At 67.8% G+C, this 55658-nt stretch carries 55 protein-coding genes and 2 tRNA genes; 17 read left to right on the forward strand and 40 right to left on the reverse strand.

Features of this window, described 5'->3' with window-relative positions; genetic code table 11:
• Window positions 1–318 (forward strand): ATP-binding protein (locus ACREEF_RS05000; protein WP_431564511.1); only part of this gene is annotated, 318 nt, incomplete at its 5' end.
• Here the strand turns inward: ACREEF_RS05000 and ACREEF_RS05005 are convergent.
• Window positions 319–1629, reverse strand: a complete 1311-nt coding sequence (locus ACREEF_RS05005; protein ID WP_431564512.1) for an erythromycin esterase family protein — start codon at window positions 1627–1629, stop codon at window positions 319–321. It lies immediately after the preceding gene.
• Between the two features lie 119 nt (window positions 1630–1748).
• On the opposite strand from ACREEF_RS05005, the gene ACREEF_RS05010 reads away from it, so the two are divergent.
• A complete protein-coding gene (locus tag ACREEF_RS05010; RefSeq protein ID WP_431564513.1) occupies window positions 1749–2387 on the forward strand; it encodes a dienelactone hydrolase family protein in 639 nt (212 codons plus the stop codon).
• 6 nt (window positions 2388–2393) lie between these two features.
• On the opposite strand, the gene ACREEF_RS05015 is transcribed toward ACREEF_RS05010, so the two are convergent.
• Both ACREEF_RS05015 and ACREEF_RS05020 read right to left on the reverse strand, forming a co-directional pair.
• On the reverse strand, window positions 2394–3071 hold the full coding sequence (locus ACREEF_RS05015) for a phosphoribosyltransferase (protein WP_431564514.1): 678 nt from the start codon (window positions 3069–3071) through the stop codon (window positions 2394–2396).
• A gap of 3 nt (window positions 3072–3074) precedes the next feature.
• On the reverse strand, window positions 3075–3965 hold the full coding sequence (locus ACREEF_RS05020; protein ID WP_431564515.1) for a hypothetical protein: 891 nt from the start codon (window positions 3963–3965) through the stop codon (window positions 3075–3077).
• Between the two features lie 144 nt (window positions 3966–4109).
• Between ACREEF_RS05020 and ACREEF_RS05025 the strand changes: the two genes are divergently transcribed.
• Complete coding sequence (locus ACREEF_RS05025) at window positions 4110–4739, forward strand: helix-turn-helix domain-containing protein (RefSeq protein WP_431564516.1); 630 nt, start codon at window positions 4110–4112, stop codon at window positions 4737–4739.
• 176 nt (window positions 4740–4915) lie between these two features.
• Window positions 4916–5554 carry an FkbM family methyltransferase gene (locus ACREEF_RS05030; protein WP_431564517.1) on the forward strand — a complete coding sequence of 213 codons (639 nt, stop codon included), beginning with the start codon at window positions 4916–4918 and terminating at the stop codon, window positions 5552–5554.
• A gap of 93 nt (window positions 5555–5647) precedes the next feature.
• On the opposite strand, the gene ACREEF_RS05035 is transcribed toward ACREEF_RS05030, so the two are convergent.
• The 7 genes from ACREEF_RS05035 to ACREEF_RS05065 form a co-directional block, all read right to left on the reverse strand.
• Window positions 5648–5724: transfer RNA gene (locus ACREEF_RS05035), tRNA-Pro, on the reverse strand.
• A 71-nt stretch (window positions 5725–5795) separates the two neighbouring features.
• Window positions 5796–6212, reverse strand: coding sequence for a MerR family transcriptional regulator (locus ACREEF_RS05040; RefSeq protein WP_431564518.1), 417 nt, complete (start codon window positions 6210–6212; stop codon window positions 5796–5798).
• A 5-nt stretch (window positions 6213–6217) separates the two neighbouring features.
• Complete coding sequence (locus ACREEF_RS05045; RefSeq protein ID WP_354089413.1) at window positions 6218–6526, reverse strand: integration host factor subunit alpha; 309 nt, start codon at window positions 6524–6526, stop codon at window positions 6218–6220.
• A 71-nt stretch (window positions 6527–6597) separates the two neighbouring features.
• Window positions 6598–7575: a beta-ketoacyl-ACP synthase III gene (locus ACREEF_RS05050; protein WP_431564519.1), complete on the reverse strand. Its 978-nt coding sequence runs from the start codon at window positions 7573–7575 to the stop codon at window positions 6598–6600.
• The gene (gene plsX, locus ACREEF_RS05055) at window positions 7572–8645 is read right to left on the reverse strand and encodes a phosphate acyltransferase PlsX (RefSeq protein ID WP_431564520.1); all 1074 of its coding nucleotides are present in this window, start codon (window positions 8643–8645) and stop codon (window positions 7572–7574) included. Before plsX ends, ACREEF_RS05050 begins: the two co-directional genes overlap by 4 nt.
• 96 nt (window positions 8646–8741) lie before the next feature.
• Window positions 8742–9275, reverse strand: coding sequence for a YceD family protein (locus ACREEF_RS05060; protein WP_431564521.1), 534 nt, complete (start codon window positions 9273–9275; stop codon window positions 8742–8744).
• Entirely contained in the window at window positions 9272–9799 is a 528-nt protein-coding gene (locus ACREEF_RS05065) for a ubiquinol-cytochrome C chaperone family protein (RefSeq protein WP_431564522.1), read from the reverse strand. The genes ACREEF_RS05060 and ACREEF_RS05065 overlap by 4 nt, the downstream gene beginning before the upstream one ends.
• Window positions 9800–9886: 87 nt before the next feature.
• On the opposite strand from ACREEF_RS05065, the gene bamE reads away from it, so the two are divergent.
• A complete protein-coding gene (gene bamE / locus ACREEF_RS05070; RefSeq protein ID WP_431564523.1) occupies window positions 9887–10366 on the forward strand; it encodes an outer membrane protein assembly factor BamE domain-containing protein in 480 nt (159 codons plus the stop codon).
• 154 nt (window positions 10367–10520) lie between these two features.
• On the opposite strand, the gene ACREEF_RS05075 is transcribed toward bamE, so the two are convergent.
• From ACREEF_RS05075 to hemA, 12 genes are all read right to left on the reverse strand, one after another.
• The gene (locus tag ACREEF_RS05075; RefSeq protein ID WP_431564524.1) at window positions 10521–12671 is read right to left on the reverse strand and encodes a sodium-translocating pyrophosphatase; all 2151 of its coding nucleotides are present in this window, start codon (window positions 12669–12671) and stop codon (window positions 10521–10523) included.
• Window positions 12672–12852: 181 nt separating this feature from the next.
• Window positions 12853–13293 (reverse strand): hypothetical protein, encoded by a 441-nt coding sequence (locus ACREEF_RS05080; RefSeq protein WP_431564525.1) that lies wholly within the window; start codon window positions 13291–13293, stop codon window positions 12853–12855.
• 41 nt (window positions 13294–13334) lie between these two features.
• On the reverse strand, window positions 13335–14324 hold the full coding sequence (gene thiL, locus ACREEF_RS05085) for a thiamine-phosphate kinase (protein WP_431564526.1): 990 nt from the start codon (window positions 14322–14324) through the stop codon (window positions 13335–13337).
• On the reverse strand, window positions 14311–14805 hold the full coding sequence (gene nusB / locus ACREEF_RS05090) for a transcription antitermination factor NusB (RefSeq protein WP_431564561.1): 495 nt from the start codon (window positions 14803–14805) through the stop codon (window positions 14311–14313). The genes thiL and nusB overlap by 14 nt, the downstream gene beginning before the upstream one ends.
• Before the next feature lie 41 nt (window positions 14806–14846).
• Entirely contained in the window at window positions 14847–15311 is a 465-nt protein-coding gene (gene ribH, locus ACREEF_RS05095) for a 6,7-dimethyl-8-ribityllumazine synthase (RefSeq protein ID WP_431564562.1), read from the reverse strand.
• Window positions 15305–16453 carry a 3,4-dihydroxy-2-butanone-4-phosphate synthase gene (gene ribB / locus ACREEF_RS05100; protein WP_431564527.1) on the reverse strand — a complete coding sequence of 383 codons (1149 nt, stop codon included), beginning with the start codon at window positions 16451–16453 and terminating at the stop codon, window positions 15305–15307. The genes ribH and ribB overlap by 7 nt, the downstream gene beginning before the upstream one ends.
• On the reverse strand, window positions 16453–17043 hold the full coding sequence (locus ACREEF_RS05105; RefSeq protein WP_431564528.1) for a riboflavin synthase: 591 nt from the start codon (window positions 17041–17043) through the stop codon (window positions 16453–16455). The genes ribB and ACREEF_RS05105 overlap by 1 nt, the downstream gene beginning before the upstream one ends.
• Window positions 17044–17118: 75 nt before the next feature.
• The gene (locus ACREEF_RS05110; RefSeq protein ID WP_431564529.1) at window positions 17119–17745 is read right to left on the reverse strand and encodes a RibD family protein; all 627 of its coding nucleotides are present in this window, start codon (window positions 17743–17745) and stop codon (window positions 17119–17121) included.
• The gene (gene nrdR / locus ACREEF_RS05115; RefSeq protein ID WP_431564530.1) at window positions 17745–18221 is read right to left on the reverse strand and encodes a transcriptional regulator NrdR; all 477 of its coding nucleotides are present in this window, start codon (window positions 18219–18221) and stop codon (window positions 17745–17747) included. Before nrdR ends, ACREEF_RS05110 begins: the two co-directional genes overlap by 1 nt.
• A gap of 12 nt (window positions 18222–18233) precedes the next feature.
• The gene (gene glyA / locus ACREEF_RS05120) at window positions 18234–19517 is read right to left on the reverse strand and encodes a serine hydroxymethyltransferase (RefSeq protein ID WP_313104090.1); all 1284 of its coding nucleotides are present in this window, start codon (window positions 19515–19517) and stop codon (window positions 18234–18236) included.
• Window positions 19518–19597: 80 nt separating this feature from the next.
• Complete coding sequence (locus ACREEF_RS05125) at window positions 19598–19783, reverse strand: DUF6898 family protein (protein ID WP_431564531.1); 186 nt, start codon at window positions 19781–19783, stop codon at window positions 19598–19600.
• Complete coding sequence (gene hemA / locus ACREEF_RS05130; protein ID WP_431564532.1) at window positions 19780–21006, reverse strand: 5-aminolevulinate synthase; 1227 nt, start codon at window positions 21004–21006, stop codon at window positions 19780–19782. Before hemA ends, ACREEF_RS05125 begins: the two co-directional genes overlap by 4 nt.
• A 159-nt stretch (window positions 21007–21165) precedes the next feature.
• Between hemA and ACREEF_RS05135 the strand changes: the two genes are divergently transcribed.
• Window positions 21166–22254, forward strand: a complete 1089-nt coding sequence (locus ACREEF_RS05135; protein ID WP_431564533.1) for an agmatine deiminase family protein — start codon at window positions 21166–21168, stop codon at window positions 22252–22254.
• A 33-nt stretch (window positions 22255–22287) separates the two neighbouring features.
• Here the strand turns inward: ACREEF_RS05135 and mmsB are convergent, their stop codons facing one another.
• From mmsB to gor, 3 genes are all read right to left on the reverse strand, one after another.
• Window positions 22288–23187, reverse strand: coding sequence for a 3-hydroxyisobutyrate dehydrogenase (mmsB, locus tag ACREEF_RS05140; RefSeq protein WP_431564534.1), 900 nt, complete (start codon window positions 23185–23187; stop codon window positions 22288–22290).
• Window positions 23188–23269: 82 nt separating this feature from the next.
• Complete coding sequence (locus ACREEF_RS05145; RefSeq protein WP_431564535.1) at window positions 23270–24706, reverse strand: class I SAM-dependent methyltransferase; 1437 nt, start codon at window positions 24704–24706, stop codon at window positions 23270–23272.
• Between the two features lie 76 nt (window positions 24707–24782).
• Window positions 24783–26171, reverse strand: a complete 1389-nt coding sequence (gene gor, locus ACREEF_RS05150) for a glutathione-disulfide reductase (protein ID WP_431564536.1) — start codon at window positions 26169–26171, stop codon at window positions 24783–24785.
• 231 nt (window positions 26172–26402) lie between these two features.
• Here gor and ACREEF_RS05155 point away from each other — a divergent pair, with 231 nt between their 5' ends.
• Window positions 26403–27359 carry a hypothetical protein gene (locus ACREEF_RS05155; protein WP_431564537.1) on the forward strand — a complete coding sequence of 319 codons (957 nt, stop codon included), beginning with the start codon at window positions 26403–26405 and terminating at the stop codon, window positions 27357–27359.
• Between the two features lie 37 nt (window positions 27360–27396).
• On the opposite strand, the gene rpiA is transcribed toward ACREEF_RS05155, so the two are convergent.
• From rpiA to glmU, 3 genes are read right to left on the reverse strand one after another with little or no spacing between them, the layout of a single operon-like run.
• Window positions 27397–28080 (reverse strand): ribose-5-phosphate isomerase RpiA, encoded by a 684-nt coding sequence (gene rpiA, locus ACREEF_RS05160; protein ID WP_431564538.1) that lies wholly within the window; start codon window positions 28078–28080, stop codon window positions 27397–27399.
• The gene (locus ACREEF_RS05165; RefSeq protein ID WP_431564539.1) at window positions 28073–28663 is read right to left on the reverse strand and encodes a hypothetical protein; all 591 of its coding nucleotides are present in this window, start codon (window positions 28661–28663) and stop codon (window positions 28073–28075) included. Before ACREEF_RS05165 ends, rpiA begins: the two co-directional genes overlap by 8 nt.
• Complete coding sequence (glmU, locus tag ACREEF_RS05170; protein WP_431564540.1) at window positions 28663–30012, reverse strand: bifunctional UDP-N-acetylglucosamine diphosphorylase/glucosamine-1-phosphate N-acetyltransferase GlmU; 1350 nt, start codon at window positions 30010–30012, stop codon at window positions 28663–28665. Before glmU ends, ACREEF_RS05165 begins: the two co-directional genes overlap by 1 nt.
• 73 nt (window positions 30013–30085) lie before the next feature.
• Here glmU and ACREEF_RS05175 point away from each other — a divergent pair, with 73 nt between their 5' ends.
• The 3 genes from ACREEF_RS05175 (at window position 30086) to ACREEF_RS05185 (ending at window position 32495) form a co-directional block, all read left to right on the forward strand.
• Complete coding sequence (locus ACREEF_RS05175) at window positions 30086–30775, forward strand: HAD-IA family hydrolase (RefSeq protein ID WP_431564541.1); 690 nt, start codon at window positions 30086–30088, stop codon at window positions 30773–30775.
• A 268-nt stretch (window positions 30776–31043) separates the two neighbouring features.
• Entirely contained in the window at window positions 31044–32333 is a 1290-nt protein-coding gene (locus ACREEF_RS05180; RefSeq protein ID WP_431564542.1) for a dicarboxylate/amino acid:cation symporter, read from the forward strand.
• Between the two features lie 87 nt (window positions 32334–32420).
• A tRNA-Val gene (locus ACREEF_RS05185) sits at window positions 32421–32495 on the forward strand.
• Window positions 32496–32617: 122 nt separating this feature from the next.
• On the opposite strand, the gene ACREEF_RS05190 is transcribed toward ACREEF_RS05185, so the two are convergent.
• The 4 genes from ACREEF_RS05190 to ACREEF_RS05205 all read right to left on the reverse strand — a co-directional run bounded on the left by ACREEF_RS05190 (window position 32618) and on the right by ACREEF_RS05205 (window position 35786).
• On the reverse strand, window positions 32618–33691 hold the full coding sequence (locus tag ACREEF_RS05190; protein WP_431564543.1) for a GSCFA domain-containing protein: 1074 nt from the start codon (window positions 33689–33691) through the stop codon (window positions 32618–32620).
• Window positions 33688–34266, reverse strand: coding sequence for a hypothetical protein (locus tag ACREEF_RS05195; protein WP_431564544.1), 579 nt, complete (start codon window positions 34264–34266; stop codon window positions 33688–33690). The genes ACREEF_RS05190 and ACREEF_RS05195 overlap by 4 nt, the downstream gene beginning before the upstream one ends.
• A gap of 37 nt (window positions 34267–34303) precedes the next feature.
• Entirely contained in the window at window positions 34304–34504 is a 201-nt protein-coding gene (locus ACREEF_RS05200; protein ID WP_431564545.1) for a hypothetical protein, read from the reverse strand.
• A 217-nt stretch (window positions 34505–34721) separates the two neighbouring features.
• On the reverse strand, window positions 34722–35786 hold the full coding sequence (locus ACREEF_RS05205) for a class I SAM-dependent methyltransferase (protein ID WP_431564546.1): 1065 nt from the start codon (window positions 35784–35786) through the stop codon (window positions 34722–34724).
• A gap of 219 nt (window positions 35787–36005) precedes the next feature.
• Here ACREEF_RS05205 and ACREEF_RS05210 point away from each other — a divergent pair, with 219 nt between their 5' ends.
• Window positions 36006–37508 carry a sensor histidine kinase gene (locus tag ACREEF_RS05210; protein ID WP_431564547.1) on the forward strand — a complete coding sequence of 501 codons (1503 nt, stop codon included), beginning with the start codon at window positions 36006–36008 and terminating at the stop codon, window positions 37506–37508.
• Entirely contained in the window at window positions 37505–37882 is a 378-nt protein-coding gene (locus ACREEF_RS05215; protein ID WP_431564548.1) for a response regulator, read from the forward strand. Before ACREEF_RS05210 ends, ACREEF_RS05215 begins: the two co-directional genes overlap by 4 nt.
• On the opposite strand, the gene ACREEF_RS05220 is transcribed toward ACREEF_RS05215, so the two are convergent.
• The 5 genes from ACREEF_RS05220 to ACREEF_RS05240 are packed head-to-tail and all read right to left on the reverse strand — an operon-like array spanning window position 37869 to window position 45828.
• Entirely contained in the window at window positions 37869–39455 is a 1587-nt protein-coding gene (locus ACREEF_RS05220) for a phytoene desaturase family protein (protein WP_431564549.1), read from the reverse strand. The two genes, ACREEF_RS05215 and ACREEF_RS05220, sit on opposite strands and share 14 nt — an antisense overlap.
• A 39-nt stretch (window positions 39456–39494) precedes the next feature.
• Entirely contained in the window at window positions 39495–42965 is a 3471-nt protein-coding gene (locus ACREEF_RS05225; protein ID WP_431564550.1) for a class I SAM-dependent DNA methyltransferase, read from the reverse strand.
• A gap of 57 nt (window positions 42966–43022) precedes the next feature.
• A complete protein-coding gene (hutI, locus tag ACREEF_RS05230) occupies window positions 43023–44234 on the reverse strand; it encodes an imidazolonepropionase (protein WP_431564563.1) in 1212 nt (403 codons plus the stop codon).
• Window positions 44234–45124 carry an agmatinase family protein gene (locus tag ACREEF_RS05235; RefSeq protein ID WP_431564551.1) on the reverse strand — a complete coding sequence of 297 codons (891 nt, stop codon included), beginning with the start codon at window positions 45122–45124 and terminating at the stop codon, window positions 44234–44236. The genes hutI and ACREEF_RS05235 overlap by 1 nt, the downstream gene beginning before the upstream one ends.
• A gap of 5 nt (window positions 45125–45129) precedes the next feature.
• Window positions 45130–45828 carry a UTRA domain-containing protein gene (locus ACREEF_RS05240; protein WP_431564552.1) on the reverse strand — a complete coding sequence of 233 codons (699 nt, stop codon included), beginning with the start codon at window positions 45826–45828 and terminating at the stop codon, window positions 45130–45132.
• A gap of 89 nt (window positions 45829–45917) precedes the next feature.
• On the opposite strand from ACREEF_RS05240, the gene hutU reads away from it, so the two are divergent.
• Entirely contained in the window at window positions 45918–47579 is a 1662-nt protein-coding gene (hutU, locus tag ACREEF_RS05245; protein WP_431564553.1) for a urocanate hydratase, read from the forward strand.
• 166 nt (window positions 47580–47745) lie between these two features.
• Window positions 47746–49275: a histidine ammonia-lyase gene (gene hutH, locus ACREEF_RS05250; RefSeq protein WP_431564554.1), complete on the forward strand. Its 1530-nt coding sequence runs from the start codon at window positions 47746–47748 to the stop codon at window positions 49273–49275.
• A gap of 78 nt (window positions 49276–49353) precedes the next feature.
• On the opposite strand, the gene ACREEF_RS05255 is transcribed toward hutH, so the two are convergent.
• Genes ACREEF_RS05255 through ACREEF_RS05265 form a run of 3 tightly spaced genes read right to left on the reverse strand, consistent with a single transcriptional unit; the run spans window position 49354 to window position 53067 of the window.
• On the reverse strand, window positions 49354–50115 hold the full coding sequence (locus ACREEF_RS05255; protein ID WP_431564555.1) for a peptidase: 762 nt from the start codon (window positions 50113–50115) through the stop codon (window positions 49354–49356).
• A 59-nt stretch (window positions 50116–50174) separates the two neighbouring features.
• A complete protein-coding gene (gene fni / locus ACREEF_RS05260; RefSeq protein ID WP_431564556.1) occupies window positions 50175–51206 on the reverse strand; it encodes a type 2 isopentenyl-diphosphate Delta-isomerase in 1032 nt (343 codons plus the stop codon).
• A 10-nt stretch (window positions 51207–51216) separates the two neighbouring features.
• A complete protein-coding gene (locus ACREEF_RS05265) occupies window positions 51217–53067 on the reverse strand; it encodes a PPC domain-containing protein (protein WP_431564557.1) in 1851 nt (616 codons plus the stop codon).
• Between the two features lie 94 nt (window positions 53068–53161).
• Here ACREEF_RS05265 and folD point away from each other — a divergent pair, with 94 nt between their 5' ends.
• The 3 genes from folD to ACREEF_RS05280 form a co-directional block, all read left to right on the forward strand.
• Complete coding sequence (folD, locus tag ACREEF_RS05270; RefSeq protein WP_431564558.1) at window positions 53162–54085, forward strand: bifunctional methylenetetrahydrofolate dehydrogenase/methenyltetrahydrofolate cyclohydrolase FolD; 924 nt, start codon at window positions 53162–53164, stop codon at window positions 54083–54085.
• A gap of 66 nt (window positions 54086–54151) precedes the next feature.
• Entirely contained in the window at window positions 54152–54862 is a 711-nt protein-coding gene (locus ACREEF_RS05275) for a LemA family protein (protein WP_431564559.1), read from the forward strand.
• Window positions 54863–54872: 10 nt separating this feature from the next.
• A partial coding sequence (locus ACREEF_RS05280; protein WP_431564560.1) for a TPM domain-containing protein occupies window positions 54873–55658 on the forward strand: 786 nt, incomplete at its 3' end.

Below are 55658 nucleotides of genomic sequence, written 5' to 3' on the forward strand. Positions count from 1 at the left end.
GCCCTGGGCCTGATCGCCGCCGAACTGGTCGGCAACGCCTATGAGCACGGACTGGGCGATCACGGCGGGACCGTTCACGTCCTGCTGGAGCCGACGGCCGACGGCTGCCGCCTGGCCGTCAGCGACGACGGCGTCGGCTTTCCCGACGCGGCCCATCCCGAGGCGGTCGCCGGGTTCGGCCTGTCGCTGATCACGCGAATGGCGCGCGAGACGGGCGGCGGCCTCGTCATCACCCCCCTCGACCCCGGCACGCGGTTCGAGGTGCAGATTCCCGGCCCGACCTTATCGGCCCGCCCCGCCCGCCACGCCGCCGCCTGATCAGAGGCCGAACGGATAGATGTCGGGCGCTCCCTCCGGCGGCTCGCCCGCCACGGGCGTCACCGCCCCGGTCTCCTCGAACCAGACGAAGGCGTCGAACTGGGCCGACAGGCGCGCGTCGAAATAGTGGCTGCTGCGCTCGGTTTCGGGCCGGTAGATCACGCCGATGGCGCGCTCCAGCCGGACCTCGGCCAACGCCTCGGCCAGGCCGGGGTCGGCGCTCCAGTCGGTCAGGGACCGGCCCAGTCCGGCCTGCTGGAAAATATGCTCCCAACTGTCGCGGCGCGACGGCAGCACCTGTTTGAAGCGCACCGCCCCGCCCCAGTCGTCGGCCGCCGCGACCCGGCCCCGGTCGGTGCCGAAGCCGATGGCGACGCAGTCGCGGTCGAAGGCTTCGCGGCACAGCTGGCCGAGATTGTATTCACCCGCCGCGCCCATCGCCGTGGCCGAGGCGTCGCCCAGATGCGAATTGTGCGCCCAGACGACGGCCTTTGCTCCCTGCCCGCGCGCCTGCAGCAGATAGGCCAGCGTCTCGAACATATGACTGTCGCGCAGGTTCCAGCTCTCGACCGAGCCGCGATACATGGCGCGGTAATAGCCCTCGGCCGCCCGGACCACCCGCGCGTTCTGCGTCGCGTCCAGATAGTCCTCGCCGTCCTGACGGCTGTAGCTCAGCTGGTGCTGCATCAGGCTGACCAGTTGGGCCACCACCACGTCCTCGCAGTCCACCACCCCCAGGCGCGCCGCCGCGCCATAGCCCTGGGGCTGGTCCAGATAGGGCGTCAGACAACCGTAACGCCGCCGTGCCTCGCCCGCCGCCTCGGGATCGACCCGGTCCAGATAGGCCAGCACCTCGCTGCGCGACTGCGACAGGCTGTAAACGTCCAGCCCGCGTAGCTCGGCGCGGTCTACCGCTGGCCGTTCCAGGTTCCAGGCCCGCAGTTCGCGCACGAAGGCGGCGAACTCGGCGTTGCGCCACATCCAGCGCGGGAAGTTGGGGAAACTGTCCTTCTGGCCCCAGACGCCGCGATTGCGGACGAAGCGGTCCAGCTCGGCCACGTCGGGCCAGTCGCCCTCGACGGCCACGATGCGGAAACCGTGCCGGTCGATCAGCCGCCGGGTGATCGCCGCCCGCGCGCGATAGAATTCGCGGGTGCCATGGGTGCCCTCGCCCAGCAAGACGACGCGGGCCTGCCCGAAATGGTCGAAGGCGGCGGCGAAATCCTCGTCGTCGATGGGCGGCAGGGGCCGGGAACGCCGCCGCACCAAGGCCGCGACATCCTCGATCCGGAACAGAGGGGGCGTGGTCATGTCGTTATTTTGAGCCGCCTTTCCTCGTCCCGCCTTGACGCCCGTCAATGCCGAGGGCGCGCGCGTCCCTAGCCTCCCGTCCTGCCGTCGGCCGCGCCGACCTGCTCTCGAGGCCGCCCATGTCCGCGAATCCGTTCGCCGAATCCGTGCTGATCCCGCCGCTGGATCTGGCCGGCGACCTTCGCGCGCCGGCCCGGCCGCGCGGCCTGGTGGTCTTCGCTCACGGCAGCGGTTCCAGCCGGTTCAGCCCGCGCAACCGCCAGGTCGCCGAGGCGCTGGTCGCGGGGGGCATGGCCACCCTGCTGTTCGACCTGCTGACCGAGGAGGAGGCGCGCGACCGCGCCAACGTCTTCGACATCGACCTGCTGGCCGAACGACTGGTCCAGACCGTCGACTGGGCCAAGACCAGACCCGATCTAGCGAACCTGCCGCTGGGCCTGTTCGGGTCCAGCACCGGCGCCGCCGCCGCCCTCAAGGCCGCGGCGGAACGGCCCGCCGCCGTCGCCGCCGTCGTCTCGCGCGGAGGGCGGCCCGATCTGGCGGACGAAGCCCTGCCGCGCGTCACGGTCCCGACCCTGTTGATCGTCGGCGGCGACGACGAACCCGTGCTGACGTGGAACCGCGAGGCGCAGCAGCAGATTGCTGGCCCGGCCGAGATGGCGGTCATTCCCGGCGCGACGCATCTGTTCGAGGAGCCGGGCGCGCTGGATGAAGTGATCCGGCTGGCCGCCGTCTGGTTCGGCGACCACCTGCGCTGATCCGGCCTAACTCCGGCGGGCGGCGCCGAAGGACGCGGCGCGGTCCATCAGGTCCAGCACCTCCTCGTCCTCCAGTTGATGAAAATCGGCGTAGGCCTGGCTGACGCTGTGGAAGGACGCGGGCTCGGCCAGGCAAACGAAGGCGTCCACCTCCTCGCGCAGAGCGTCGGCGGCGTCGGGCGGCGCGACCGGCACCGCCAGGATCACCCTCGCCGCGCCCTGCCCGCGCAGGCCCAGAACGGCGGCCCGCGCCGTGGCGCCCGTGGCCAGGCCGTCATCGACGATGATCGCCGTCCGCCCTCTGGGGTCGGGCCGGGACCGGCCGCGAAAATAGAGGTCGCGGCGGCGTTCGATCTCGGCCAGTTCGCGCGCCTGCGCCCGCTCCAGATAGGCCGCGTCGGCCCCGGTCAGACGCCGCACCTCCTCATTGACCACGGTGTGGGGATGGTCGCCGTCGATCACCGCCGCCAGCGCCAGCTCGGGATTGCCCGGCGCGCCGATCTTGCGCACCAGGGCCAGGTCCAGGGGCGCGTCCAGGCGCCGCGCAACCTCGAACGCCACCGGCGCCCCGCCCCGGGGCAGGGCGTAGATCACCGGGTCGCGCGTCTTCAGCGCCACCAGCACATCGGCCAGCCGCCGCCCCGCGTCGGCGCGGTCCTCGAACAGGGTCGGGCGCCAGTCCATGTCTCAGTGCGCCAGCAGCAGGGACGGACCGTCGCGGTCGGCCAGGAAGCTGCGCGTCGCACCGCCGAAGACGACCTCGCGCAACCGCGACCGGCCATAGGCGCCCGCCACCAGCAGCCCCGCGCCCCGCGACCGGGCGGCGGCGGCCAGGGCCTCGCCTTCGCGGTCGCCGTCGACCTGCGAGGCCGAGGTCCGCACGATCCCGTGCAGGGCCAGATAGGTCTGAAGCCGCCGCGCGTCGGGGTCGGCGGCCATCAGGTCCAGTCCCCGAGGGCTTTGCAGGATCACCACCTCGGACGCCTCGGCCAGCAGCGGCAGGGCCGCGCGCACGGCTCGTCCGGCCTGCGCCCCGCCGTCCCAGGCGATCGCCGCCGGGCCGGTCAGGGCGGACGGCTCGCCCCGCGCGATCAGGATCGGCGTCAATTGCTGCAACAGGGCCTGGCCCAGCACCTCGCCGCGTGGATCGGCGTGGTCCAGCCCGCCCTGCCCCAGGATCACCAGATCGGCCAGGGCCGTCGCGCGCGCGGCGGCGGCCGGAGGGCGGTAATCATGCCTGGCCATGGCCATGCGCGGTGCCCCCCTGTCGCCCGCCTCATCCTCGTCCTCGCTGAAGGAGACGCCCCGCGAGGCGGCGGCGCGCCGCGCCACGGCTTCGATACGGGTCCGCCGTTCGTCCTCGGCGTGTTCGATCACGGCGATCGCTTCGGACGCCCGCCGGGTGCCCAGCGACCGGCCCATGGCGATCAGGTCCGCCGCCGCGTCGCCATAGGTCGAAACCACCCGCGCCCAAGCGCCGTGGCGAGCGCACAGTTCAGCAGCGAAGTCCAAGGCTTCGTCATGGTCATTCTCGACGCCGCCGGCCAGGGCGACGATCAGTTTCAGCCCGTCGTTCATGGCCTCGCCTTGCGGTCCAAAAGCAAGCATCGCACGCCGCCGCCGAAGGCCGGTTGACGTCCGTCAAGGACGTGGCCCGAATTTCGATCTTGCGGCGATCCGCCCTGTGCGCCCATATGACGGGAGCCGGGGACTGCGAGGCTGATGATGGACGCTCCCCCTCTGCTCTGCGTCGCGACGTTTCGGCTCGGTCCGCGTCTGGACCGCCGGCCTGGCGTCAAGCTGAGCTACGCTGCCGACGAACCTGTCTATGTCGAGGGCGACCAGGCCCATTCCGTCTATGCGGTGATATCCGGCGCGGTGCGGACCCTCCGCTATTCCCTTGAAGGGCGGCGTCAGATCGGCGCCTTCTACTATCCCGGCGACCTGTTCGGCCTCGAACCCGGCGAGGATCATCGCTTCTCGGCCGAGGCCCTGTGTCCGACCGAGGTGGCGGCGATCCCGCGCGGCGCGGCGCTGCCGGACGAGAACGTCCTGACCCAGGCGGCGCTGGCCGAGCTAGCGCGCGCCCAGGACCATCTGGCCATGCTGGGCCGCCGCACCGCCTGCGAGAAGATGGCCAGCTTCCTGCTCGACATCGCCGCCCGCGCCCGCTCGAACGACGCCTCCCTGCCCATGAGCCGCCAGGACATGGCCGACTACCTCGGCCTGGCCATGGAGACGGTGTCGCGCGTCCTGGGCCAGTTCCAGAACGACGGCCTGGTCGCCCTCCCGACCTGCCGCGACTTCCGCATCCTGAAGACCCCGGCGCTGGAGCGGCTGGCCGCCCGCTGAGACGCTGCCCCGGTCGATGGGCACGATGCCTCCCCTTCCAGATGCACCGTACAAGCCGAACGCGACAACCAAGCCTGAGCAGTTCGGTCAATTGGGCTGTAGCTATCGGAATGTCCTCACTTTAGGCTCGCCTCGGAAACAAGGAGAGGCCGTTGTTCAAACACGAAGATTTCTGGTTGCCGGATGGCGAGCAGCACTGGCTCATGCCGGATCTCGCGAGCTATCAGTCGCCGGGCCGCGAAGCCGCCTTCGGTTACGTCAAGAATTGGGGCCGGGCGCTCGATATCGGCGGCAATATCGGCATTTTCGCCCGCGCCTTCGCCATGCGTTTCGACGAGGTCGTCAGTTTTGAGCCGATCCCGGGCATCCGGGAATGCCTGGCGCGAAACGTTCCCGACAATGTCGTGGTCCAGCCCTTCGCCGTCGCGGACAAGGCCGGAGAACTGATCATGCAGCAGCTCGTAAAGGGCTCAGGCGGGTCCTTTATCGCCAATCACCCCGAAGTGGCTACGCCCACCAGCAAGATGCCGACCGGGGAGAGGGCCATCCACGTCCAGGTTCGCACCATCGACAGCTTCGATTTCGATCATGTCGACCTCATGAAACTCGACATCCAGGGGGCCGAGTATCTGGCGCTCAAAGGCGCGGAGCAGACGCTGCGGCGATGCCGCCCCGTCGTATTGATCGAGGAAAAGCCGCGTCCGGGCGACGAACTGGACGCAGAGAACGCCCGCAAGGCCGCCGCCTTCCTGATCGCTCTCGGCATGACGCCCAAGGAGAAGCCCGGCGGCGACCGGGTGTATGTGTTCGAGTGAGCGACTAGCCGAAGCCCAGCGACCAGAAAGCGAAACGGGCGGCCTGCGTGAAGCAGAGCCGCCCGTCAAAATCCAAACAACTCAAAGGTTGAATGGTCGGAGCGACAGGATTCGAACCTGCGACCCCTTGACCCCCAGTCAAGTGCGCTACCAGGCTGCGCCACGCTCCGAAGGCGCTCCGTATAGACGGCGATTCCGCAGTCCGCAAACGCTAAAACGCTCTTCGAACAACAAGTTCGCCTCAGCGCTGCAGAACAGCTTCCAGACGCGCCTTGGCCGACTCCAGGTCGGCCAAAACGGCGCCCAGGCGCGCGGCCTCGAATGGCTGGGCCGCAATGGCGGCGACGGGTTCGCGTTCCACGTCGGCGTCAATCTCCAACACGGTCGTCGGATCGCCATAGGCGGCCAGGCGAGCCAGCCCCTGCTCTTTATGCAGACGCTGGACGCCGCGAATCGTCAGCCCCTCGTCATGCAGCAATCGACGCACGCCCTTCAGGACGGTGACGTCCTCGGGCCGATAGAAACGACGGCCGCCCGCGCGCTTCACCGGGGCGATGAAGTCGAACTTCGTCTCCCAGAAGCGCAGGACGTGCTGGGGCGCGCCGACTTCGTCGGCGGCCTCGGAAATGGTGCGGAAGGCGTTGGGGCTTTTGGCCACCGTGATCAGTCCTCGACGACGGCGTCGTGGACCCGGCTCTTCATGATCTGCGAGGCGCGGAAGCTGATGACCCGGCGCGGGTTGATCGCCGCCGGTTCGCCGGTCTTGGGGTTGCGGCCCATGCGGGCGCGCTTTTCGCGCACCTGGAAAACGCCAAAGCCGGACAGTTTCACCGTCTCGCCGCGCTCAAGCGATTCGACGACCAGTTCGAGCGTGCGCTCGACCAGACCGGAGCACTCCTGGCGGGAAAGCCCCACCTCCTCATGCACCGCCTCGCACAAATCCGCCCGGGTCAGGGTTTGTTGTCCCGTCACTGCGTCTCTCCGCTGCCAATCCGCACGCATAGAAGGGCAAAGTCGCCCCGAATCAAAGCCCTGAATGCAAATCAGAGACGGAAGGCGCAGGCGCCCCAGGTCAGACCGCCGCCCATGGCCTCGATCAGCACCAGATCGCCGCGCTTGATGCGCCCATCCTTGATGGCCGCGTCCATGGCCAGCGGGATGGACGCCGCCGAGGTGTTGGCGTGGAGCGCGACGGTCGAGATCACCTTGTCCTCGTCCAGGCCCAGGCGTTCGCCCACGCCCTTGATGATGCGCTGGTTGGCCTGGTGCGGCACGAACCAGTCGATCTCGGGGATCGAGACGCCCGCCGCCTCAGCCGCGCCGACGATGGCCTCGGAAATGTTGACCACGGCGTGGCGGAAGACCTGATTGCCCAGCATCTTCAGGTTACCGACCGTGCCGGTCGTGGCCGGGCCGCCGTCGACATAGAGCATATCGGCCTTGGAGCCGTCGCAGCGCAGGGCGAAGCCCAGCACGCCCTGATCGGCCTTGGTCCCCTGCCCTTCGCGCGGCTCGATGACAAAGGCGCCGGCGCCGTCGCCGAACAGGACGCAGGTGGTCCGGTCGCTCCAGTCCATCAGCTTGGTCATTTCCTCGGCGCCGATGACCAGGGCGCATTTGGCCATGCCGCGCGCGACGAAGCCGTCGGCCACGCTCATCGCATAGACGAAGCCCGAGCAGACCGCCTGGACGTCGAAGGCGATACCGACCGGCGCGCCCAGCTTGCGCTGCACGATGGCGGCGGTCGCGGGGAAGGTCTGGTCCGGGGTGGTGGTGGCGACGATGATCAGGTCGACGTCGGCCGCCGTCTTGCCCGCGTCGGCCAGGGCGCGGCGCGCGGCCTCGACGGCCAGATCGCTGGTCGGTTCGTCGTCGCGGGCCTGATGGCGCTGATGAATGCCGGTGCGCTCGACGATCCACTCGTCAGACGTGTCGACGAACTTGACCAGGTCGGCGTTGGTGACGACCTTCTCCGGCAGGAAGGAACCGACGCCGGTCACGGCGCTGCGGATGACGCTCACTGGTGGGTCTCCCCGAGGTTGTCGGCGGCGGGCGCGGGCTGCTCCAGGGCGGCGAGCCGTCCCAGGTTGGCCCCGACCTTGGCCATGTAATCACTACGCGCCAGATCGACGGCGATGCGGATGGCGTTTCCATAGCCGCGCGGCGTGGCGCCGCCGTGGCTTTTCACGACGATTCCGTTGAGGCCCAGCAGAGGTCCGCCGTTGATGGCGTTGGGGTCGATCCGGGCCGCCATCCGCTTCAGCGCCGGCATGGCGATCAGGGCGCCCAGCTTGGCGAGGGGGCCGGAGGTCAACGCCTCTTTCAACAGACTGGAGATGAATCGCGCCGTGCCCTCGGCTGTCTTCAGGGCGATATTGCCGGTGAAGCCGTCGGTGACGACCACGTCCACCGTGCCCTTGGCGATATCGTCGCCCTCGACGAAGCCGTGATAGGCCAGCGGGATGCCGCCTTCGCGCAGGATGGCGTGGGCCTCGCGCACCTCGTCATGGCCCTTCATGTCCTCGGAGCCGACGTTCAGCAGGCCGACCGTCGGCTTGGCCACGCCGTGCACGGCCGCCTGGAAGGCCTCGCCCATGATGGCGAATTCGATCAACTGCTTGGCGTCGCTGCCGATATTAGCGCCGACGTCCAGCACCGCCGTATAGCCGCGCAGGGTCGGCCAGCTGGCGACGATGGCCGGGCGCTCCAGCCCCGGCGCCGCCATCCGCAGGATCAGTTTGGAAATGGCCATCAGGGCGCCGGTGTTGCCGGCGGAGACGGCGGCCTTGGCCTCGCCCGTCTTCACGGCCTCAACGGCGTTCCACAGGCTGGAGCCCTTGCCCCGACGCATGGCCTGGGCCGGCTTTTCGTCCATGGCCACGACCTTGTCGGTGTGGCGGACGTCGCATTCAGCATTGGTCAGGCCGCAGCGCGTCATCTCGGCGCGAATCGCCGCCTCGTCGCCATGCAGCAGGAAACGCACGCCCTCGCCGCCATGCCGCGAGAGGTAGTCCTTCACGCCGCCGACCACGACCGAGGGACCGTGGTCTCCCCCCATGGCGTCGAGCGAGATCAGTGTTGGGGATGCCAAGTGGAAATGGACTCCGTCGCCGTCTTGTCGCGGCTTCATATAGGGATGCAGGACGCAAATGTCGCATCCTTGGGATGCTACCAGGCCGACGTCAGGTCAACCTTCGTCGGAACCGTCCTTGGGACGCAGGGTCTTCAGCACGGCGAAGGGCGAGATTTCGCCGGGTTCCTTGGGTTGCTCGAACACCGCGCCCGGCTTGCGCGGGAAGGGATCGAGGCTCAGCGTCAGTTGCTCGACGGCGTACTGACCCAGGTCGAGGCTGCCGCCTTCGATCTGATCCGCCGAATCGTCATCCAGCTCCAGGTCGATCTCGCCGTCCTCCTCGCCCTCGCGCTCGGTCGCCTCGACCATCTGGATCGAGAATTTCCGGTCCACGTGAACCGGCAAGGGCTCCAGCGTCAGGCCACAGGTCTGGACGGCGTCAGCGACGACCCGCCCCTCCATCCGCCAGCCAGACACCGTCGGCGCCAGATTGATCTCGACCTCGAACGCCTCCAGCGCCTGAAGGTCCAGGGCGCGGGCCACGCGTTTGCACGTTTCCGCATCCGGCGTGAGACGGCGCTGCACGCCGGCGCCGATCTGATGCAGCCTCAGCGGTTCGCTGTAAGGCAAGGGAGGGGCGTCGTTCATGCGGCGATCTCCGCCCAGGCCGGAGCGCTGGACACGGTTTCAAACGACTGCGTCGCCAGATTCTGACGCGACGTCACGGCGTAACGCGCCAGCGCGCGCCCGGCCTCAATGTCAGCGCTTTCATAAACGTTCTTGGCCAGGGACGAAGCCAGGGCCTCGACGTCCTCGGCGCGCAGCGGGCCTTCATAGGCGTTCATGCGGCCATACAGGGACTCGCCCAGCTTGCGCATCTTCTTGCCGACGGACACGTCGCCGACGCCCAGTTCGCGCAGGGTGTTGTCCAGCGACGAAATATAGGTGTCGAACAGCTTCTGGGCCGCGACCTCGCCGCGCTCGCCGTCCTGCTTGAGCCGCAGGAACAGAATCAGCACGTGCAGGGTGTAGAGCTCGAACCGCGCGTCGATCCGGTCGGCCACGCCAAGGGTGGTGTAAAAGGCCGGCTGTCGAGCCTGTGCGACGGCCAGAGCATACAGGGCGTCGCCCTGGCGCTCGTCGGGTCGTTGTCGGAAGAGATTTCTAAGCATGAGCAACAGCCCCTTTTTCGCCGCGCCGTTGCACTAGGACGCAGCGCCGGTTAGGTCAAAGACCTTGTTATGCTGAGGCGGACGCTGATGCCCCGAATTACACCGATCTTCGCCGCCATTTCGTTGGCCGCTGCAGCCGGCGCCTGTGCGCCTGTTGTCGCCACCCAAGGCTTTCAGGCGATCGACGCCAAGCCCCAGGACGTCGTGGCCGGCACTGACACCAAGGAAACGGTTCTGGCGCGTCTGGGTTCGCCCTCGACGACCTCGACGTTCGAGCCTGACACCGTCTGGTACTATCTGACCCAGACGACCGAGCGTTACACCTACAACAAGCCGCAGGTGTCGCAGCGCACGGTGACGGAAATCACCTTCGACAAGGCCGACGACAAGGTCGCCACCGTCCGCACCCTGGGTCTGGAAGATGGTCGCCAGATCACCATGGAACGGCGTGAGACCCCGACCCGCGGCCGCCAACTGTCGATCATGGAACAACTGCTCGGCACCGTCGGCCAGGGCCAGCTGCCGCGCACCGAGGAAGACGTCCCCGGCCAGCGCCGCCCGGATTAAAGGCCTCAAGCCGCGAGCGACCGCGTCGCAAGCATAGGCTGCCCTTGGGCCTCAAGTCGCGAGCCGCCGCACGGCGAGCATAGGCCCCCAAGAAAGAAAAAACGCCCCGGAGATCGCTCTCCGGGGCGTTCTTCGTTTCGGGCTTGCGAGGCCCCTAGACGATCTTCCCGCTGGCCAGCACCGCCAGCAGCAGCAGCGCCACGATGTTGGTGATCTTGATCATCGGGTTCACCGCCGGACCGGAGGTGTCCTTGTAGGGGTCGCCCACGGTGTCGCCAGTGACGGCGGCCTTGTGCGCTTCGGATCCCTTGCCGTGGGTCATGCCGTTCTTGTCGGTGAAGCCTTCCTCGATCAGCTTCTTGGCGTTGTCCCAAGCCCCACCGCCCGAGGTCATCGAGATGGCCACGAACAGGCCGGTCACGATCACCCCCATCAGCATGGCCCCCAGGGCGGCGAAGGCGTTGGCCTTGTCCGGCTGGATGAACAGCACCACGACGAACAGGACAATCGGCGACAGCACGGGCAACAGGCTGGGCACGATCATCTCGCGGATGGCCGCGCTGGTCAGAATGTCCACGGCCCGGCCGTATTCGGGCTTGGTCTGGAAGGTCATGATGCCGGGGTTCTCACGGAACTGGCGGCGCACCTCGGCCACGACGGCCTCGGCGGCGCGTCCCACCGCCGTCATCGACATGCCGCCGAACAGGAAGGGCAAGGCCCCCCCGAACAGCAGGCCGACCACGACGTAGGGGTTGGACAGGTCAAACGCGACCGCCCCCATCCCATGGAAGAAGCTGCCCGGCGTCGCTTCGGCCGAGAAGTGCTTCAGGTCTTCCACATAGGCGGCGAACAGGACCAGCGCGCCCAGGCCCGCCGAACCGATGGCGTAGCCCTTGGTCACGGCCTTGGTGGTGTTGCCCACCGCGTCCAGGGCATCGGTCGAGACACGGACCTCCGGCGGCAGGCCCGCCATCTCGGCGATGCCGCCCGCATTGTCTGTGACCGGCCCAAAGGCGTCCAGCGCCACAATCATCCCCGCCACGCCCAGCATGGTCGTGGTGGCGATGGCAATGCCGAACAGGCCCGCCAGTTGGAAGGCCGCGACGATGCCGACGATGATGGTCAGAGCCGGCAGGGCCGTCGATTCCAGCGACACGGCCAGCCCCTGGATCACATTGGTGCCGTGACCCGAAACCGAGGCGTTAGCCACCGATCTCACCGGCCGGAAGGCCGTGCCGGTGTAGAACTCGGTGATGACCACGATGCCCGCCGTGACCAGCAGGCCGACGACGCCGGACCAGAACAGGTTCATGGGCTGGATCAGCAGCCCGCCGGACGTCTCGACGGCGCCGGGCACCAGTTGATTGATGACCCACCAGACCGCCACGACCGACAGGACGCCCGTCACGATCAGGCCCTGATACAGGGCCCCCATGATGTTGCCGCCCTTGCCCAGACGGACGAAGAAGGAGCCGATGATCGAGGTCACGATGCAGATGCCGCAGATCGCCAGGGGCAGCAGCATCATCACTTCGACATAGGGCTGATTGCGGAAGAAGATGGCCGCCAGCACCATGGTCGCCACGGTCGTGACGGCATAGGTCTCGAACAGGTCGGCGGCCATGCCGGCGCAGTCGCCGACGTTGTCGCCCACGTTGTCGGCGATGGTGGCGGCGTTGCGGGGATCGTCCTCAGGGATGCCGGCCTCGACCTTGCCCACCATGTCGCCGCCCACGTCGGCGCCCTTGGTGAAGATGCCGCCGCCCAGTCGCGCGAAGATGGAGATCAGCGAGGCGCCGAAGCCGAGGGCCACCAGGCCGTCGACGACCGCGCGGCTGGTGCTTTCAAAGCCCATGCCTTGCGTCATGAAGGCGTAGTAGCCCGACACGCCCAGAAGCGCGCCGCCGGCCACGAACATCCCCGTGATGGCGCCCGAGCGGAAGGCCAGGTCCAGCCCCTTGGCCAGGCTTTCAGACGCCGCCTGGGCCGTGCGCACATTGGCCCGCACCGAGATCAGCATCCCGGCGAACCCGGCCGCGCCGGACAGCACCGCCCCGATCAGGAACCCGAGCGCAGCCCAGGGCCCGATAAGCAAAAAGGCCGCGACCAAGATCACGACCCCCACCATACCAATCGTTGTGTACTGACGCTTCAGATAGGCCGACGCCCCTTCCTGGATCGCCGCGGCGATCTCTCGCATCCTGTCGTTACCCGTGCCGGCCTTCATCAGGACGGCGGTCTGGACGGCGCCGTAAAGCACCCCCAGCGCGCCGGCCGCGATGGCCAGCCAAACGTAATTCATCATGGCGTTTCCAAGCCCTTGTGCAACGAGCACACGGATCCTTGGCGCGGGCGGGCGTTTCGCCTCTCTCCGCCTTCCGGTCCCCCCGTGCGCCTACGGACGCAACCTCACGTCCCCCGGGAATTGCGGCTTAACTGTGTCAAATGCGAAGAGGTGACGCAACAGCGGTTTCTCAGGCCTGACTTCAGACACCCTGCATCCCGGTACGACGGCGCGGCGTCTGGCTGACGACCTCGACGCGAGCCACCGCGCCGCGCCCGATCAGGCTCGAAGCCGAGCGGATCAGACTGGCGCTCAGCGCCGCCGTATCCAGCGCCACCCAGGTGTCCGGCAGGACAAAGGGCGTGCGGTGTCCGGCGCGAATCAGAGCGTCGCGCAGATAGGCTTCCTTGGCCCGCACCGCCTCGACCGTATGGCCCGGCCCGAGGTGCAGTTTCAGCACGATGAAGACGTAGTTGCGCACCCGGCCCTCGGTGATGACCGGCAGACCGACGCCCGTCATGTTGACGAAGGCGGCGGCGGGCGGCGCAGCCTTCTCCGACGCGCGGGCCGATCCCGCGACGGCGGCGGCGGCCATAGAGGCGGTCAGGACGGCTCCAGCCTGGATCAGGGCGCGACGTTGCATGGCGCCACCCTGCCCTGCCCCGGTTAGGATTCCGTTGCAGCCTAGTCGTGGGTCCAGCCGGTGCGGGTCGGGACGATCTCTTGCCCCAGATGGCGCGCGATCACGCCCTTGCCCTCCACCACCCGGCCGACGCGGGTCAGACGCAGGTGACGGCGTTCGGCCTCGCGGCGCAGGGCGTTCTCGGCGCCGGCCGGGATGGTCAGGACGATCTCATAGTCGTCGCCGCCCGTGGCCAGCAGTTCCAGCGCGCCTTGCGCGTCCACGCGACTGTCCAGCCAGGCCTGGGCCGCCGCCGACAGGGGCAGGACCTCCAGATCCAGTTCGATGCCGACCCGGCTGGCCTCCGCGATATGGCCCGCATCGGCCAGAAGGCCGTCGGACACGTCGGCGCTGGCGGTGGCCAGGCCGCGCACAACCGAGGCGAACTCGACGCGCGGCATGGGGGTGCGATAGGCGGCCTCCAGCGCGTCCATGCGCTCCGGCTCCAGCGACAGGGCGCCTTGCGCCGCCTGCAGTCCCAGCCAGCCGTCGCCGATGGTGCCGGTGACGAAGACCAGATCGCCCGGCCGGGCTCCGCCCCGGCTGACCGTCGATGAGGCCGGTGCCCAGCCCAGCATGGTGGCCGAGAAGCTGGCCGGTCCCGGCGTCTTGACCGTGTCGCCGCCCAGCAAGGCGATGTCGAAGATGGCCTGATCGCGCCTCAGCCCGGCGACGAAGGCCTCGCGCTCGGGCCAGCCGCAGCGTTCGGACCAGTGGCAGGCCAGCAGATAGCCGAAGGGCTCGGCCCCCTTGGCGGCCAGATCGGACAGGTTCACGCGCAGCAGCTTCTGCGCCACCGTTTCCAGAGGGTCGTCGGGCAGGAAGTGGACGCCCTCGATGATGGCGTCCTTGGTCAAAACCAGATCATGCCCTGGACGCGAGGGCAGCACGGCCACATCGTCGGCCAGCCCCCTCGCCCATTCCGGGTGAGCCAGCGGCTTCAGAAGCCGCTGGATGGTCTCGAATTCGCCGGCGACGTCAATCGCGGGCATCGCGCGCCACGCCGTCGAGCGCCGCGTTCACGAATTTGGCTTCGGCCTCGTCGAAGAAGGCCTTGGCCAGCTCGACATACTCGTCGATCACGATTTCACGCGGCACGTCGGGCTTGGACTTCAGTTCCCAGGCGCCGCAGCGCAGCAAGGCGCGCAGGGTGGCGTCCAGACGTTCCAGCCGCCAGTTGGAGGCCAGGCGCGCCTTGACCGCCTCGTCGATGCCGCGCTGGTGCTCGACCACGCCGTGGACGACCTCGGAGAACCAGTCCTCGTCGGCCTCGGCCAGGGGCGCGCCGTCGATGTCGGCGTCGAAGCGGTGATCGCGGAATTCCTTGACGATGACGTCCACGCCCTCGCCCGCCAGCTCCATCTGATACAGGGCCTGGACGGCGGCCAGACGGGCGACCGTGCGGGCGCGGCGCTGACGCGAGGTCAGTTGCGGCTCGGCGCGGGCTTTGTCGGCCTCGGCCAGCTGGGCCATGACTTCGGCGACGGTCGCCGGGGTGGGGTTGGTCGGCTCGGTCACGAGGCCAGTCCTCCGCGCAGGCGCTTGCGCAGCGCGATCAGATCCAGACAGGCGCGTGCCGCGCCGCCGCCCTTGTCGCCTTCGCTCAGACGGGCGCGGGCCCAGGTCTGTTCCTCGTCCTCGGTCGTCAGGATGCCGTTGCCGATGGCCAAGCCCCTGAGGCCCAGTTGCATGATGCCGGCCGCCGACTGATCCGAAACGATCTCGAAGTGATAGGTCTCGCCGCGGATCACGCAGCCCAGGGCGACATAGCCGTCATAGCGGGGCGCGGTCGGAAAGCGTCCGGCCTCCTCGGCCATGGCGATGGCGGTCGGAACCTCCAGGGCGCCGGGCACGGTGACGACGTCGAACTGCACGCCTTGCGCGCGCAGGGCGTCCTTGGCCCCTTCAAGAAGGGCGTCGGCCAGATCGTCGTAATAGCGTGCCTCAACGATCAGGACGCGGGTGGGGTCGTTCAGGATTGGTCTTCTCCGTCCATATCGCGCCAGCCCACGATGCGCAGGCCGTAGCCCTCAAGCGCCGTCGGATTGGGCCGCGTCGAGCTCATCACGATCATGTCTTTGACGCCGAGGTCGAGCAGAATCTGGGCGCCGACGCCATAGGCCTTCAGCGAACGATCCACGGCGGCGGGCTTGTTGGCGCCCCCAAGGCGCTCGGCCAGGCCGTGCAGGCCCGGGTCACGCAGGAAGACGACGACGCCGGGACCGTCATTGGCGGTCAGCGCCTGCATCGCCTTCGGAATATAGTCCTGACGGGCCTCGACATGGCCCAGCAGGTCGGCGGCGAAGTCGATCTGGTGCATCCGCACGACGGTCGGCCTGGTCGGGTCGATGTCGCCGCGCACCAGGGCGATGTGTTCGGCGCCCTCGATGGTGTTGCGATAGAGGATCAGCTTGAACGGCCCGCCGTGGACGCTCTCGAACGGCGTCTCCAGCACGCGCTCAACAAAGCGCTCGGTGCGGCGACGATAGGCGATCAGGTCGGCGATGGTGCCGATCTTCAGCCCGTGCAGCTGGGCGAAGGCGATCAGGTCGGGCATCCGCGCCATCTCGCCGTCGTCCTTGATGATCTCGCAGATCACCCCGGACGGGTTCAGACCGGCCATGCGGCTGATGTCGACGGCCGCCTCGGTATGGCCCGCGCGGACCAGAACACCGCCGTCACGCGCGACCAGCGGGAAGATGTGGCCAGGCGAGACAATATCATCCACGCCGCGCGTCGGGTCGGTCGCGACCTGAATGGTGTGCGAACGGTCTGCGGCGGAGATGCCCGTGGTCACGCCTTCCTTGGCCTCGATCGAGACGGTGAAGGCGGTCTTCATGCTCTCGCGGTTGTCGGCAGCCATCGGCGGCAGGCGCAATTGCCGAGCGCGGTCGCCAGTCACGGCCAGGCAGACCAGACCGCGCGCGTGGCGGATCATGAAGTTGATCTGATCCGGCGTCGCGAACTGGGCCGGAATGACGATGTCGCCTTCGTTCTCGCGATCCTCGGCGTCAACCAGGATGTAGGGACGGCCGTTGCGGGCGTCCTCGAGAATGTCCTCGATCGGACTGATCGGGCTGTCGTTCATGTTCGCCGCCAGCATTCCACGTTCCATTGGCATCACGCCGTCTCCTGCCACCGCGCGAGGTAGCGCGCCAGCATGTCGATCTCCAGGTTGACCTTGTCGCCGACCTTCAGGCCGCCGAGCGTGGTCGCATCCCACGTATGCGGAATGATGTTCAAGTCGAAGCGGCGCTCTTGCACCCCATTCACCGTCAGGGAAACCCCATCGACGGTGATTGAGCCCTTCGGCGCGATAAATCGGTGCAACGGAGCCGGCGCCTCGACCACGATGCGGTGCGATCCGCCTTCCGGCGTGATGGAGACGACCTCGCCCAGACCGTCGACGTGGCCCGAGACGATATGGCCGCCCAGTTCGTCGCCCAACCGAGCGGCGCGCTCCAGGTTGACGCGGGTGTTCTCGGCCCAGTCGCCGAGCTTGGTCTTGGACAGGGTCTCGCCCGAGACCTCGACCGCGAACCAGCCCTCGCCCTTTTCCGTGACGGTCAGGCAGCAGCCCGCGTGGCTGATCGAGGCCCCCAGGTCGATGCTGGCCGTGTCCCACACGGTCTCGATCTCATAGCGACGGTCGCGGTCGGTTTGGCGGACGCTGCGGACGCGGCCGATGTCGGTGACGATGCCGGTGAACATGAAAGCTCCGGTCCCTTCGGACCCAAAAAACAGAGTCTAATTAGTCTAATTCGTCTGAAATCGACCGAAGAGGCGTCACGCTCGCGCGTAGCGTTCCCACAGGTCGTCTCCGACAGGCTCGACGCCCAGACGACGGAACTTGGGGGCGTCGGCCAGCTTTGCAAGCGCCAGGGAGGCGACGCAGGGCCGCCCCTCCCCGCCCAGCAGGATCGGGGCGCGGAACCACTCGATGGCGTCCACCACACCCGCCCGAAGGAAGGAGGCGGCGACACGGCCCCCGCCCTCGATCAGCAAGGAGCCGACGCCGCGCGCAGTCAGGGCCTCCAGCACGGCGGCGATGGCGGGGCGGCCGTCCTCGGCGGCGACCGCCACAACCTGGGCCTGACCGACGGGATGGGCGGACGCCGTCGTCAGGATCAGGGTGTGTCCGCTGGCGACCTTGGCCGTCGCGGGGGTGCGCAGGCGGCTGTCGAGGACCACGCGCAGCGGATGCGCTCCGGCGTAGTCGGGCAGGCGCACGGTCAGTTCGGGATCGTCGGCCAGCACAGTCTCGACGCCGACCAGGATGGCGTCATGGCTTGCGCGCAGACGGTGCCCCTGCTGACGGGCTTCGGGGCCGGTAATCCACTGGCTTTCGCCATCGGCCGTAGCGATGCGCGCGTCCAGCGACGTCGCCAGCTTCAGGGTGACGCGCGGGCGCATCAGCGCGGGTCGTCGGGCTTGGTCTCGTCGAAGCCCTCGTCGCCGAGGAATTTGGCGAAGTCGCCGGTGTGGCGGAAGTCCTTGTAGACCGAGGCGTAGCGGACGTAGGCGACCTCATCGACCGACTTCAGCGCCTTCATGATGAAGTCGCCGACGATGCTGGACGGGATCTCGGTCTCGCCCAGGCTTTCCAGCTGGCGCACGATGCGGCTGACCAGCAGCTCGACCTGATCGGGCTGCACGGGACGTTTCCTCAGGGCGATGCCCAGCGAGCGCTCCAGCTTGTCGCGGTCGAAGGGGGTGCGGCGGCCGTTCCGTTTCAGGATGACCAGTTCGCGCAGCTGCACCCGCTCGAAGGTGGTGAAGCGCCCGTTGCACTGCGGGCAGGACCGGCGGCGGCGGATGGCCGCGCCGTCGTCAGACGGGCGGCTGTCCTTCACCTGAGTGTCCGGGTTTCCGCAGAAGGGGCACTTCATCCAGTCGGTCTCTTAGCGGTAGATCGGGAAGCGGGCGGTCAGTTCGCGCACCTGGGCGGCGACGCCCGCGACGACGGCCGGATCGGCTTCGTCGCCGCCGTTCATCGACGAGACGACGTCGGCGATCCAGTGGCCGATCTGCTTGAACTCTTCCTCGCCGAAGCCGCGCGTGGTGCCGGCCGGGGTGCCCAGACGAACGCCCGAGGTGACGGTGAAGGGCGCGGTGTCGAACGGCACGCCGTTCTTGTTGCAGGTCATCAGGGCCTTCTCGAGCTCATGCTCGGTGGCCTTGCCGGTCACGCCCTTGGGACGCAGGTCGACCAGCATCAGGTGGCTGTCGGTGCCGCCCGAGACGATGGCCAGGCCGCGCTCGACCAGGACGCCGGCCAGGGCCTGGGCGTTCTTGACGACCTGCTGGGCGTAGCCCTTGAACTCGGGCTTCAGCGCCTCGCCGAAGGCCACGGCCTTGGCGGCGATGACGTGCTCCAGCGGGCCGCCCTGCAGGCCGGGGAAGACGGCCGAGTTGATCTTCTTGCCCAGGTCCGCGTCGTTGGACAGGATCATGCCTCCGCGCGGGCCGCGCAGGGTCTTGTGCGTCGTGGTGGTGACGACGTGGGCGTGCGGGATCGGGTCGGGATAGACGCCGCCGGCGATCAGGCCGGCGTAGTGGGCCATGTCGACCATCAGATAGGCGCCGACCGAATCCGCGATCTCGCGGAAGCGCTTGAAGTCGATGTGGCGCGAATAGGCCGAGGCGCCGGCCAGGATCAGCTTGGGCTTCTCCTTCTGGGCCATTTCGGCGACGTGGTCATAGTCGATCAGGTGCGTGTCTTCGCGGACCTTGTAGGTCACGGGGCGGAACCACTTGCCCGACTGGTTGGCGGGCGAACCGTGCGTCAGGTGACCGCCGCAGGCCAGATCCATGCCCAGGAAGGTGTCGCCGGGCTGCAGCAGGGTGAAGAAGACGGCCTGGTTGGCCTGGGCGCCCGAGTGGGGCTGGACGTTGGCGAAGGCGGCGCCGAACAGCTCCTTGGCGCGCTCGCGGGCCAGGTCCTCGGTGACGTCCACGAACTCGCAGCCGCCATAGTAGCGACGGCCCGGATAGCCCTCGGCGTACTTGTTGGTCAGGACGGACCCTTGCGCGTCCAGCACCGCCTGCGAGACGATGTTTTCAGAAGCGATCAGCTCGATCTGCTCCTTCTGGCGGCCCAGTTCGCCCTGGATGCCCTTGAAGATCGCCGGATCGGCGTCGGCGAGGCTCTTGGAGAAGTACGAGTCGTGGGTGAAGGCGGTCACTGGCGGGCATCCCGAAGGCTGAGGGCGGAAACGGCGCTCCTATCTAGGCCGCGTCGCCCGACACCACAACATCTAGGGGGTCAGCGCTGCGACAACGCCCGCTTCAGCTTGGCGATCGCCACGCGTTCGACCGCGCGCGGCTCCAGCGCCGGGCCCATGGCGGAGACCTCGACGCCCGTGGCCGTGTGGATCGCAGAACACTTCAGATAGGCGCCGTTGCGGACGAACTCGACGATGATTTCGCCGAGTTCGGGGTCGGTCGTCATGCGGCGACCGGACGGCGCGCCACGTTGCAGTGCGAGAACAGCTTGTCCATCGCGTCGACCAGCTTGTCGATCATGCCGTCGTCATGGTTCGGCGACGGGGTGAAGCGCAGACGCTCGGTCCCCTTGGGCACGGTCGGATAGTTGATCGGCTGGACGTAGATGCCGTGCTCTTCCAGCAGCATGTCCGAGATCAGCTTGCAGTGGATCGGGTTGCCGACGTGCACCGGGACGATGTGGCTGACGCTGGGCAGGACCGGGATGCCGGCCTCGAGCAGGCGACGCTTCAGGGTCTCGGCGCGCTCCTGATGGGCGACGCGCAGTTCCGGGTGGGCCTTCAGGTGGCGCACCGAGGCCAGGGCGCCGGCGGTCAGGGCGGGCGGCAGGCTGGTGGTGAAGATGAAGCCCGAGGCCCAGCTGCGGACCGCATCGACGATGACCGCGTCGGCGGCGATATAGCCGCCCATGACGCCGATGGCCTTGCCCAGGGTGCATTCGACGATGTCGATGCCGTCCAGCACGCCGTCGCGCTCGGCCACGCCCGCGCCGGTTGCGCCGTACAGGCCGACCGCGTGGACTTCGTCCAGATAGGTCATGGCGCCGTATTTCCTGGCCAGGGCGATGGTGCCGGCGATGTCGGCGATGTCGCCGTCCATCGAATAGACGCTCTCGAAGGCGACCAGCTTAGGCGCGTCGACGGGGGCGGCGGCCAGCAGTTCCTCGAGGTGCGCGAGGTCGTTGTGGCGGAAGATGTGGCGCGGGCCGCCGCCGTGGCGGATGCCCTCGATCATCGAGGCGTGGTTCAGCGCGTCGGAGAAGATGATCAGGCCCGGCAGGATCTTCTGCAAGGTCGACAGCGTCGCCTCATTGGCCACATAGCCCGAGGTGAACAGCAGGGCCGCTTCCTTCTGGTGCCAGCTGGCCAGCTCGGCTTCCAGGTCCACCGCCGAGCGGGTGGTGCCCGAGATGTTGCGCGTGCCGCCGGCCCCGGCGCCCACGGCGTCGATCTCGGCCTTCATGGCCTCCAGCACCACCGGATGCTGGCCCATGCCCAGATAGTCGTTGGAGCACCAGACCACGACGTCCTGCTCGGAGCCGTCCTCGCGGCGGCGCACCGCCTGCGGGAACTGGCCGCGCACGCGCTTCAGGTCGGCGAAGACGCGATAGCGCCCCTCGCTGCGGACCTGCTCTACCGAGTTTTGAAAGGCGGACTTATAGTCGAACAAGACGGCAGTTCTTTCGCTTATACAGCTTTCCGCGTCTAATTGCGCCCGCTGCCCGGCCTTGTCCATGTCGAGAGCCGGACAAAACGTCACAACCCCTTAAATGATAACGGTTCTCACTTCGGCTTGACCACATGTATCGAGCGTCTAGTTTCCCGCCGCATGAACAGACGCCACCTGATCCAGACCGGACTCGCCGCCCTCGGGGCCGGAACAACCGGTTGCGCCGCGCCGACCGCCCCCTCCGCCTCGCGTTATGAAATGCCGCTGGAAAGCGCGCCCCATGTGCGGACCCTGATGCAATGGCCGGTCAGCGTCGACGTCTATGGCGCCCGCGATCTGGCCGCCGTTCAGGCCGACATCGTCGCCATCGCCAACGCCATCAGCGAATACGAGCCGGTGGCCATGATGGCGGCGCCCGGCGCGCGGGGGCTGGATCGCGCGCGGTTCAGCACGGCGGTCGAGTTCTGGGACATTCCCACCGACGATCTGTGGTGCCGCGACAGCGGGCCGACCTTCGTCAAGGACGCCGACGGCGGCCTGGCCGTCGCCCACATCCGCTTCAACGGCTGGGGGAACAAGCAGCGCCACCGCAAAGACGGGCGGATCGCCGCGCGCGTGGCTGAACGCCTGAACCTGCCGCTGATCGACAGCGGCGTGATCGGGGAACAGGGCGGACTGGAGCACGACGGCGCCGGGACCATGATGGCCCACGCCAGCTGCTGGGTGAACGACAACCGCAATCCCGGCCTGACCGAGGACGAGATCGCCGAACGGCTGGGCGTTGCGATCGGCGCAACCAAGATGATCTGGGCGCCAGGGGTCAAGGACGCGGACATCACCGACTATCACATCGACTCCCTGGCCCGCTTCACCGGACCGGGACGGGTGCTGATCCAGATCGACGACGAGATGGACCCCGAGGACCCCTGGTCGGTCGCGGCGCACGAAACCTTGGGCATTCTGCAACAGGCGACGGACGCGCGCGGGCGTCCGCTGGAGATCGCCCGCCTGCCGGAACCGATCGACATTCGCGGGACTGGAGACGACTTCGTCTCCAGCTACGTCAACTACTACGTCTGCAACGGCGCGGTGATCGCGCCGCAGTTCGGCGACCGCCGGGCCGACGCCGAGGCACGCGAGATTCTGGCGTCGCTCTATCCGGGCCGCGAGGTGGTGCAGCTGAACATTGACGCCCTGGGCGCCTCGGGCGGCGGCATCCACTGCGCCACGCAGCAGCAGCCGGCCTGACCTGAACGGTCAGGCCGCGCCGCGGATGGCTGGCTATTGAGCCAGCGTATCCAGCCGCCCGCGCAGCATCTGCACCATGGCGGAGAAGTCCTTGCCGCCGTAGCCGAGGCCGTTGAACAGGGCGTAGAGGGCCTCGGCCTGGGCGCCCAGCGGGGTCGTGGCGCCCGCCTTGGCGGCGGCGTCCTGGGCCAGCTTCAGATCCTTCAGCATCATGGCGGTGGCGAAGCCGCCTTCGTAGTCGCGGTTCGACGGGGCGGTCGGGACCGGACCGGCCCAGGGGTAGTAGTTGCTGACGCTCCAGCACTGGCCTGAGGACTTGGAGGCGATCTCGAAGAAGCGTTCCGGCTCCAGGCCCAGCTTCTCCGCCAGGGCGATAGCCTCGCAGGTGCCGACCATGGAGATGCCGAGCAGCATATTGTTGCAGATCTTGGCCGCCTGGCCCGCGCCGTGGTCGCCGGCGCGGATGGTGATACGGCTCATCGGGTCCAGCGCCGGCTCGACGCGGGCGAAGTCGGCCTCGTCGCAGCCGACCATGAAGGCCAGGGTGCCGGCGTCGGCGGCGGCGGTGCCGCCCGAGACAGGGGCGTCGGCGAAGGCGTAGCCCGCCTCCCTGGCCAGACCGGCGACCTTGCGCGCCGTGTCGACGTCGATGGTCGAGCAGTCCAGCAGCAAGGCGCTGGACGGGGCGGCGCCGATGATCTGTTCGGAATAGACGCTCAGAACGTGCGGCCCGGCGGGCAGCATGGTGATGACCACCTCGGCGTCCTTCACCGCCTCGGCGACCGAGGCGACCGTGCGGCACCCGGCCTCGGCGGCGCGTTCCAGCGCGGCGGGCGACAGGTCGAAGGCGGCGACATCATGCCCGGCCTTGGCCTGATTGGCGGCCATGCCGCCGCCCATGTTGCCGAGACCGATGAAGGCGATGCGAGTCATCTGAGCGTTTCCCTTATGGATTTTGGGGCAGGGTTAGCCCCTCCCCGGCCGCTTCGCCAGTCACCTGTTCGACAGTTTCGGCTCAAGCCGGTTTTCTGAACCGCAGCATGAACTGGCTCGTTTGGCCGCGAATGGACGGGTCGAAGACATTGGCGGTCAGCGGGTCGTCGGTGCGCACCAGAAGATCGCTGGCGCCGTCCAGCACGAAGCCCGCCGCCTCGACCTCGCGCCGGACCTGATCCACGTCGATGCGGTGCAGGGTTTCAGGCGTGTACGGCCCGGCCCCCGACGCCGCGGCATGGTCGATGATGACATAGAGACCGCCCGGCTTCAGCGCCTTGAAGGCGGCGGCGTTGACCCGGGCCGCCGTGTCCTCGGCGAAGGCCTTCAGGTGCAGGTCGTGATAGTTCTGGGCCGTGAAGATCAGGTCCAGCCCCTCGGGCCAGTCCGGCGCGCCGATGGGCGAGCTGATGGCGTCGGCGTTGTCGAGGGAGGCGGCGGCGGCCAGGGCCTCGGCATAGCTGGCCTGGAAACCGATGAACTCGGCCGGTTGCCAGGCGACGACATGGCCGTCAGGTCCGACGGCGGCGGCGAACAGGCGGGTGAAATAGCCGCCGCCGATGATCATGTCGCCGATCTTCTGACCCGGCTTGACCTCGGCGAAGGCCAGGGTGTCGGCGGCGTGGCGGGCCTGATCGCGGGCGACGTCGGCGCTCGTGCGGATGGGACTGGACAGGGCGGTCTCATAGACCTCGGCGGCGGTCAGGGGGACGGCCGGCTTTCTGAAGCGATAGACGAACTGGTCGGTCTTGCCGCGAATGGCCTCGTCAAAGACGTTCAGGCTGTGGTCGTCGGCCGGATTGGCGACGGCCGAGGTCTCGCCGTCGAAGACGAAGCCGGCGGCCTCGACTTCCTTGCGCAGCTGCGCGCCCTCTATGCGGTGCAGGGTCTCCACCACCGTATTGCCGGCGCCGGGCGCGGCCTGATGGTCGATGACCACGAACAGGCCGCCGGGCTTCAGCGCCTTGAAGATCGCCTCGTTCATCTTGGCCACGTCCACGCCGAAACGGGGGATGTGGAAGTCGTGGTATTCCTGGCTCATAAAGACCACGTCCAGCGGCTGATCGAAGCTCATGGCGTCCAGGTCGCCGTTGACGCGGCTGACGTTGGGATAGGCGGCGACCAGGGCGTCGGCGCGGGGGTTCTCGCGCTCGGCGGTGCGGTTGGGCACAAAGGCGTAGACGTGACCGTCCTCGCCGACCACCCGCGCGAACAGGCGGGTGAAGTAGCCCGCGCCGGGCCGGATGTCGGCGACGCGCTGGCCCGGCTGAAGCTGGGCGAAGGCCAGCATCTCGGCCGGATGACGCAGCGGATCGCGGGCGACCTCCTCGGCGGGACGCAGGGGGTCGGCGACGGCGCTTTGCACCAACTCAGCAGGCGGGGCGGTCTGGGCCAGGACCGACGAAGCGGCGGCGACCAGCAGGACCGACAGGGCGGCGGCGAGAAGACGGGACTTCATGGGGCGACCTCCGGGAAAGCTGGGCCGCATAAGGCGCGTGGAAAGGGCGACTGGCAAGCCGCCCTTTCCCGCAGGATCAGCCCGCAGCCATCGACGCCGGGGACTGCTTCTCCTTCAGCGTCACCAGTTCCTCGGCCATGGTCGGGTGGACGGCGCAGGTGGCGTCCCACTGGGCCTTGGTCAGGCCCGCCTTCACGGCGATGGCGGCCAGCTGGATCATCTCCGGGCTTTCCGGGCCGACGATGTGGCAGCCGACGACGCGCTGGCTGTCGGCGTCGACCACCAGCTTCATCAGCACCCGCTCGTCCGAGCCGGTGAAGGCGTACTTCATCGGGCGGAAGCGGGTCACATAGACGTCGACGCCGTTCGGGCAGGCGCGGCGCGCATCATGCTCGCTCAGGCCGACGACGCCGACCGGCGGCTGGCTGAAGACGGCGGTGGCGACGGCTTCATAGTCGAAGTGCTGCGGGTTGTTCCTGTAGACCGTCTCGTGGAAGGAGACGGCCTCGCGGATGGCGACCGGGGTCAGGTTCATCCGGTCGGTCACGTCGCCGATGGCCCAGATATTGTCGACCGAGGTCTTCGAATAGGGATCGACGGCGATGGCGCCCTCGTCGTTCAGCTCGACGCCTGCGTTCTCAAGGCCCAGTCCCTTGACGTAGGGGACGCGGCCGGTGGCGAACATGATCACGTCATGCTCCAGCGTCATGCCGTTGCCGAGACGGCTGACCAGACCGCTGTCGGTCTTCTCGATCGAGGTGTGCTGGCAGCCCAGGATGACCTTGATGCCGCGCTTCTCGATCTCGCCCGCCAGATGGGCGCGCACGTCGTCGTCGAAGCCGCGCAGGATGTTCGGACCGCGATAGATCAGGGTCGTCTCGACGCCCAGACCGGCGAAGATGCCCGCGAACTCGACCGCGATATAGCCGCCGCCCGCGATCAGGATGCGCTTGGGCAGTTCCGGCAGGTGGAAGGCTTCTTCAGACGTAATGGCGTGCTCAACGCCCGGCAGGTCCTCGGGCTTCCACGGACGGCCGCCGGTGGCGATCAGGATCTTCTCGGCGGTGAAGGTCTGGCCTTTTCCGACGATCTCGACGGTGTGGGCGTCCTTCATCACGGCGCGGCCGTGGACCAGATCGACGCCCGCCTTGCCCAGGTTGGCGGCGTAGATGCCCGACAGGCGGGCGATCTCGACGTCCTTGGCCTGCAGGAAGGTCGGCCAGTCGAATTTGGCGTTGTCGAACGACCAGCCGTAGCCCTCGGCGATCTCCAGCGCGTGGCTGACCTCCGACGCCATGACCATGAACTTCTTGGGCACGCAGCCGCGGATGACGCAGGTGCCGCCGACCCGGTACTCCTCGGCCACGGCCACCTTCTTGCCGCCCAGGGCGGTCAGCCGCGCCGCGCGCACGCCGCCGGATCCGGCGCCGATGACGAAGAGGTCGTAGTCGTAGGAATGGGTCATGGGCGAACTCCGCGCCCCAGGCGGATCAGACGACGTGGGGCGCCAGGGTGGACATGAAGGCGTCGCTGAGAGCCCCTCGACAACGCCGACACAGGTGACGATCCGGTCAGTTAGGGACCAATTCCGGGGTGCACAAGCTCCGCGCCGCTTCCCTCCGCCTGACTGAGCGGTTTGACCTGCACGCCTCGAGTAAAGTAACAACGACGAACAGCGTTCATGGAAGGATCGCCGATGATTGCCCTTGTCCTTGCAGCCGCGATCGCCGCATCTCCGACCCAGGCCGTGTCGCCGACGACGCCCGCCCCTGTCGCCCAGACTTCGACCGAAGAATCCCCGGTGCGGCTTGAAGACATTATCGTATCTGGCCGCCCCCTGGACTCCCTCATTTCAAGCTTTGTGGGAGAGGTCGCCGCTCCCAATCCTCATCGCGGCATTGCGCGCTGGGAGAACGGGCTTTGCATCGGCGCAGCCAATCTGAGGCCAGAGGCGGCCCAGTATCTGGTGGATCGGGTTTCGACGGTCGCCAGCGACCTGGGGCTGCGGCCAGGCGCGCCCGGATGCGCGCCCAATGTGATGATCATCGCCACCACCGACGCCAAAGGCACGGCCGAGCGCCTTGTGCAGCACAACCGGCGCGACCTTCGCATGGGTGGCGCGGGAATGGATCGGGGCGGCACGGCGCTGCAAGCCTTCCAGACCTCCGACAGGCCTGTGCGCTGGTGGCAGGTCAGCATACCTGTGGATTCCGAGACAGGCCTGCCTGCAACCCGTATCCCGGGCGAGTGCAATCCGCCATGCGAGAAAGCCGGCGATTACGCGCCCAATATCCCGATCTTCGCAGCATCCCGTCTGAGCACCCAGATCGTGGACAAGCTGTTTCGCACGATCATCATCCTCGACGTGGATCAGGTCAGCCGGGTGACGCCGGACCAGTTGGCGGATTACGTCTCAATGGTGACGTTCGCCCAGATCAATCCCGAAGCCGATACAGGCCGTTACGCCTCGATCCTGAATCTCTTTGAAGACCCTGGCAGCGCGCCAGGCCTGACCCAATGGGATCGAGCCTATCTGGAAGGCCTCTACGACGCCGAGCGCACGCGACAGAACCGCCGGGCGGGACGCACCGAAATCGCTGCATCGATCCGCCGCGCCCACGAAGACCTCAGAAACGAGGAAGCTCAGCCTTAACCGCCTGGCCAACGCCCTGGTCCAGGCGCTCGGAGGTTCAGGGGTTCAGCGTCTCGACGCCGTCATCCGTGCCGATGATGGCCAGATCGGTCAGGTCGAGGAAGAGGCCGTGCTCGACCACGCCGGTCAGGCTCTTGAGGTCGGCGGCGAGGCGGGCCGGGTCGTTGATGACCTTGCAGGCGGCGTCGTAGATCAGGTTGCCGCCGTCGGTGCGGATCAGGCCGCGGTCGGCCTGGCGCACGCGCGCGGGCGAGGCGATGTCGTGGTCGGCCAGGACGTCGGCGATGCGGTTGGCCGTCGTCTTGTGGCCGAAGGCGACGACCTCGATCGGCAGGGGGAAGGTCCCCAGAGCCGGGACCACCTTGGCCGCGTCAGCGATGCAGATGCAGCGGGCCGAGGCCTCCCACACCAGTTTCTCGCGCAGCAGGGCCGCCCCGCCGCCCTTGATCAGGGCCAGGCCGGGGCCGATCTCGTCGGCGCCGTCGACGGTCAGGTCGATGCGCGGGGTGTCCTCCAGCGTCGACAGGGTCAGGCCCAGCTCGCGCGCCAGATCAGCCGTGCGTTCTGATGTCGGGACGCAGCGCAGGTCCGGCAGGTTGCGCGCCGCCAGAGCTTTCACAAACCAGGCGGCGGTGGAGCCGGTGCCCAGCCCGACCACCATGCCGGCCTCGACATGGGCGGCGGCGGCTTCGCCGGCGTTGCGTTTTTGAAGATCAGACATTGGGGCCTGCAGATCGTTTATCGGGATGGAGGCCATCGACTTGAACTAGAATGCTCTCGTCGAGGGCGGAGATTGTCACGGAGCCATCGAGGCCGGGATAGACTTCACCTGCCGTCAGCGAAACGACATGCCCCCCGATTCTCATCGCAACAGCTTCGACTTCTGTTTCTTCAGCCGAGAAGCTGACGCAGACATGCTCAACAACGCCGACTGGCAGTTCGGGGATGCGGACATCCCGAAATATGGAGGCCGTATTCGACGCGAAGGGAGAATCGTCGACGGGGATCGTCCACCCCGATTTGCTGCCTGAAGAGTCGGCAACTTCAGGAAGCCACAGCCCGAAGCGATCATCATTTTGTGCGGTGCCAAGCGAAACTGAGGACGCGACGCCTATCAACTCCATCCGCTCGAACTGCCGCACCTCAATGCCCGGAAGACGCCAGACCGGGCCTTCAAGATTTTCGTCGAGAGCCATTTCCCGGCCCCGCCATTCGACAACCTCGAAGTCGACCAGATTCTCGAAAGCGTCCTTCTGCTTGGAGAGCCAATCCCTGACCTGGGATCTTGCCTGATGGAGGTCCATCACCTCGCCGCCTTCTTCGCGCGCATGGTGTTCATGAAGCGGGCGGCCCAGCCCGGCTTCGTCGTCTGTTCGGCGCGGCCCAGGGCCAGATCGCCGGGCGCCACCTCCTTCGTCACCACCGAGCCGGAGCCGATCATGGCGCCCGCGCCGATGGTCACGGGCGCGACCAGCGAGGAGTTCGAGCCGACGAAGGCCCCCTCGCCCACCGTGGTGCGGTGTTTGAAGAAGCCGTCATAGTTACAGAAGATAGTGCCCGCGCCGATGTTGGCCTTCGCGCCGACATGGCCGTCGCCGAGGTAGGCCAGGTGGTTGGCCTTGGCGCCTGCGTCCATGCGGACGTTCTTGACCTCGACGAAGTTGCCGATCTTGACGCCCTCGCCCAGGTCCGCGCCGGGGCGCAGACGGGCGTAGGGACCGACCTCGGCCTTGGGCGCGACCTTGGCGCCTTCGATGTGGCTGAAGCTGCGGATGCGCGCGCCCTCGGCCACGACCGCGCCGGGGCCGAAGACGACGAAGGGCTCGATGGTCGTGCCCGCGCCGACCTGGGTGTCCCAGGCGAACTGGACGGTGTCAGGCGCACTCATGGTCACGCCCGCGGCCAGGAAATGTTCGCGCTGGGTCGACTGGAACAGGGCCTCGGCCTGGGCCAATTCGGACTGGGCGTTGACGCCCATGACCGAGTCCTCGGACGCGAAGACGGCGCGGGTCGGGGCGCCGCGCTTGCGCGCCAGCTCGATCACGTCGGTCAGATAGTATTCGCCCTTGGCGTTGTCGTTCCTGACCTCGGCCAGCAGGTCGAACAGCAGGCCGACCGGGGCGGCCATGACGCCGGAGTTGCAGGCGGTGATCGCCAGCACGTCAGCCGAAGCCTCCTTGGCCTCGGTGATGGCCAGAAGCTCGTCGCCTTGCAGGATCAGCCGGCCATAGGTGCCGGGGTCGCGGGCCTCGAAACCGATGACGGTGACGCCTTCATGCACGTCCGCGAAGACCGGCTCGATGTCGGCGGCCTTCAACAGCGGCACGTCGCCATAGGTCACGACGACATGGCCGATGAAGTCGCCCAGCACGGCCTCGGCGGCGCGCACGGCGTGGCCGGTGCCCAGCGGCGGGTCCTGAACGGCGATGGCGTCCTCGCCCAGACGCTTTTCGACGTGGGCGCGAACCTCGGGCGAATGCGAGCCGACCACGACCACGATGCGCTCGCAGCCCAGGGCCTCGGCGGCGTCGATGGCGTGATCCAGCATGGCGCGCTGGCCCACCGGGTGCAGCACCTTGGGCAGCGGAGACTTCATCCGCGTGCCTTGCCCGGCGGCGAGAATGATGGCTGCGCGAGGGTGAGGTGCGGTCATGAATCGATCCGGCGGCTTGTCGTCCTGCGCGATCTAGCCCATTGCCGTGGTCTGCGCGAGCCGGGAGACAAGAGTGACCATCGAACGCGATCTGGAAGGCTGGACCATCGCCTTCGACCTGGACGGGACCCTGGTGGACTCGGCGCCCGATCTGATCGGCACGCTGAACCGGATGCTGGCGCAATACGACCTGCCGCCCGTGCCCATGTCCTCGGCGCGGCACCTGGTCGGACATGGGGCGATGGCCCTGCTGCGTCACGGCTTCATGGAGGCGGGCGCCGCCTGGGACGAGGCCCATGCGCCCGGCCTGTTCGAGCGCTTCATCGAGGACTACCTGGCCCATATCGCCGACGAGAGCCGCCCGTTCGACGGCGTGGTCCCGGCGCTGGAGCGGCTGAGCGCGCGCGGCGCCGTCCTGTGCGTCGCCACCAACAAGCGCACCGACCTGTCCGTCGCCCTGATCGAGGCGCTGGACCTGACCAAACACTTCGCCTTCGTCGCCGGACCGGACGCGGTCTCGGCCCGCAAGCCCAGCGGCGCCCATATTCATGAGGCGGTGCAGAAGGCGGGCGGCGATCCCGTCCGCTGCGTCATGGTCGGCGACAGCACCACGGACACCAAGGCGGCCAAGGACGCGGGCGTGGCCTGCATCGTCGTCGGCTTCGGCTACAACGACGTGCCGCGTGAGGAACTGGGCGGGGACGTGGTGATCGACCACTATGATGCGTTCGAGGCCGCGCTGGCCGAGGTGATGGCGGGGTAAGCTGCCTTCTCCCCTTGTGGGAGAAGGTGGACGGCGAAGCCGGACGGATGAGGGGTTGCGGGACGGTCAGTTCTCGCGGCCTTCATCCGCCGTTGCGAGACCCCTCATCCGGCCCTGACGGGCCACCTTCTCCCACAAGGGGAGAAGGACAGGCGTTAGAAAAACTAAAATTCTCGACAGAACTTCTGCGCGCCATCTGCCGCCGTTGCGGTTGCCGTCCGTTCGCCCGCGAAACACATAGACCGACCGCTCCTCCCCAAAGGTCGTCATGTTCCGTCGCTTCTTCGCCATCCCGCTCTGGCAGCGCACCGCCGCCGGTTTCGCCCTGGGCATCATCGCCGGCCTGATCCTGCGCGAGCAGGCGACGGTCTGGCTGCTGCCGATCGGCGACGTCTATCTGAACCTGATCCGCATGGTGGTGGCGCCCCTGGTGCTGTTCACCATCGCCAGTTCGATCGCCAAGCTGGGCGAAGGGGTCGGCGCGGTGCGGCTGGGGGTGCGGACGCTGTTGTGGTTCGCCATCACCTCCCTGCTGGCGGTGCTGGTCGGCTTTGCGTTCGGGCACCTGATCAATCCGGGCGTCGGCCTGTCCGACCTGCCGCTGGGCGAAGTGCGCGAGCGGGTCATTCCGACGCCGCTGGAGGTGCTGCTGGGCATTGTCCCGAGGAACCCCTTCGCTTCTCTGGCCGAGGGCAAGGTGCTGCAGATCATCTTCTTCTCGGCTCTGCTGGGCGCGGCCCTGGTGGCGCTGGGCGACCGGGCGCAGACCGCACGAAGGCTGGTGGATGAAGGCGCGGCCCTGATCTTCCGCATCACCCGCTGGGTGATCCAGCTGACGCCGCTCGGGGTATTCGGCCTGATCGGCTCGGTCGTCGGGGGCTATGGCTGGGAGGCGCTGCTGCCGCTGGGCAAGTTCATCTTCGCCATCTATGCGGCCTGCCTGTTCCACATCCTGATCGTCTATTCGGGCCTGCTGAAGCTGCACGGCCTGAAGATTCGCAGCTTCTTCCGCGGGGCGTTTGCGGCCCAGCAGACGGCCTTCGCCACCTCATCCTCGCTGGGCACCCTGCCCATCACCCTGCGCCAGACGGTCGAGCGTCTGGGCGTGCCCCAGGCCTATGCCGCCTTCGCCGTGCCTCTGGGCGCCAATGTGAAGATGGATGGGTGCGGAGCCATCTATCCGGCCATCGCCTCGATCTTCATCGCCCAGTATTTCAGCATCGACCTGACGCTGACCCAGTACGTCCTGATCGGCCTGACGGCGGTGCTGGGCTCGCTGGGCACCGCAGGCGTGCCGGGGACCAGCATCGTCATGCTGACCCTGACCCTGTCGACCGCAGGTCTGCCGCTGGAAGGCATCGGCTATATCGTCGCCATCGACCGGATCATCGACATGATGCGCACGGCCACCAACGTCACCGGCCAGATGCTGGTCCCCGTTCTGGTCGCCAAGGAGGAAGGCATCCTGAACGAGGATATCTATAATGGTCACGTCGCCTGGCTGCCCGGCGATCCCGAGGCGGAAACGCCCGAAGGCGTGCGCGCGGCGGGTATTTGATGGATTGAGACTTGCCGTCGTCGGAATCGCGGGCTACATCGCGCCTCCCGACGGCCCAAGCCTTTCTGATTTGGCCGTTCCTGCGCTGGACGCGTAGCTCAGCGGGAGAGCACCTCGTTCACACCGAGGGGGTCACAGGTTCAATCCCTGTCGCGTCCACCATCCTTTTCAAAGACTTAGGCATTTAGCCAGGTCCTTGCCCCAGATAACTCCCCCGGTTTTCGCGTCATCCCAACGCTTTGCGCGCCTTCTCGCTGATCTCTTCCTCAGAGTGGTCGAGTTCGTCAGGCGTCAAGCTTTTCCTCGTCGCAGAGCGCTTCAGCGATCTTGCTGGAACGTTGAAGGAAGTCGTTCTCCTCCACATGAGAAGCCGACGCTTTCGTCTCACTCCGCCCCCCTTGAGGGGTCGCGTGACGAAGGAAGGTTCGCATCACGTGGGAAACGCCTTCTTCGGTTACGTTGCGCAGGTCGTCGGCATAGTAGCCCCCTCGCGAGGCCATACTCGTGATGATTTCAAACGAGGGGAAGTAGTGAACGTTGCGGTGTTGGTTCACGAGCATCTCAGCCACGACACGAAGCACTGACTTCGAATAGGTGGTGGCCGACAGGACGTGTTGGTCAGGCTCTGCGGTGGCGGCCAACGGAACAGGAGAAACCGTGAGTATCACCTGCGCCGTAGGGTTGAGGACACGCAGATGGTCGAGGAAACTGTTCATGTCCGCCAGAACGTCCGCCACGCCATAGTTCTTGAAGGCGTATCGATCGGCGTCAAATGCGCCTCCGTCCACGCCGGGCGCGATGGGATAGGCGGCGCCGTCTATCTTGGAGACCCAGCCCTCAGTCAGGCCGAGCGTGAAGACGAAGACGTCCAGGTCCTCGAACATCCCTCGGACTATTCCGAGGTGTTGCGTCCGATCATCGCGCATCTCGTCCTCAGACACATAGCCGCCGGGCTGCGTCGAGGGACGGAAGGGATCGATGACAGCACCGTCCTTGGCGATCCACGCGTCGTCAGTCGGCGTGAAGGTCCCGATCGCTCGCTGCATCAACTGGAGCAACTGGCGGGCGGTGTAGATATTTCCGTATCGGGCGGAGAACAGGCCGTAGTTGTGCGCAACTGCGATGTCAGCCGGGATGAGCGGATGGGCTTGCTCGGCCACATAGTAGCAAAAGCCGCTGGCCTTCAGGTGACGAGCGATGTGCTGGGCAAAGCAACTGCCGGCCGTCGCGACCTTGGTGTCGGGAGCGATGGTCAGGTCAAAGCGCCCAACGGGGTCTATTTCGCCGGGAGGAACAGAGGCGACAGACCTTTTCCAGAAGGCCTTGTCCGGAAGGTTACGGTAGGGGTGGTCGCTCATGCTGCAGGCTTCCTCGGTAATGCCTTGTCGAGCATATCCAGAACCTTTGACCCATAGGCCGTGTTCGCGTGGGTCGCATCCTTGCCGTAGAATTCCGGCGCCAGATAGCCGTCCCTGGTAACGGTGTCGCCGGGCGGCAGGAGGACGTCGATTTTCATCGGAACGAAGACGCTTCGCATCACTCGCACCTGTAGCGCCCAGAGTTTCAGCCGAACGATGGCCGGAGTGACCCCGAGCTCGTCAATCCCGTTTTCCCGAAAGAGGGTCTCGGATTTCGTCCGAACAAACTCGTCATCCTCCTTGGGTGGCGGCGGCGCGAGCACGAAGACGCGACCCTCGCCAGCCTTCCGATAGCGCTTGAGAAGTTCAACATCGCGGCCGCCGACAAAGCGCCGAAAGGCTGCCTCCAGAACCCTGACCGGGACGACCCTTCTTCCCGAAATCAGGGATTCGGTTTTGATGTCAGGGTCATGAAAATCGAACGGATCCGGGTGCTGGATCATGCCGAAAGCATTGAACTGGTTACCTCCATGGGTGGAGACCAGAACGGCGTTGCGGGCCGACCGCGCGAACATCTCGACGCCCTCGGCCTGCGTTATGCCCTCGATGACCTTATTCGCCCTTGGCGATTTGATAGCGGCTGATTGACACGTCGCGGTCGGCAATCTCTCCGCCACGCGTTTTGTAGGCGCGGGCGATAGCCGTCGTGTGACTGTCTCCCAGAATGAGAAGGTCAGACACCGGGTGGTTCAACTCAAGATCGGGTTGCGAAGCGGTCGGGTCAGTCGCGCGAGGATGTACGACGGTTTCCATCTGTAACGCCTTATCGCTTTTCACGCAGTGGTTTCGGCATTTTTTGTAGCGGACGGACTTACGGATCACCGTCCGGCAGGCCGGCCAAATCCACCAGCCTGATGCTGAGGTTGTGCTCCTTGGCCCTGAGCGCCGCGATGCGTTTGTCGATCTCGATCATGCCTCCGCTCTAGCGGTCAAAAACTCCGTCCTCAAGCGCCGTCCACCCACGGCCTCGCTAGCCCTTCATGAGGCACACATGGAAGTCCTTGGTGTTGTCCACGTGCTCGATCGAGAAGGCTGAGTAGCCCAGTTTTTCAACGGCCCACTCGCAAACGCGGGACATTCCCGCATTCGAATAGAAGTGCACATGAATCGAAGCCTGGCTGGCTTCCAGCTTGCGGGCCAGATCTTGGGATTCGCGCGCCTTGCCATAGGCTTCGTAGTGCCGAGGCAGGACATCGAATGACCTCGACGCGTATTCCTCCTCCAACTCGGCGATCGTGGTCTCCTCCATGAGGAAGTCCTTTGAGCCGATGTAATCTGGAACGACCATCACGATCCTGCCGCCGGGCTTCAAGAGCGACGCCCATCGTTCAAGGTGACCGAGAGGATTGGCCAGATGTTCGAAGACATGGCTAGAGAAAATGAAGTCCAAAGTTTCCGGTTCAGCCGGAATGAAATGGGCGTCGCCGACGACATAGTGCTTGCTCAGCGCAGGATCAAAGCTCACGCTCTTGCCGCTAGCATACATCTCTCCCCATTTGTCGGGGTGAGTTTGTTCTACGTATGTTACAGACAGCCCGTCTGACGGAAGGACCTGCGGGCGCGGCCCGGGCCCGATCTCCACTCCGGTCCCGGAGCACATTTGCACGAATTGGCTTCGGTCGAGGACCGTGTTGTTGGCGACGAAAATGTCGCCGGTCGTCGTCGGGTCCGCAGCGACTTCAACGTCCAGAGGTCCAGCGAAAGGCTCTCTTGGCCAGGGAATGTGAATTTCTTGCAGGTTGATGGCGGGGCGCATGACGCTCGACCCCAGAATTTCGCCCGTGCCGGAGCAGCGAACATTGACGCGCATTTTGCCCGCATCGCCGTCAGCGTAAGCATACCACCCCACAGTTGCGGGGCGCTGCTTGAAGGGATTGCACTCCGTCGCCCTCAGAACCGTAAGGCCGGCGCCCGTACCGGCGGGCAAGGTCACGCCGCGCCACTTCCTTCCCTCGATCTTCTTCGAGGAGATGGAGGCGGCCTCATGCGTCAGAAGGCGCCGATGAGCATTGGACAGTAGATAGTGCAAATTCATGGAATCGTCTCCGAGGCCGCGCAATCTAGCCGTGACAGAACCCCGGCAAATGTAAACGGGCTGGTCATATGCGACGGGCACCCCATCGCCTTGGCGCAGTCACTGCCGAAGCCATTTTCGGCTGGCGCATCGCGGCGGGGCCAGCGCAGTTTATTTTCATCACGACCACGCACCCTTTCTGACGGGCTCGCGTTAGGGAGAAAGAATACGGGGGATGGGGTGCGTATACTCGCCAAGACAATAGATCTGGTCGCGGCGTTCGATGCTTCGCCCAATCCTTATATGCTGGTGGACGACCAGTTGCGTTATGTCTGGATGAACCAGGCCTATCTGGACGTCACCAAACGCCGCCGCGAAGATCTGATCGGACGGCGCGTCACTGACGCCTTTGACGCAGGCCCCGGCGAAGCGGCCGCCGAGAATGCTCGCCAACTGCGTCACTCGCTCGAAAAGGTTCTGGAGACCGGTCAGGCTGATCATCTGGCGGTGCTGCGCTACGCCATCCGTCCCAGCGGCGGCTCGGCCTACGAGGACCGCTACTGGAGTTGCACCCAGACGCCGATCAAGGACGCCGAGGGGCGCGTCACCCATATCCTGCAACACACCACCGACATCACGGAATTGGAGCAGTTGCGACGTCAGGTCGTGTTCCAGACGCCGTCCGAGCCCAGCACGGCCCTGGACATCATGATCAGCGGCGACGTCTTCCGTCGCGCCCTGACGGTCCAGGCCGACAATCGGCGGCTGGCGAGCGAGCGCAACCAACTGCTGGATATGTTCATGCAGGCGCCGGGCTTCATGGCGGTGCTGAGCGGTCCCGACCATATCGTCCAGATGCACAATCCGGCCTTTGGTCAGTTGCTGGGCGGCCGCGAAATCACCGATATGTCGCTGCGCGAGGCGGCGCCCGATCTGGACAGCCAGGGCTATTTTGACTTCCTCGACGACGTGCTGAACACCGGCGAGCCGTTCAGAGGCAGCCAGAGCCGAATGCCGGCGCCCCAGGGGTCCGACGGGCCGACGGCCACCCGGTTCCTGTCCTTTGTCTGCCAGCCCATCCGCGACGCCGGCGGCGAGATCGCCGGCATCTTCATTCAGGGCCACGATGTGACCGACAGCGTCCTGGCCGCCGAACGCCAGAAGCTGATGATCGACGAGTTGAACCATCGGGTGAAGAACACCCTGGCCACGGTCCAGTCCATCGCCATGCAGACGGCACGCTCGCACGGCGATCCCCGCTCCTTCGCCGAGACCTTTCAGTCGCGCATTCTGTCGCTGTCGCACACCCACGACCTGCTGACGCGCAGCCACTGGGAGGGCGCCGACCTGCGCGAGGTTCTGGAGCATGAGACGGCGGCGCACGGCCTGCACCGCCTGACCCTGAACGGGCCGAACGTGGCGCTGGACCCGGCCATGGCCGTGTCCCTGGGGATGATCTTCCACGAGCTGGCGACCAATGCCGCCAAATACGGCGCTCTGTCGTCGGGCGAAGGCCGGGTGCTGGTCGACTGGTCGGTCGTGGAATTGGCCGACCCGCGCCTGACCATCACCTGGCGCGAGACCGGCGGACCGTCCGTGGCGACGCCCGACCGACGCGGCTTCGGCAGTCGGCTGATCGAACGCAACGTGCGTCATGATCTGGCCGGAACGGTCCAGCTTCATTATCCTGACATTGGGTTCACGGCGGAGATCACCATTCCGCTGGACAGGGAAACGCCATGACCAACGCCTTGCAGGGCCGTCGCGTGCTGGTCATTGAAGACGAGTCTCTGGTGGCCATGCTGCTGGAGACGATCCTGGACGACATGGGCTGCGCCGTGGTCGGCCCCGCCTCCAACATCGACGACGGGCTGAGAACCGCCACCAGCGAAGCGGCGCTGGACGCCGCCCTGCTGGACGTCAACGTCGCGGGCCGCGAGGTCTTTCCGGTGGCCGAGGCGCTGAAGGCGCGCGGCGTGCCCTTCGTCTTCTCAACCGGCTACGGCGAGGCGGGTCTGCCCGAACACTGGCGCGGCCACCCGACGATCCAGAAGCCCTTCACCGAGGCCGCCATTCGCGAAGCCCTGATGAAGGCGCTGAACATCAGCCTGGTCTGATATCCTTCAAAATGGCGCGGGCCGCGTTGTGGCCGGGCGCGCCCGTCACCCCGCCGCCGGGATGGGCGCCCGAACCGCACAGGTAGAGCCCCGGGACCGGCATCCGGTGATCGGCGTGACCCAGCACCGGCCGGGCGCTGAACAACTGATCCAGTGTCAGCCGCCCGTGGAAGATGTCGCCGCCGATCAGGCCGAAGCGCCGCTCCAGATCGCGCGGCCCCAACGCCAACCGCCCGACCACCGAGGCCTTGAAGCCCGGCGCGTGGGCCTCGACCGTCTCGATCATCAGGTCGGCCACGGTGTCGCGATGTTCGTCGGCCAGATCGGGCGAGACGTGCTGGCAGAACAGGCTGGCGACGTGCTGGCCCGACGGCGCCAGGCTGTCGTCCAGGGTCGAGGGGATCAGCATCTCGACGATGGGCTTTGACGACCAGCCGTTCAGGCGCGCCTCGGCATGGGCGCGGTCCATATAGGCCAGCGTCGGCGCGATGATGATGCCCGCCGTCAGGTGATCGCCCGCCCCCGGCAAGGCGGTGAAGCGCGGCAGTTCGGACAGGGCCAGGTTCATACGGAAGGTGCCCGAGCCCGAGGCGTAGCGGCTCATCCGCTCGGTGAAGTCGGCGGGGACCACGGCCGGATCAACCAGCCGGTCGAACAGCAGGCGCGGGTGCAGGTTGGAGACGACGGCGCGGGCGCGGACTGCGTCGCCCGCCTCGGTCACGACGCCGACGGCCCTGCCCTTTTCCGTCAGCACCTCGGCGACCGGCGTGTCCAGCCGGATGTCGACGCCCTGTTCGGCGCAGGCGGCGGCCATGGCCTGGGTGATCGCCCCCATGCCGCCGACGGCGTGGCCCCACGCCCCCCTCTTGCCGTTCACCTCGCCGAAGACATGGTGCAGCAGGACATAGGCCGAGCCGGGGGTGTAGGGGCTGGCGTAGTTGCCGACGACGCTGTCGAAGCCGAACAGGGCCTTGATCGGATCGCTCTCGAACCAGCCGTCCAGCCAGTCGCCCGCCGACTTGGCGAACAGGTCCAGCAGGTCGCGCTGCGCCGCCAGACCCAGGCCCGAGACCCGCCGCCCCAGCGAGGCCGCCTTCAGCATCTCCGGCAGGGCCGCCAGCCAGCCGCCCTCGACGACGTTCGGCGGCGTGGTCAGGATCAGGTCGCGCAGGATGGCGGCCACCGTCTCCAGCCGCGCCTCATAGTCGGGCAGACGTTCCGCGTCGCGGGTCGAGAACTTGGCCACCTCGGCCTGGGTCCGCCCCTCGCCCGTCAGCAGGTAGCGGCCGTCGTCGAAGGGCAGGAAGTTGGCGGCGCGCCGCTCGACCACCCGCAAGCCGTGGCGCGGCAGGTCCATGTCGGCGATGACCCGCGGGTTCAGCAGGCTGACGGTATAGCTGGCGGTCGAGTTGCGGAATCCGGGATAGAACTCCTCCGTCACCGCCGCCCCGCCGACGACGCCGCGCCGTTCCAGCACCGTGACCTTCAGCCCCGCCCGCGCCAGGTAGAAGGCGCAGACCAGCCCGTTGTGGCCCCCGCCCAGGATGACGACGTCCGTCTGTGATTGCGCCATCCTGTTCGCTTCCCCCAAATCGAAGTGAGGACGCTAGCATCAGACTCGGCGCGGGGTGAACCATCCGTCCGGGGTGCGCTGCACCGACCCGGCCACGGCCAGAACCGCCAGGGTTTGTTCGATCTGATCCTCCATCCGCCGCCCGTGCCGCCCGCCGAACCGGGCCGCCAGGGCGCGCGGGCCGACGGGGACACCTTCCTGCCGCAGAGCGTGCAGCAACGCGGACGCCATCGCCCCCGGCGCCTCCGGCAAGGGCGGCAGGCTGGCCGCGGCGTCCAACGCCGCCTCGATCTGAACCGGTCGGCGGGACGTCTTGACCCGGCTCGTCTGGAACTCGGGACGCAGGAAGCGCACCTCGCCGCGCGCCTCCTCGGCTGCGCGTTCCCGGTTCAGGGCGACCAGCCGCACCATCGCCTCCTGCACCGACAGGTCGGCCGGCCAGCCGTAGGCGGCCAGCACCGCCGCATCCAGGCGACGATGCAGATGATCCAGCAGGCCGATGCAACCCGCCTCATGCACAGCGCGCTCCGCCTCGGTCAGCGGGCCACCCGCCGACAATCGCGCTCTGGCGTTGTAGAGGCCGGTCATGGACAGGAAGGCGTGGCGCGCCAGCACGCGCGTTCGCAGCTCATCGACCTCGCCAGCCAGAACCGCGATTTCGGCCCCGGCTCGCCCTTCTAGATTCGGGAAGGGAAAGGCGTCAAAGCAGGCTCCCTTCGTATAGACCGGACGGTCTTCCAGCGTCCCGCCCTGCGCCAGCGCCCAATCGCCGTGCAAAAGCGACGACAAGACGCCCAGGACAGCCGAGCTGTCCGACGCAATGCAGACCAGCCGGTTGTCGGGCAGGATGTCGGCTTCCATAAACTGGAACCACCGATGCTTGGCGGTCTCGACGGTGGCGATGTAGCGCGGCAAGCCCTCCAGCGCCGGGCGCAGCTCGCGGCGCGGCTCGCCGAAGATCCACCAGTTGTCGCGGTACGACGCCCGATTGTTGCGGTCCCGCTCGGGCTTCACCGTCTCGAGGACGTGCTGAAAGATCGCCGGGTGCCGCCGCCGCACCTCGGCCTCATCCCAGCCGAACAGGTCGATGACGTTTACACCGCGCGGACGGTCCGCCAAATCGCGCCCGTTGCGATAGGCCCGGATCGGCGAGGCCGCCTCGGGCTCAGACGCGGACAGCAGAGCCGCTGCACGATCCGGCGCGACGATGAAGCCGGCGCCGTGCAGCTTGACCCCCGGCGAACACAGCAAGGCGTTGGCCTTCAGCGCGACGGCTTCGGTCACGTCCACGCCTACGGTCAGATCAGCCGACACGGCGCCGCGCGCCTCGCTGAAGACGATCTCGGGCGCGTCGGTGTGCAGACCTGTTTCGGACATGACGGTCAGCAGCCGCCCCTGTCCGTCCGGCTCGCCGCGCTCGGCCACGGTCATGGCGATGCGGACTGCGGCCCGGTCGCCGCCCTTGATCCAGGGGTGGTCAGGGATGGCGAAGACCAGCCGCATCGGCGGCGCACCCTTCAGATGATGCTCCAGCACCCGGCGGGAAAAGGTCTGGGTGATCGAGTTGGTGGTGATGAAGCCGAAACGACGCAGCTTGCTTCCTCGCGTCGTCAGGATGTCCGCGGCCCGGTCCCACCAGGCCGTCACCAGATCGGCCGAGCGGAACCGCCCCTGCCGCACGTGCCACAGGGCGTCGACATAGCCGTCGCCCAGTTCGCGTCTCAGATCCTTGCCGCCAATGAAGGGCGGATTGCCGATGATGAAGTGGACGTCCGGCCAGGGTGTCGGGCTCGGATCAATCAGGCGGACGACCTCGCGTTCGTCGGCCACAGAAAACAGCACGGGCGCGTCGCCGTCCTTGCGTCGAGGCCGGGCGCGCGTGACCGGGCGGCCGATGGCGTCGCGAACCAGCTCCTCGCGCGACCAGGACAGCAGGGCGTCGATCTGACGGATGCGCTCGAAATTGCGCAGGATCGGTTCGGACGGCTTGGCGTCGCCATAGACCCGGAAATGCCACTGCAGATAGCCGATCCACATCACCATCTCCGCGATCCAGGCGGCGTAGGCGTTTTTCTCCAGGCCCCAGAACTGTTCCGGACTGACCGTATGGCCGTCCAGCGCCAGGGTCCCTTGCGCCTCGCCCATCTCGGCCAGAACAGCCAGGACCTCGCCCTCAAGCTCCTTCATCATCCCCATGGCGACATAGAGAAAATTGCCGGTGCCACAGGCCGGGTCCAGCACGCGGATGCGGCAGAGATCGCGATGGAAGTCTCGCACCAGCCTGCGCGCGCTCTTGTGATCGCCGGCGACGTAGCGGCCGATGGCGCTGGCCTCGGCGGCCTCCCAGTCGGCCCGCAACGGCTCCATGATCGTCGGCTCGACCAGGCGTTCGACATAGGCGCGCGGGGTGTAGTGGGCGCCCAGTTCCGCCCGCTCGTCCGGGGCCAGGGCCTGTTCCAGCAAGGTCCCGAAGATGGCGGGTTCGACCGAGGCCCAGTCTCGCCGGGCGGCGGCGATCAGGGCCTCCAGTTCGTCCTCGGTGATCGGCAGGACGGCGGCGTGGCGAAACAGGCCGCCGTTGAACCGGCGCAGGGTCTGGCGGATGGCCGAGCAGTGCCCGCCCTCGTCCATGCGCCGAAAGAAGTCCCCCGCGCCCAGATGGAACTGGTCCGCGTGGCCGCGATAGCCTTCCAGAAAGCGGCGGAAGCCCTTGTCCTCGATCAGGCCGACGCTGTCGGCGAACATGGCGAAGATGCACTGCATGACGAACAGGGCCGTCTGATTGGCGCGCGCCGCCCTGGCCACCGGATCGGGCCGCCCATCCGGTCCGGCCGGAACCCGTCCGCCGATGGAGCGCACCAGCCAGGCCAGGCGCCCGGCGATGTCGGTCGTCACCTCGGCCACGCGGGCGGCTGGGTCCAGGCTCATCGGATCAGACCAGACACGTCTCAGCCGATCCCGCACCGCCGCGTCGCGCAGGTGCGCCATCTCGATGCGATAGCGGGCGCGGTCGGGGAACGGGACATAGGCCTTTCCCTGTCGCCCGAAGTCGGACCACAGCTCGATGGCCCGCCCCACGTCGATGACGACGATGAAGGGCGGCCATTCGTCCAGGGCCTTGGCGTAGTTCTCGGCCTGACGCTTGGCGTTGCGCATCAGGGCTTCCAACCCGCCCGTCACGCCTGCGGACGCCTTGCGCCCGCGCCCCCCGAACAGGGCCAACTGAGGCTGCGGGTCCAGCGCCCCGCCCGCCCCGCGCTTGCCCGACTGCTTGGCCTCCAGCACGAAGGCGCCGCGCCGGTAGCAGTCGATATAGCCGGGGTGGCTGCCGCCGTCCTCGTGCAGGAACTTCACCGGGCGCTCGAAGCAGTAGTCGAGGTCGCCCGTCCGCTCGTCATCGGGCGCCGCCACGCCGATCAGGCGGCACAGCTGGGCGATGAAGGTCTGATAATGGGCGCGCTCGCTGATCGGCGCCTCGGACCAGCGGCGAATGAAGTCGTCTGCATCCATGGATTGTCGGCCTCCCCGCCAACAACCTTAGATTAGCTTGACTGCGAAATACAACCCTTAGGTGATTGCGCCGCCGAGGTAGCGCCGATGCAGCAGGGGCGCGCCCAGCCAATAGCAGAGCTCCGCCGGGCGGCTGATGTCCCAGACGGCCAGGTCGGCGGCCTTGCCGGTTTCGATCGTGCCCGCCTCATCCTGCAACCCAAGGGCGCGGGCGGCGTGGCGGGTGGCGCCGGCGATGGCTTCTTCCGGGGTCAGGCGGAACTGGACGCAGGCCAGGTTCAGCGCCGCCGTCATCGAGGCGACGGGCGAGGTGCCCGGATTGCAGTCGGTGGCCACCGCCATGCGGACGTCGTGCCGGCGCAGCAGGGCGACCGGCGGAAGCTTGGTCTCGCGCAGCATCAGGAAGGCGCCGGGCAGCAGGACCGCGACCACGCCCGCCTCGGCCATGGCCTGTACGCCCGGCTCGGTCGTGTGCTCGATGTGGTCGGCGGACAGGGCCTGATAGCGGGCGGCCAGCGCGGCCCCGCCGCCGTCCGACAGCTGGTCGGCGTGCAGCTTGACCGGCAGGCCCAGTTGCTCGGCCTTGTCGAACAGGCGGCTGACTTCCTCAGTGCTGAAGGCGATGGGCTCGCAATAGGCGTCAACGGCGTCGACCAGACCCTCGGCGTGGGCGGCGGGCAGGATTTCATCCACAGCCTTGTCCACATAGGCCGCGCGATCAGTTTTGTGCTCCGGCGGGACGGCGTGCAGGCCCAGGTAGGAGGTGCGGACCCGCACCCCGGCCTCGCGCCCGATGCGGCGGGCGACGCGCAGCATCTTCAGCTCGCTGTCGTGGTCCAGGCCATAGCCGGACTTGATCTCAAGCGTGGTGACGCCGGTGGCTTTTAGCCCCTCCAGACGCTTGCAGGCCGAGGCGCAGAGTTCGTCCTCAGACGCCTCGCGCGTCGCCTTGACCGAGGAGACGATGCCGCCCCCGGCGCGTGCGATCTCCTCATAGGTCGCCCCCTCCAGCCGCCGCTCGAACTCGCCCGAGCGGTCGCCGCCGAAAACCAGATGGGTGTGGCAGTCGATCAGGCCCGGCGTAACCCAGCGGCCGCCCAGACGGTCGGTGTCCACAGCCTTGTGCACAGGCAGATCCGCGCGCGGCCCGACCCAGGCGATGCGCCCGTCCTGGATCAGGATGGCGGCGTCCTCGATCGCGCCATAGGGCTGGCCGCCCTCGGTCATGGTCGCGACATGGCAGTCGGTGATGAGGCGGTCAGCGAGGATCATCGCGCAGCTGCTCCGCTCAGGATCTCGCAGAACCAGCGCCCGGCGGTCAGGGAGCCGAGGTCGCCGACTTCCAGCGAGGGGTCGTATTCGGTCAGGTCCACGGCCCGCACCTTGGGATGAGCGCCGATGGCGCGGGCGGCGTCGAAGAAGTCGTGGACCGAGACCCCGCCGGGCCGCGCGCCGGGGCTGGCGGGCCACTGGCTGCGGTCGATCACGTCGATGTCGAAATCGACGTAGATGACCTCGCACAGGGACGACAGGCGCTCCAGCTCCTCGACCACTACGGTCGCCAGACCGCGCTGGCGGCACTCGCGGGCGGTGCGGACGCTGATGCCCGCGGCCTCGGCCTTTTCATGGGCGCGGCGGGTGTTGGCGAAGGGGGCGAGGCCGACCTGACTGATCCGATGACCGTCCATGCCGTCGTCCAGCAGGGCCTGGATCGGATTGCCGTTGGTCAGGCCCTGATCCGTGTCACGCAGGTCGAAATGGGCGTCCAGCGTCAGGATGCCGACGCGGTCGAGACCCAGGGCGTGGGCGCCGGGCCGGGTGATGGCGTTGTTGCCGCCGACGAGGATGGTCAGGGCGCGGTGGGCCTGAGCGGCGACCGCGTCGCGCACCGGCTCGAAGGCGTCGAACGGCGAGACGGCCTTCAGCGCCACGTCGCCCGCGTCATGGACCTTGATCTCCAGCTCCAGCCCCGTCTCGACGTCATAGGTGGACAGGCGCGGCAGGACGGCGCGCAGGGCCTTGGGGCCGAGGTCGCAGCGGCCCGGCGTCAGCGAGCGCTCGTTCAGCGGCGCGCCGATCAGGGCGACGGAAGCGTCAGGATGGTTTCCCACCAGGTCCGCGACAGAGCGCCAGCCGAGGGCTTCAGACGGTTCGCTCATGAGGGTCATCCTTTGGTGGGAGAGAAGCGGGCGACCAGATCATAGGCCGCGCCGGGGAAAATCTGTGAGGCCCAGGTCACGCCCTGACCGTCGCGCCATGTGCGGCGCTCCAGCCGCAGGCAGGGGGCGCCATCGGCCAGACCCAGGCCCGCCGCCGTCTCACGGTCGGCGCCGACCGCCGAGATGCGATGCTCGGCCTCGGTCCAGGGCATATGGGCCAGCAGCCAGCCGCCCGGCGGCTGGGCGGTGAAGTCGGCGGCTTCGGCCTCGGGCGCGGCGCTCAGAGAGATCAGGCGGCGCTCGAAGACGAAGGGCAGGTCGTCGGCCAGATGCAGGGTCTCCAGCTCGATGACCCGCTCGCCCAGCCCCTCGTCGGGCTGCGCCGGACGCACGATCCGGCCCAGCAGGCGGTGGGAATAGGCCAGCCCCCTGCCCTCGACCTCGGACTGGATGTCGGGGATGGCGACGAGGGCCGAGGAATGCACCGGGGGATGGGCCACCACGGTCCCGGCGCGGCGCCGACGGACCACCAGACCGCGCGCCGACAGGTCCGACATGGCGCGCGACACCGTCATGCGGGCGCAGCCGTATTCCGCCGTCAGCTCGGCCTCGGTCGGGATGCGGAAGCCCGGCCGCCACTCGCCCGAGGCGATGCGGCGCTCGATGTCGCCCGCAATGCGACGATGAAGCGGCTCCTGATCCATGACGCGAAACTGCCCCTTGCGCGCATTAATGTCTAGACATAACACTGAGCCCGACGCACGACGGCGACCGACGCCGCATGGAGGAATCGATGGCCACGCCCAACACCCGCATCATCCGCAGCCCGCGTGGGTCTGAAAAGACCGCCAAGACCTGGGCGGCCGAAGCCGCCATGCGGATGCTGATGAACAACCTCGACCCCGAGGTGGCCGAGCGTCCCGAGGACCTGGTCGTCTATGGCGGCATCGGCAAGGCGGCCCGCAACTGGCAGGCCTTCGACACCATCGTCGATCAGTTGCAGAAGCTGGAAGCCGACGAGACCCTGCTGGTCCAGTCGGGCAAGCCGGTCGGCGTCTTCCGCACCCATGCCGACGCGCCGCGCGTGCTGATCGCCAACTCCAATCTGGTGCCCAAGTGGGCGACCTGGGAGCATTTCAACGAGCTCGATAAGAAGGGCCTGGCCATGTACGGCCAGATGACCGCCGGCTCGTGGATCTACATCGGCACCCAGGGCATCGTTCAGGGCACCTATGAGACCTTCATGGAGGCGGGCCGCCAGCACTATGGCGGCGACTGGTCGGGCAAGTGGATCCTGACGGCGGGCCTGGGCGGCATGGGCGGCGCCCAGCCCTTGGCCGCGACCATGGCCGGCGCGTCGTGCATCACCATCGAGTGCCAGCGCAGCCGCATCGAGTTCCGCCTGCGCACCCGCTACGTCGACGTCATGGCCGAAACCCTGGACGAGGCCCTGGCGCTTCTGGAGCAGTCGTTCAAGGACAAGAAACCCTTGTCGATCGGTCTGTTGGGCAATGCAGCTGACCTTCTGCCTGAAATGGTCAAGCGCGGCGTCCGCCCCGATCTGGTGACCGATCAGACCAGCGCCCATGACCCGGTCAACGGCTACCTGCCCTCGGGCTGGACCGTCGCCGAGTGGGAAGAAAAGCACGTCAGCGACCCCGCCGCCGTCGAGGCCGCTGCGCGCAAATCCATGGCCGTCCACGTTCAGGCCATGCTCGACTTCCACGCCATGGGCATCCCCACCACCGACTATGGCAACAACATCCGCCAGGTCGCCTTCGACGAGGGCGTGACCAACGCCTTCGACTTCCCCGGCTTCGTGCCCGCCTATATCCGCCCGCTGTTCTGCCGCGGCATCGGCCCGTTCCGCTGGGCCGCCCTGTCGGGTGATCCCGAGGACATCCGCAAGACGGATGAGGCGATGAAGAAGCTGTTCCCCGACAACGCCGGCCTGCACCGCTGGCTGGACATGGCCAGCGAGCGCATCGCCTTCCAGGGCCTGCCCGCCCGCATCTGCTGGATCGGTCTGGGCGACCGTCACCGCGCGGGTCTGATGTTCAACGAGATGGTGGCCTCGGGCGAACTGAGCGCGCCCATCGTCATCGGCCGCGACCATCTGGACAGCGGCTCCGTCGCCAGCCCGAACCGCGAGACCGAGGCCATGATGGACGGCTCGGACGCCGTGTCCGACTGGCCCCTGCTGAACGCCCTGCTGAACACCGCGTCAGGCGCGTCCTGGGTGTCGCTGCACCACGGCGGCGGGGTCGGCATGGGCTACTCCCAGCACTCGGGCGTCGTCATTGTCGCTGACGGTACGCCGGAAGCCGCCAAGCGTCTGGAACGCGTCCTGTGGAACGACCCGGCCACCGGCGTCATGCGCCACGCCGACGCCGGATATGACATCGCCAAGGACGCCGCGCGCGAACACGGCCTGAACCTGCCGAGTTTGACGTGACCGGATAGCCCTCCCCCTCGAGGGGGGAGGGTTGGGTGGGGGTGAACCCTCCACCCCTTCCTTGAATGGCTCTGGAGGTGCCGCCTCCCGCGCCCTTGATTGCAGGCCCGCTGCCTACACCCCATCCCCGGCCCTTCCCCCTCGAGGGAAGGGAGGAGAAGAAGAAATGACGAAGATTATTATCGGCCAAGACCCGCTGACTCTTAATCAGCTGCGCCAAGCCCTGAACGGTCCCGTTCAGGTCGAACTCACGCCCGCCGCCTGGGCCAACGTCGAAAAGGGAGCGGCGGTCGTCGCCGCCATCCTGGCCGAGGGCCGCACGGTCTATGGCATCAACACCGGCTTCGGCCTGCTGGCCAACACCAGCATCGCCCCGGAAGACCTTGAAACCCTTCAGAAGAACCTGGTGCTCAGCCACGCCTGCGGCGTCGGCGCGCCGCTGGACGAAAACGTCACCCGCCTGCTGATGGTGCTGAAGATCGCCAGCCTGTCCAAGGGCGCCTCGGGCGTGCGTCGGCACACGCTGGAGACCCTGATCGGCATGGTCAACGCCGGGGTCCTGCCGCTGATCCCGTCCAAGGGTTCGGTCGGCGCCTCGGGCGACCTGGCCCCGCTGGCCCACATGAGCTGCGTCCTGATCGGCGTCGGCGAGGCCCGTTATCAGGGTCAGACGCTGGACGCGGTGTCGGCCCTGGCCAAGGCCGGGCTGTCGCCGGTCGTCCTGGGCCCCAAGGAGGGTCTGGCCCTGCTGAACGGCACCCAGTGCTCGACGGCCCTGGCCCTGACCGGCCTGTTCGCGGCCGAGGACGTCTTCGCCGCCGCCATCGCCGCGGGCGGCCTATCGGTCGACGCCCTGCTGGGTTCGGACGCGCCGTTCGATCACCGCATCCATGCCCTGCGCGGCCAGCCGGGTCAGATCGACGTGGCCCGTCGTCTGCGCGAACTGCTGACCGGCAGCGCCATCCGCGACAGCCACCGCCACGACTGCGCCAAGGTGCAGGACCCCTACTCGCTGCGCTGTCAGCCGCAGGTCATGGGCGCGACGCTGGACGTGCTGCGCAACGCCGCCGCCATGCTGGAACGCGAAGCCAACGCCGTGACCGACAATCCGCTGGTCTTCATCGAGGACGGCGACGTCATCTCGGGCGGCAACTTCCACGCGGAACCTGTTGCTTATGCAGCGGATCAGATCGCCATGGTCCTGTGCGAGATCGGCAATATCTCCGAGCGCCGCACCTCCATCCTGGTCGACCCCAAGATGACCGACCTGCCCGCCTTCCTGGTCAAGGACAGCGGCGTGAACTCGGGCTTCATGATCGCCCAGGTGACGGCGGCGGCTCTGGTGGCCGAGAACCGCATGGTCGCCCACCCCTGCGTCATCGACACCGTGCCGACCAGCGCCAATCAGGAAGACCACGTCTCGATGGCCACCCACGGCGCGCGCCGCCTACTGGACATGGCCGCCAATACGGCGACCGTGGTGGGCATCGAACTGCTGGCCGCAGCGCAAGGCATCGACTTCCGTCGTCCGCTGACCTCGTCGCCGGAACTGGAACAGACCTACGCCATCGTGCGCGAGGCGGCCGAGCCCTATGCCTCCGACCGCTACTTCGCGCCGGACATCGCGCGGGCGACGGACGGGGTGCGGGCCGGTCGTTACCGCGCCTTCGCCGGCGACCTGCTGCCTTCGGCCTAAGGCCGCGTTGCAGCCCAAGGAAAAGGCCTCGGCGGAACCGCCGAGGCCTTTGTCGTATCCAGTCCTGACGGCCCGCGATCAGCGCATGATCGAGACGGTGGCCGTGTATTCGCCCTCTTCGGCGGCGCTCAGGGTGTTGGCGCGGAAGGAATAGGTTCCCGGCCTCAGGTCCTGGACGATCAGGGCGCTGGTGCGGCCGCCGCTGTCGTCGTCGCTGGCCAGGGAGTCGCCGTCGCATTGCGGCCCCTCGTACAGCGACAGATAGGCGTCGAACTCCGGCGCATCCAGACGAACGGCGACGCGGCCCGCGCGGGCGACGGTCAGGGCGTAGCAGTCGTAGAAGGAGCCGTCGCCGGCGCGGCGATCGCTGACCTCCAGCCGGCCCTGACGGCTTTCGCCGACGGCGATAGGCTGGACCTGGGTGGTCGGCCGCACGCGCTCGCCCGCCGAGACGGTCAGCTGATAGCGGCCGGTCTCGCCCTCGCTGAGCGTATTGGCCTTGATGATCCACAGGCCGCCGCCGGAGGAAAAGCGCAGCTGCGAATTGGTGCCCATGTCGGGGCCGTCGTCGTTGGTGACGGTCGTCTCATCGCAGTCGGCGCCGGGACCGGCCGACAGATAGGTGTCGAAGTCCGACGAGCTGAGCGTCACCGTATAGGCTTCATCGGCATTGGTCTGGATGACGTAGCAGCGGTAGTGCGAGCCGTCGCCCATGCGGGCGTCCTTGGCGCTGAAATTGCCCTGCACCGTCTGGCCGGGGCGGATGGTGCTCTGTGCCGAGGCGGCGCCGGCCGCGGCCAGGGCGGACGCCAGAACGGTCGTCATCAGAAGGGCGCGCATGGGGGAGGTCTCCGAAGGTTGAACCATCGCCTGTAGCGCGAGGGCTCTAAACGACTGATTTATCGCGCCGCCAGCAGCGGCGCCCGCTTGAGCGCGCCCAGGTTGGCGGCGTCGGTGCAGAAGCAGACCGTGCGCAGCTGGCGGATCACCACCTGGAAATGCGCGACCACCGCCTCGGTCGAGACGGTCGCCGCCTGGATGACGCCCGAGGCCATGCCCACCACGTCGGCGCCCAGGCGGACGGCCTTGGCTGCGTCGACCCCGTCGCGGACCCCGCCGGAGCCGATGATCAGGGCCTCGGGCAAGGCGTTGCGCGCCTCGGCGATGGCGCGGGCGGTGGGGATGCCCCAGGCGGCGAAGGCGGCGGCGTGGACCTTGTCCGCCGGATCGGTGGCGCGCTCGCCCTCGATCAGGCCCCAGTTGGCGCCGCCGGCCCCGGCCACGTCGATCCCCGCCGCCCCCATGGCGATCAGGCGCTGGGCGGTGACGGCCGATATGCCCGCCCCCGTCTCCTTGACGATGACCGGCGCGTCCAGATCGCGGATCAGGGCCTGCAGCGCGGCGCCGACGCCCCACCAGTCGCGGTCGCCCTCGGGCTGACAGGCTTCCTGCAAGGGGTTCAAATGCACCACCAGGGCGTCGGCCCCGATCATATCCAGCGCCCGCCTGGCCTGATCCAGGCCAAAGCCGCGCGTCAGCTGGGCCGCGCCGATATTGGCCAGGATCGGCGTGTCCGGCGCCCGGTCGCGCAGGGAGCGATCCAACCCGCCCGTCGCCCCGCCCTCGATGGCGGCGCGCTGCGATCCGACGGCCAGGGCGATGCCCAGATGCTGGGCGGCTTCAGCCAGGCGGGCGTTGATGGCCTCGGCGCGTGCAGGCCCGCCGGTCATGGCGCTGATCAACAGAGGCGCCTGCAGCCGCCGCCCCAGGAAGTCGGCGCCCAGGTCGATCTTGGCGTGGTCCAGATCCGGCAGGGCCTCGTGGACGAAGCGCCAGTCGTCGAAGCCGCTCGCCAAGGCGTGCCGCCCGCCGCCGGACAGCACCACGTCGAGGTGCTGGTCCTTGCGGCCCAGGATCAGGTCGTCGCTCATCTCTGAACGGTCAGGGCTGACGCTCGACCGTCAGGACATAGCCGCCGGTCGAGTTGGGGGCGAAGCTGCGGGCGCGCACGACATAGGTTCCGTCGCGCGGCGCGGTCCAGTCCAGCCGGGCGTGGGTGTCCGACAGACTGTCGTCGTCCTCGGCCAGACCGTTGAAGTCGCCGTCCTTGTCCTCGCCCACCTCGACCACCGCGTCGAAGACGGCGGAGATCAGGGTGAAGCGCAGCTTCTCGTCCGCCTTGGCCTTGAAACTATAGGCGTCGAAGTAGACGCCTTCGTCGTTCAGGGCGTCGTTTTCGGTCAGGGCGCCGCGCGCCGTGGCCCCGATCAGCAGGCTGCCGGCCGCCGGTTCGGGGCCGCGATCAATCAGCTCCAGCGAATAGAGGCCCTTGCTGTCCTTGCCGAAGGGCGAGGCCCGCAGGACATAGTCGCCCGTCTTGGGCAGGGTGAAGGTCAGGCGCGCGTCCGTCCCCTGGCCCAGGCCGTCGTCGTCGGTCGCCAGAGGCTCGGCGTCGTCGTCGCCCGCGTCGCGCAGCTGCAGCAGGGCGTCGAAATCGCCCGAGCGCAGGATGGCCTGAACCCTCTGCCCCTCGGTCCCGCTGAAGGTGTAGCCGTCGAACAGCCGACCCTCGTCGTCCGTGCCGTCGCCATCGGCCAGTTCGCCCTGCACCGTCTGGCCAAAGGCGATGGCGGCGGGAGGCGGCGGCGGCGTCACCTCCTCGATCTTCAGCGAATAGCGGCCCGTGGCGTCCGAGAAGCCACGCGCCTCGACCAGATAGTCGCCGTCCTCGGCCAGGGTGTAGGTCAGGCGGGCGTTCAGCTCGCCGCCGCCGTCGTCGTCGGTGGCCAGGCTGTTGCGATTGGCGTCGAACAGTTCGAGGTAGCTGTCGAAATCGTCGGCGTTCAGGCTGATCGCCACCCGCTGCCCGGCGCGGCCGGTGAAGCGGTAGAGGTCGGCCGGGGCGCCCGAGTCGCTCCTGGCGCTGTCCTCGTTCAGGCGACCGTCGACCTCTTCGCCGACCGTGATCGGCCGGGCGGTCGGCGCGGGCGGCCCCTGCTCCAGCGACAGGCGATAGTCACCCTCGGCGGCGCCGGCGACCGAGGCCGCCTGGATCACGTATTCCCCGGCCTGGGGCGCGGTGAAGACCAGGTAGGAGTTCAGCCCCTTGCCCGCGCCGTCGTCGTTCTGGGCCGCCTGCACGAAACCGCCGTTGATCATGCGCCCGACGCGGACCACCGGATCGAAGTCGTCAGCTTCCAGCAGGACCGCCACCCGGTCCCCGGCGTTCGCCCGGAAGGCATAGGCGTCAAAGACATTGCCGTCCTCGTCCTCGGCGTCGCCGCTGGTCAGGCGGCCCGAGACATCGCCGCCGACCGTGATGCGGCCCGGGCGCGGCTGACGCGGCGCCACGCGCTCGCTGAGAGCCAGGGTGTAGGCGCCGGTTTCCAGTCCCGAGAAGGGCCGCGCGCGCACGATGTAGACTCCGTCGCTTTCCGGCGTGAAGCGCAGGCGGGCGTTGGTCCCGCTGCCGGCGCCGTCGTCGTCGGAGGCCAGGGGCTCGCCCGAGGCCCGTCCCTCGGCGTAGATCGCCAGATAGGGGTCGAAGTCGCTGCTGCGCAGTTCGGCCTGCAGCCGCTGACCAGCGCGAAGCTGCACGCGGTAGTCGTCGTAGCGGTAGGCTTCGTCGCCACGTGTGCGGGCGTCCCCGTCCTCCAGCCGCCCGCGGACCTCGGCGCCGATGCGGATGTCGGCGGCGCCCGCTTCCGAAGATTGGGCCAAGGCGGAACCGGACGACAGGAGGGCGACGGCGCTGACCGCCCCGAACAGGGCCCCGAACTGAGAATGACGCATGAAAACCTCTTTGCTGGCGCTATCATAGACGCCGAACCGCAGCGGCTGTAAATCGCGGCCACGCTTTCCAGTTCCCGAGCCCTTGGAGCCGATCATGGCTGACGAACCCGCCCGCGCCTCGCTGATCGACGGCAAGGCCTTCTCGCACACCCTGGTCGAGCGCGTCGCCGCCGCCGCCGCGCGTCTGCAAACCGCCCGCGGGATCAAGCCCGGCCTGGCGGTGGTCATCGTCGGCGAGGATCCCGCCAGCCAGCTCTATGTTCGCAACAAGGGCGAGACGACGCTGAAGGCCGGGATGCGGTCGGACACCCACCGCCTGCCCGACACCACGACCCAGGCCGAGCTTCTGGCCCTGATCGCGGCGCTGAACGCCGACACGGGCATCCACGGCATCCTGGTGCAGCTGCCCCTGCCCAAGCATATCGATTCGGCGGCGGTCCTGGGCGCCATCGACCCGGACAAGGATGTGGACGGCTTCCACGTCGTCAATGTCGGGCGTCTGGCGGTCGGCCTGCCGGGCATGATCCCCTGCACCCCGCTGGGCAGCCTGATGCTGCTGAAAGACCAACTGGGCGAGCTGTCCGGCCTGAACGCCGTCATCGTCGGCCGCTCCAACATCGTCGGCAAGCCGATGGCCCAGCTGCTGTTGGCCGAAAGCTGCACCGTCACCGTGGCCCACTCGCGCACCCGCGACCTGCCCGCCCTGTGCCGGACCGCCGACATTCTGGTGGCCGCCGTCGGTCGCCCCGAGATGATCAAGGGCGACTGGATCAAGCCGGGCGCCACCGTCATCGACGTGGGCATCAACCGCGTCCCCTCGCGCGATCCCGTCAAGGCCGCCGAGGGCAAGACCCGCGTGGTCGGCGACGTGGCCTTCGATGAGGCGGCTCTGGTTGCCGGACGCATCACCCCCGTCCCCGGCGGCGTCGGTCCCATGACCATCGCCTGCCTGCTGGCCAACACCTATACCGCCGCCTGCCGCTCGGTCGGCGTGACGCCGGACGATCTGAACGCTTGAAGCCGGGCCGTAGTGGTCCGATAGTCCTCCCCGAACAGCGATCATTTCGATCGTCGGAGGACTTTCATGGCTGGATTTTCGTCGCGTAACACCGCCGTCATCGTCGCCCTGGCCCTGACCCCCGCCGTCGCGGGGTGCGGCTACAACACCATTCCGACCAAGCAGGAGCGGGCCGAGGCGGCCTGGGCCGACGTCCAGAGCCAGTATCAGCGCCGCTCGGACCTGGTGCCGAACCTGGTCGCCACCGTGCAGGGCGCGGCCATTCAGGAACGCACCACCCTGACCCAGGTGATCGAGGCTCGCGCCAAGGCCACCAGCGTCAACATCGACGCCTCGCAACTGGATAACCCCGCCGCCTTCCAGCAGTATCAGCAAGCGCAGGGCGAGCTTTCCAGCGCCCTGTCGCGACTGCTGGTGACGGTCGAGGCCTATCCGCAACTTCAGGCCAATCAGAACTTCCTGACCCTGCAGTCGCAGCTGGAAGGCACCGAGAACCGCATCGCCGTGGCGCGCCGCGACTACAACGAGGCCGTGCGCGACTACAACACGTCGCTGCGCACCTTCCCGACTGTGATCTGGGCCAAGACCCTGCACGGCGGCTCCAAGGCGATGCAGCTGTTCACCGCCACGGCCGAGGCGCAAAGCGCGCCGACGGTCAACTTCAACCTCGGCGTTCCGGGCGCGCAACCGGGCGGCAGCGCACCCGCGACTTCGCCGGGGGCCGCGCCCGGTTCGCCCCCGCCCGCGGCGGCTCCGGCTGCGGCTCCGGCGGCCTGATCCGCCCGACATGACCCCTTCCGCCCTCGCCGCGAGGGACCGCAGCGCGCCGGATCTGATCCCGGCGCTGCTGCTCGGCCTCATACTGTGGCTAGCGGCCCTGCCCGCCTTCGCCGCGGAGATCCGGTTCCCCGCCCTGACCGGTCGGGTGGTCGATGACGCCCAGTTGCTGACGCCGGAACAGGAACAGGCCCTGACCGGCAAGCTGGCGACGCTGGAGCAGCAGACCGGCGACCAGCTGGTCGTCGTCACCCTGCCCTCGCTGCAGGATCAGGAGATCGAGGACTTCGGCTATCAGCTGGGGCGTCACTGGGGCATCGGGCAGAAGGAGAACGACGGCGGCGCCCTGCTGATCGTCGCGCCCAACGAACGCAAGGTGCGGATCGAGGTCGGCTATGGGCTGGAGGGCGTGCTGACCGACGCCTATTCGTCGTTGATCATCCGCAACGACATCCTGCCCGCCTTCCGCACGGGCGACTATGCCGCCGGCATCATCGCCGGGACCGACGCCGTCATCGCCCAGCTGACCGCCGATCCGGCCGAGGCCCAGGCCCGTGCGGCGGAGGCGAAAAGCGCGGCCAGCGAGCGCGAGGCGCCGATCCTGCCCGCCCTGATCATCTTCCTGATCTTCTTCTTCCTGTTCATCAGTCTGGTCCAGGCGGCGGCGGGCGGGCGGCGGCGGCGCGGCAAGAACGACGGCCTGACGCCTATCCTGATCTGGGCCGCCAGCGAGGCGCTGAGGAGCCAGGGCCGCGGCGGACGTGGCGGCGGCTGGGGCGGCGGCGGAGGCGGTTTC

The organism is Brevundimonas sp. (assembly GCF_050729455.1).
Classification (GTDB): Bacteria; Pseudomonadota; Alphaproteobacteria; order Caulobacterales; family Caulobacteraceae; genus Brevundimonas.

What these genes read in the sequence shown, in the direction of transcription:
- ACREEF_RS05005 (WP_431564512.1), bottom strand. Translation starts at nt 1,629, where the DNA reads ATGACCACGCCCCCTCTGTTCCGGATCGAGGATGTCGCGGCCTTGGTG.
- ACREEF_RS05010 (WP_431564513.1), top strand. Translation starts at nt 1,749, where the DNA reads ATGTCCGCGAATCCGTTCGCCGAATCCGTGCTGATCCCGCCGCTGGAT.
- ACREEF_RS05015 (WP_431564514.1), bottom strand. Translation starts at nt 3,071, where the DNA reads ATGGACTGGCGCCCGACCCTGTTCGAGGACCGCGCCGACGCGGGGCGG.
- ACREEF_RS05020 (WP_431564515.1), bottom strand. Translation starts at nt 3,965, where the DNA reads ATGAACGACGGGCTGAAACTGATCGTCGCCCTGGCCGGCGGCGTCGAG.
- ACREEF_RS05025 (WP_431564516.1), top strand. Translation starts at nt 4,110, where the DNA reads ATGATGGACGCTCCCCCTCTGCTCTGCGTCGCGACGTTTCGGCTCGGT.
- ACREEF_RS05060 (WP_431564521.1), bottom strand. Translation starts at nt 9,275, where the DNA reads ATGAACGACGCCCCTCCCTTGCCTTACAGCGAACCGCTGAGGCTGCAT.
- ACREEF_RS05065 (WP_431564522.1), bottom strand. Translation starts at nt 9,799, where the DNA reads ATGCTTAGAAATCTCTTCCGACAACGACCCGACGAGCGCCAGGGCGAC.
- bamE (WP_431564523.1), top strand. Translation starts at nt 9,887, where the DNA reads ATGCCCCGAATTACACCGATCTTCGCCGCCATTTCGTTGGCCGCTGCA.
- ACREEF_RS05075 (WP_431564524.1), bottom strand. Translation starts at nt 12,671, where the DNA reads ATGATGAATTACGTTTGGCTGGCCATCGCGGCCGGCGCGCTGGGGGTG.
- ACREEF_RS05080 (WP_431564525.1), bottom strand. Translation starts at nt 13,293, where the DNA reads ATGCAACGTCGCGCCCTGATCCAGGCTGGAGCCGTCCTGACCGCCTCT.
- thiL (WP_431564526.1), bottom strand. Translation starts at nt 14,324, where the DNA reads ATGCCCGCGATTGACGTCGCCGGCGAATTCGAGACCATCCAGCGGCTT.
- nusB (WP_431564561.1), bottom strand. Translation starts at nt 14,805, where the DNA reads ATGGCCCAGCTGGCCGAGGCCGACAAAGCCCGCGCCGAGCCGCAACTG.
- ribB (WP_431564527.1), bottom strand. Translation starts at nt 16,453, where the DNA reads ATGCCAATGGAACGTGGAATGCTGGCGGCGAACATGAACGACAGCCCG.
- ACREEF_RS05105 (WP_431564528.1), bottom strand. Translation starts at nt 17,043, where the DNA reads ATGTTCACCGGCATCGTCACCGACATCGGCCGCGTCCGCAGCGTCCGC.
- ACREEF_RS05110 (WP_431564529.1), bottom strand. Translation starts at nt 17,745, where the DNA reads ATGCGCCCGCGCGTCACCCTGAAGCTGGCGACGTCGCTGGACGCGCGC.
- nrdR (WP_431564530.1), bottom strand. Translation starts at nt 18,221, where the DNA reads ATGAAGTGCCCCTTCTGCGGAAACCCGGACACTCAGGTGAAGGACAGC.
- ACREEF_RS05125 (WP_431564531.1), bottom strand. Translation starts at nt 19,783, where the DNA reads ATGACGACCGACCCCGAACTCGGCGAAATCATCGTCGAGTTCGTCCGC.
- ACREEF_RS05135 (WP_431564533.1), top strand. Translation starts at nt 21,166, where the DNA reads ATGAACAGACGCCACCTGATCCAGACCGGACTCGCCGCCCTCGGGGCC.
- mmsB (WP_431564534.1), bottom strand. Translation starts at nt 23,187, where the DNA reads ATGACTCGCATCGCCTTCATCGGTCTCGGCAACATGGGCGGCGGCATG.
- ACREEF_RS05145 (WP_431564535.1), bottom strand. Translation starts at nt 24,706, where the DNA reads ATGAAGTCCCGTCTTCTCGCCGCCGCCCTGTCGGTCCTGCTGGTCGCC.
- gor (WP_431564536.1), bottom strand. Translation starts at nt 26,171, where the DNA reads ATGACCCATTCCTACGACTACGACCTCTTCGTCATCGGCGCCGGATCC.
- ACREEF_RS05155 (WP_431564537.1), top strand. Translation starts at nt 26,403, where the DNA reads ATGATTGCCCTTGTCCTTGCAGCCGCGATCGCCGCATCTCCGACCCAG.
- rpiA (WP_431564538.1), bottom strand. Translation starts at nt 28,080, where the DNA reads ATGTCTGATCTTCAAAAACGCAACGCCGGCGAAGCCGCCGCCGCCCAT.
- ACREEF_RS05165 (WP_431564539.1), bottom strand. Translation starts at nt 28,663, where the DNA reads ATGGACCTCCATCAGGCAAGATCCCAGGTCAGGGATTGGCTCTCCAAG.
- glmU (WP_431564540.1), bottom strand. Translation starts at nt 30,012, where the DNA reads ATGACCGCACCTCACCCTCGCGCAGCCATCATTCTCGCCGCCGGGCAA.
- ACREEF_RS05180 (WP_431564542.1), top strand. Translation starts at nt 31,044, where the DNA reads ATGTTCCGTCGCTTCTTCGCCATCCCGCTCTGGCAGCGCACCGCCGCC.
- ACREEF_RS05190 (WP_431564543.1), bottom strand. Translation starts at nt 33,691, where the DNA reads ATGAGCGACCACCCCTACCGTAACCTTCCGGACAAGGCCTTCTGGAAA.
- ACREEF_RS05195 (WP_431564544.1), bottom strand. Translation starts at nt 34,266, where the DNA reads ATGTTCGCGCGGTCGGCCCGCAACGCCGTTCTGGTCTCCACCCATGGA.
- ACREEF_RS05200 (WP_431564545.1), bottom strand. Translation starts at nt 34,504, where the DNA reads ATGGAAACCGTCGTACATCCTCGCGCGACTGACCCGACCGCTTCGCAA.
- ACREEF_RS05205 (WP_431564546.1), bottom strand. Translation starts at nt 35,786, where the DNA reads ATGAATTTGCACTATCTACTGTCCAATGCTCATCGGCGCCTTCTGACG.
- ACREEF_RS05215 (WP_431564548.1), top strand. Translation starts at nt 37,505, where the DNA reads ATGACCAACGCCTTGCAGGGCCGTCGCGTGCTGGTCATTGAAGACGAG.
- ACREEF_RS05220 (WP_431564549.1), bottom strand. Translation starts at nt 39,455, where the DNA reads ATGGCGCAATCACAGACGGACGTCGTCATCCTGGGCGGGGGCCACAAC.
- ACREEF_RS05225 (WP_431564550.1), bottom strand. Translation starts at nt 42,965, where the DNA reads ATGGATGCAGACGACTTCATTCGCCGCTGGTCCGAGGCGCCGATCAGC.
- ACREEF_RS05235 (WP_431564551.1), bottom strand. Translation starts at nt 45,124, where the DNA reads ATGAGCGAACCGTCTGAAGCCCTCGGCTGGCGCTCTGTCGCGGACCTG.
- ACREEF_RS05240 (WP_431564552.1), bottom strand. Translation starts at nt 45,828, where the DNA reads ATGGATCAGGAGCCGCTTCATCGTCGCATTGCGGGCGACATCGAGCGC.
- hutU (WP_431564553.1), top strand. Translation starts at nt 45,918, where the DNA reads ATGGCCACGCCCAACACCCGCATCATCCGCAGCCCGCGTGGGTCTGAA.
- hutH (WP_431564554.1), top strand. Translation starts at nt 47,746, where the DNA reads ATGACGAAGATTATTATCGGCCAAGACCCGCTGACTCTTAATCAGCTG.
- ACREEF_RS05255 (WP_431564555.1), bottom strand. Translation starts at nt 50,115, where the DNA reads ATGCGCGCCCTTCTGATGACGACCGTTCTGGCGTCCGCCCTGGCCGCG.
- fni (WP_431564556.1), bottom strand. Translation starts at nt 51,206, where the DNA reads ATGAGCGACGACCTGATCCTGGGCCGCAAGGACCAGCACCTCGACGTG.
- ACREEF_RS05265 (WP_431564557.1), bottom strand. Translation starts at nt 53,067, where the DNA reads ATGCGTCATTCTCAGTTCGGGGCCCTGTTCGGGGCGGTCAGCGCCGTC.
- folD (WP_431564558.1), top strand. Translation starts at nt 53,162, where the DNA reads ATGGCTGACGAACCCGCCCGCGCCTCGCTGATCGACGGCAAGGCCTTC.
- ACREEF_RS05275 (WP_431564559.1), top strand. Translation starts at nt 54,152, where the DNA reads ATGGCTGGATTTTCGTCGCGTAACACCGCCGTCATCGTCGCCCTGGCC.